The sequence below is a fragment of the Delftia sp. K82 genome (assembly GCF_002193035.1).
Lineage (GTDB): Bacteria > Pseudomonadota > Gammaproteobacteria > Burkholderiales > Burkholderiaceae_C > Comamonas > Comamonas acidovorans.
The window spans coordinates 308613-364034 of sequence record NZ_MYFL01000004.1; the positions used below are offsets into that span (position 1 = coordinate 308613).

At 67.5% G+C, this 55422-nt stretch carries 52 protein-coding genes and 1 riboswitch (2 of these 53 running past the window's edge); of the genes, 17 read left to right on the plus strand and 35 right to left on the minus strand.

The window, feature by feature from the left end; all coding sequences use genetic code 11:
* The 5 genes from KDK82_RS24765 to KDK82_RS24785 all read right to left on the minus strand — a co-directional run.
* Nucleotides 1–77: the 5' portion of a PaaI family thioesterase gene (locus tag KDK82_RS24765; protein ID WP_013800094.1), read on the minus strand. Its footprint begins 376 nt before the window's first position; only the first 77 of its 453 coding nucleotides appear in the window; it begins with the start codon at nt 75–77; its stop codon lies off the left edge, out of view.
* 26 nt (nt 78–103) lie between these two features.
* A complete protein-coding gene (locus KDK82_RS24770; RefSeq protein ID WP_088166690.1) occupies nt 104–1093 on the minus strand; it encodes a tripartite tricarboxylate transporter substrate binding protein in 990 nt (329 codons plus the stop codon).
* A 26-nt stretch (nt 1094–1119) separates the two neighbouring features.
* Entirely contained in the window at nt 1120–2700 is a 1581-nt protein-coding gene (locus KDK82_RS24775; RefSeq protein WP_088166519.1) for a class I adenylate-forming enzyme family protein, read from the minus strand.
* Nucleotides 2701–2727: 27 nt separating this feature from the next.
* Entirely contained in the window at nt 2728–3696 is a 969-nt protein-coding gene (locus KDK82_RS24780; RefSeq protein ID WP_088166520.1) for a tripartite tricarboxylate transporter substrate binding protein, read from the minus strand.
* A 317-nt stretch (nt 3697–4013) separates the two neighbouring features.
* A complete protein-coding gene (locus tag KDK82_RS24785) occupies nt 4014–5318 on the minus strand; it encodes a Glu/Leu/Phe/Val dehydrogenase (RefSeq protein WP_013800098.1) in 1305 nt (434 codons plus the stop codon).
* A gap of 176 nt (nt 5319–5494) precedes the next feature.
* Here KDK82_RS24785 and KDK82_RS24790 point away from each other — a divergent pair, with 176 nt between their 5' ends.
* The gene (locus KDK82_RS24790) at nt 5495–6313 is read left to right on the plus strand and encodes a fumarylacetoacetate hydrolase family protein (protein ID WP_088166521.1); all 819 of its coding nucleotides are present in this window, start codon (nt 5495–5497) and stop codon (nt 6311–6313) included.
* A 24-nt stretch (nt 6314–6337) separates the two neighbouring features.
* Here the strand turns inward: KDK82_RS24790 and KDK82_RS24795 are convergent, their stop codons facing one another.
* The 4 genes from KDK82_RS24795 to KDK82_RS24810 all read right to left on the minus strand — a co-directional run bounded on the left by KDK82_RS24795 (nt 6338) and on the right by KDK82_RS24810 (nt 10362).
* Nucleotides 6338–7210 (minus strand): PPK2 family polyphosphate kinase, encoded by an 873-nt coding sequence (locus tag KDK82_RS24795; protein ID WP_088166522.1) that lies wholly within the window; start codon nt 7208–7210, stop codon nt 6338–6340.
* Between the two features lie 28 nt (nt 7211–7238).
* Entirely contained in the window at nt 7239–7643 is a 405-nt protein-coding gene (locus KDK82_RS24800) for a hypothetical protein (protein WP_256974548.1), read from the minus strand.
* A 5-nt stretch (nt 7644–7648) separates the two neighbouring features.
* On the minus strand, nt 7649–9298 hold the full coding sequence (locus KDK82_RS24805) for a hemagglutinin (RefSeq protein WP_088166691.1): 1650 nt from the start codon (nt 9296–9298) through the stop codon (nt 7649–7651).
* A 152-nt stretch (nt 9299–9450) separates the two neighbouring features.
* The gene (locus tag KDK82_RS24810; RefSeq protein WP_034397696.1) at nt 9451–10362 is read right to left on the minus strand and encodes a LysR family transcriptional regulator; all 912 of its coding nucleotides are present in this window, start codon (nt 10360–10362) and stop codon (nt 9451–9453) included.
* Nucleotides 10363–10436: 74 nt separating this feature from the next.
* On the opposite strand from KDK82_RS24810, the gene KDK82_RS24815 reads away from it, so the two are divergent.
* Complete coding sequence (locus KDK82_RS24815; protein ID WP_012202156.1) at nt 10437–10931, plus strand: PACE efflux transporter; 495 nt, start codon at nt 10437–10439, stop codon at nt 10929–10931.
* Here the strand turns inward: KDK82_RS24815 and KDK82_RS24820 are convergent.
* Nucleotides 10904–11878: a response regulator gene (locus KDK82_RS24820; RefSeq protein WP_034397700.1), complete on the minus strand. Its 975-nt coding sequence runs from the start codon at nt 11876–11878 to the stop codon at nt 10904–10906. The two genes, KDK82_RS24815 and KDK82_RS24820, sit on opposite strands and share 28 nt — an antisense overlap.
* 19 nt (nt 11879–11897) lie before the next feature.
* On the minus strand, nt 11898–15398 hold the full coding sequence (locus KDK82_RS24825) for an ATP-binding protein (protein ID WP_012202158.1): 3501 nt from the start codon (nt 15396–15398) through the stop codon (nt 11898–11900).
* A 214-nt stretch (nt 15399–15612) separates the two neighbouring features.
* Here KDK82_RS24825 and urtA point away from each other — a divergent pair, with 214 nt between their 5' ends.
* The 7 genes from urtA (at nt 15613) to KDK82_RS24860 (ending at nt 22311) form a co-directional block, all read left to right on the plus strand.
* A complete protein-coding gene (gene urtA / locus KDK82_RS24830) occupies nt 15613–16878 on the plus strand; it encodes an urea ABC transporter substrate-binding protein (protein WP_012202159.1) in 1266 nt (421 codons plus the stop codon).
* A 110-nt stretch (nt 16879–16988) separates the two neighbouring features.
* Nucleotides 16989–17903: an urea ABC transporter permease subunit UrtB gene (gene urtB / locus KDK82_RS24835; RefSeq protein ID WP_013800106.1), complete on the plus strand. Its 915-nt coding sequence runs from the start codon at nt 16989–16991 to the stop codon at nt 17901–17903.
* A gap of 72 nt (nt 17904–17975) precedes the next feature.
* Entirely contained in the window at nt 17976–19166 is a 1191-nt protein-coding gene (gene urtC / locus KDK82_RS24840) for an urea ABC transporter permease subunit UrtC (protein WP_088166524.1), read from the plus strand.
* Between the two features lie 19 nt (nt 19167–19185).
* On the plus strand, nt 19186–19929 hold the full coding sequence (gene urtD, locus KDK82_RS24845; RefSeq protein ID WP_012202162.1) for an urea ABC transporter ATP-binding protein UrtD: 744 nt from the start codon (nt 19186–19188) through the stop codon (nt 19927–19929).
* 20 nt (nt 19930–19949) lie between these two features.
* Nucleotides 19950–20639, plus strand: coding sequence for an urea ABC transporter ATP-binding subunit UrtE (gene urtE / locus KDK82_RS24850; RefSeq protein WP_012202163.1), 690 nt, complete (start codon nt 19950–19952; stop codon nt 20637–20639).
* A gap of 36 nt (nt 20640–20675) precedes the next feature.
* Nucleotides 20676–21905 (plus strand): formamidase, encoded by a 1230-nt coding sequence (gene fmdA / locus KDK82_RS24855; protein WP_012202164.1) that lies wholly within the window; start codon nt 20676–20678, stop codon nt 21903–21905.
* A gap of 46 nt (nt 21906–21951) precedes the next feature.
* Nucleotides 21952–22311: a zinc ribbon domain-containing protein gene (locus KDK82_RS24860; RefSeq protein ID WP_012202165.1), complete on the plus strand. Its 360-nt coding sequence runs from the start codon at nt 21952–21954 to the stop codon at nt 22309–22311.
* Nucleotides 22312–22383: 72 nt separating this feature from the next.
* Here KDK82_RS24860 and KDK82_RS24865 read toward each other — a convergent pair whose 3' ends face one another.
* The 5 genes from KDK82_RS24865 to KDK82_RS24885 are packed head-to-tail and all read right to left on the minus strand — an operon-like array spanning nt 22384 to nt 26121.
* Entirely contained in the window at nt 22384–23130 is a 747-nt protein-coding gene (locus tag KDK82_RS24865; protein ID WP_034397706.1) for an amino acid ABC transporter ATP-binding protein, read from the minus strand.
* Nucleotides 23117–23770: an amino acid ABC transporter permease gene (locus KDK82_RS24870; RefSeq protein WP_012202167.1), complete on the minus strand. Its 654-nt coding sequence runs from the start codon at nt 23768–23770 to the stop codon at nt 23117–23119. The genes KDK82_RS24865 and KDK82_RS24870 overlap by 14 nt, the downstream gene beginning before the upstream one ends.
* The gene (locus KDK82_RS24875; RefSeq protein ID WP_088166525.1) at nt 23767–24495 is read right to left on the minus strand and encodes an amino acid ABC transporter permease; all 729 of its coding nucleotides are present in this window, start codon (nt 24493–24495) and stop codon (nt 23767–23769) included. Before KDK82_RS24875 ends, KDK82_RS24870 begins: the two co-directional genes overlap by 4 nt.
* Before the next feature lie 31 nt (nt 24496–24526).
* Nucleotides 24527–25333 (minus strand): transporter substrate-binding domain-containing protein, encoded by an 807-nt coding sequence (locus tag KDK82_RS24880; RefSeq protein ID WP_088166526.1) that lies wholly within the window; start codon nt 25331–25333, stop codon nt 24527–24529.
* Nucleotides 25330–26121: a FadR/GntR family transcriptional regulator gene (locus KDK82_RS24885; RefSeq protein ID WP_088166527.1), complete on the minus strand. Its 792-nt coding sequence runs from the start codon at nt 26119–26121 to the stop codon at nt 25330–25332. The genes KDK82_RS24880 and KDK82_RS24885 overlap by 4 nt, the downstream gene beginning before the upstream one ends.
* A 277-nt stretch (nt 26122–26398) precedes the next feature.
* A riboswitch (S-adenosyl-L-homocysteine riboswitch) is annotated at nt 26399–26525 on the plus strand.
* 27 nt (nt 26526–26552) lie between these two features.
* Between KDK82_RS24885 and metH the strand changes: the two genes are divergently transcribed.
* A complete protein-coding gene (metH, locus tag KDK82_RS24890) occupies nt 26553–29309 on the plus strand; it encodes a methionine synthase (RefSeq protein WP_256974549.1) in 2757 nt (918 codons plus the stop codon).
* A 257-nt stretch (nt 29310–29566) separates the two neighbouring features.
* Here the strand turns inward: metH and KDK82_RS24895 are convergent, their stop codons facing one another.
* From KDK82_RS24895 to KDK82_RS24915, 5 genes are all read right to left on the minus strand, one after another.
* Nucleotides 29567–29938, minus strand: coding sequence for a DUF2195 family protein (locus KDK82_RS24895; protein ID WP_088166529.1), 372 nt, complete (start codon nt 29936–29938; stop codon nt 29567–29569).
* A 98-nt stretch (nt 29939–30036) separates the two neighbouring features.
* Nucleotides 30037–31380, minus strand: coding sequence for a glycerophosphodiester phosphodiesterase family protein (locus KDK82_RS24900; RefSeq protein ID WP_088166530.1), 1344 nt, complete (start codon nt 31378–31380; stop codon nt 30037–30039).
* Nucleotides 31381–31550: 170 nt separating this feature from the next.
* Nucleotides 31551–32237 carry a GntR family transcriptional regulator gene (locus KDK82_RS24905; protein ID WP_088166531.1) on the minus strand — a complete coding sequence of 229 codons (687 nt, stop codon included), beginning with the start codon at nt 32235–32237 and terminating at the stop codon, nt 31551–31553.
* Entirely contained in the window at nt 32234–33577 is a 1344-nt protein-coding gene (locus KDK82_RS24910) for a C4-dicarboxylate transporter DctA (RefSeq protein WP_088166532.1), read from the minus strand. The genes KDK82_RS24905 and KDK82_RS24910 overlap by 4 nt, the downstream gene beginning before the upstream one ends.
* A gap of 309 nt (nt 33578–33886) precedes the next feature.
* On the minus strand, nt 33887–35200 hold the full coding sequence (locus KDK82_RS24915; protein WP_071953865.1) for an MFS transporter: 1314 nt from the start codon (nt 35198–35200) through the stop codon (nt 33887–33889).
* Nucleotides 35201–35364: 164 nt separating this feature from the next.
* Between KDK82_RS24915 and argE the strand changes: the two genes are divergently transcribed.
* Entirely contained in the window at nt 35365–36528 is a 1164-nt protein-coding gene (argE, locus tag KDK82_RS24920) for an acetylornithine deacetylase (RefSeq protein ID WP_088166533.1), read from the plus strand.
* 174 nt (nt 36529–36702) lie between these two features.
* Here argE and KDK82_RS24925 read toward each other — a convergent pair whose 3' ends face one another.
* The 3 genes from KDK82_RS24925 to KDK82_RS24935 form a co-directional block, all read right to left on the minus strand.
* Complete coding sequence (locus KDK82_RS24925; RefSeq protein WP_016448695.1) at nt 36703–37734, minus strand: cyclase family protein; 1032 nt, start codon at nt 37732–37734, stop codon at nt 36703–36705.
* Between the two features lie 92 nt (nt 37735–37826).
* Nucleotides 37827–38549: a DsbA family protein gene (locus tag KDK82_RS24930; protein WP_088166692.1), complete on the minus strand. Its 723-nt coding sequence runs from the start codon at nt 38547–38549 to the stop codon at nt 37827–37829.
* Between the two features lie 94 nt (nt 38550–38643).
* Nucleotides 38644–39537 (minus strand): LysR family transcriptional regulator, encoded by an 894-nt coding sequence (locus KDK82_RS24935; protein WP_065345457.1) that lies wholly within the window; start codon nt 39535–39537, stop codon nt 38644–38646.
* A gap of 139 nt (nt 39538–39676) precedes the next feature.
* Here KDK82_RS24935 and KDK82_RS24940 point away from each other — a divergent pair, with 139 nt between their 5' ends.
* Together KDK82_RS24940 and KDK82_RS24945 are read left to right on the plus strand one after the other, a co-directional pair.
* On the plus strand, nt 39677–40033 hold the full coding sequence (locus tag KDK82_RS24940; protein WP_016452161.1) for a zinc ribbon domain-containing protein YjdM: 357 nt from the start codon (nt 39677–39679) through the stop codon (nt 40031–40033).
* Nucleotides 40034–40035: 2 nt separating this feature from the next.
* Nucleotides 40036–41067 (plus strand): hypothetical protein, encoded by a 1032-nt coding sequence (locus KDK82_RS24945; RefSeq protein WP_088166534.1) that lies wholly within the window; start codon nt 40036–40038, stop codon nt 41065–41067.
* On the opposite strand, the gene KDK82_RS24950 is transcribed toward KDK82_RS24945, so the two are convergent.
* Both KDK82_RS24950 and KDK82_RS24955 read right to left on the minus strand, forming a co-directional pair.
* The gene (locus tag KDK82_RS24950) at nt 41064–41699 is read right to left on the minus strand and encodes a pseudouridine synthase (RefSeq protein WP_088166535.1); all 636 of its coding nucleotides are present in this window, start codon (nt 41697–41699) and stop codon (nt 41064–41066) included. The two genes, KDK82_RS24945 and KDK82_RS24950, sit on opposite strands and share 4 nt — an antisense overlap.
* A gap of 4 nt (nt 41700–41703) precedes the next feature.
* Nucleotides 41704–42612: a LysR family transcriptional regulator gene (locus KDK82_RS24955; protein WP_088166536.1), complete on the minus strand. Its 909-nt coding sequence runs from the start codon at nt 42610–42612 to the stop codon at nt 41704–41706.
* Nucleotides 42613–42688: 76 nt separating this feature from the next.
* Here KDK82_RS24955 and KDK82_RS24960 point away from each other — a divergent pair, with 76 nt between their 5' ends.
* The 3 genes from KDK82_RS24960 to KDK82_RS24970 all read left to right on the plus strand — a co-directional run bounded on the left by KDK82_RS24960 (nt 42689) and on the right by KDK82_RS24970 (nt 45068).
* Nucleotides 42689–43162 (plus strand): CidA/LrgA family protein, encoded by a 474-nt coding sequence (locus KDK82_RS24960; RefSeq protein WP_065345455.1) that lies wholly within the window; start codon nt 42689–42691, stop codon nt 43160–43162.
* Nucleotides 43163–43167: 5 nt separating this feature from the next.
* A complete protein-coding gene (locus KDK82_RS24965; protein ID WP_088166693.1) occupies nt 43168–43860 on the plus strand; it encodes an LrgB family protein in 693 nt (230 codons plus the stop codon).
* A gap of 893 nt (nt 43861–44753) precedes the next feature.
* Nucleotides 44754–45068, plus strand: coding sequence for a hypothetical protein (locus KDK82_RS24970; protein ID WP_088166537.1), 315 nt, complete (start codon nt 44754–44756; stop codon nt 45066–45068).
* Nucleotides 45069–45431: 363 nt separating this feature from the next.
* Here the strand turns inward: KDK82_RS24970 and KDK82_RS24975 are convergent, their stop codons facing one another.
* The 9 genes from KDK82_RS24975 to KDK82_RS25010 form a co-directional block, all read right to left on the minus strand.
* The gene (locus KDK82_RS24975) at nt 45432–45983 is read right to left on the minus strand and encodes a hypothetical protein (RefSeq protein WP_256974550.1); all 552 of its coding nucleotides are present in this window, start codon (nt 45981–45983) and stop codon (nt 45432–45434) included.
* Between the two features lie 9 nt (nt 45984–45992).
* The gene (locus KDK82_RS32275; protein ID WP_143343520.1) at nt 45993–46475 is read right to left on the minus strand and encodes a hypothetical protein; all 483 of its coding nucleotides are present in this window, start codon (nt 46473–46475) and stop codon (nt 45993–45995) included.
* 226 nt (nt 46476–46701) lie between these two features.
* A complete protein-coding gene (locus KDK82_RS24980) occupies nt 46702–48150 on the minus strand; it encodes an aldehyde dehydrogenase family protein (RefSeq protein ID WP_088166538.1) in 1449 nt (482 codons plus the stop codon).
* A 36-nt stretch (nt 48151–48186) separates the two neighbouring features.
* The gene (locus tag KDK82_RS24985; RefSeq protein WP_071953855.1) at nt 48187–49524 is read right to left on the minus strand and encodes an enolase C-terminal domain-like protein; all 1338 of its coding nucleotides are present in this window, start codon (nt 49522–49524) and stop codon (nt 48187–48189) included.
* Between the two features lie 44 nt (nt 49525–49568).
* Nucleotides 49569–50555 carry a 2-hydroxyacid dehydrogenase gene (locus KDK82_RS24990; RefSeq protein WP_088166539.1) on the minus strand — a complete coding sequence of 329 codons (987 nt, stop codon included), beginning with the start codon at nt 50553–50555 and terminating at the stop codon, nt 49569–49571.
* Between the two features lie 120 nt (nt 50556–50675).
* Nucleotides 50676–51635, minus strand: coding sequence for a tripartite tricarboxylate transporter substrate binding protein (locus KDK82_RS24995; protein ID WP_012202189.1), 960 nt, complete (start codon nt 51633–51635; stop codon nt 50676–50678).
* Nucleotides 51636–51693: 58 nt separating this feature from the next.
* Entirely contained in the window at nt 51694–52605 is a 912-nt protein-coding gene (gene kdgD, locus KDK82_RS25000; protein WP_012202190.1) for a 5-dehydro-4-deoxyglucarate dehydratase, read from the minus strand.
* A 46-nt stretch (nt 52606–52651) separates the two neighbouring features.
* Nucleotides 52652–53629 carry a tripartite tricarboxylate transporter substrate binding protein gene (locus KDK82_RS25005; protein WP_013800130.1) on the minus strand — a complete coding sequence of 326 codons (978 nt, stop codon included), beginning with the start codon at nt 53627–53629 and terminating at the stop codon, nt 52652–52654.
* A gap of 148 nt (nt 53630–53777) precedes the next feature.
* On the minus strand, nt 53778–54554 hold the full coding sequence (locus KDK82_RS25010; protein WP_224986218.1) for a FadR/GntR family transcriptional regulator: 777 nt from the start codon (nt 54552–54554) through the stop codon (nt 53778–53780).
* A 94-nt stretch (nt 54555–54648) separates the two neighbouring features.
* On the opposite strand from KDK82_RS25010, the gene KDK82_RS25015 reads away from it, so the two are divergent.
* Nucleotides 54649–55422 carry the 5' portion of a glucarate dehydratase family protein gene (locus KDK82_RS25015; RefSeq protein WP_088166540.1) on the plus strand. 543 nt of this gene lie beyond the right edge of the window, so 774 of the gene's 1317 nt are visible here — the first part of the coding sequence; the start codon lies at nt 54649–54651; its stop codon lies beyond the right edge, outside the window.

Below are 55422 nucleotides of genomic sequence, written 5' to 3' on the forward strand. Positions count from 1 at the left end.
ATGGGCAGGCCGAAGAGGATGCCGGGCGCCTCGCCTTCGAAGGGGTTGGCCGGGTGTTCTTTGATGGGTGTGTTCATGCGGGCAATCATCGCATCGGCATGACTCAATCCACACGTGCACCTGTCGATTTGACGACAGTGGCCCAGCGCGTGATTTCCTTGTCGATATGCGCCTGCAGCGCCTCGGGCGTGGAGCCCACGGGCTCATAGCCGCCGGCGGCCAGCTGGGCCTGCAGCGCGGGCTGGCGCAGGGCGGAGGCGATCTCGCGGCTCAGGCGCTGGGTGGCTTCGGCGGGCGTGCCGGCCGGCGCGATGACGGCGTACCAGCCGGTCACGTCGAAGCCTGCGATGCCCTGCTCCTGGATGGTGGCCACCTCGGGCGCCAGCGCCGAGCGCTGCGGGCTGGTGACGGCCAGCGCGTGCATGCGCCCGCTGCGGATGTGGGGCATGGAGGTGGAGATGCTGTCGAAGGTCAGGTCGATGTCGCCGGCCAGCATGGCGTTGACCACGCCCGCGCTGCCCTTGTAAGGCACATGGGTCATGCGCACGCCTGCCATGGAGCCGAAGTACTCGGCCGCAAGATGCCCCGTGTTGCCGTTGCCTGCCGAGCCGAAGGTGAGCCTGCCGGGGTTGGCCTTGGCGGCCTGGATGAGTTCCTGGATGTTCTTTGCCGGCAGCTTGCTGCTGGCCGCAACCACCATGGGCAGGTTGGCCACCAGGGACACGGGCGCGAAGTCGCGGCGGGTGTCGTAGGGCAGCTTGGGATAGAGGCTGTCGTTGATGGCATGGGCGGCCAGCACCATGAGCACGGTGTAGCCATCGGGCCTGGCGCGTGCCACGTATTGCGAGGCCAGCGTGCCGCCTGCGCCGGGCTTGTATTCCAGCACCACGGGCTGGCCCAGCTGCTGCTGCAGTTGCACGGCCAGCGGGCGGCCCAGGAGGTCGGCACTGCCGCCGGGTGGATAGGGAATGACCAGCTGTATGGGCTTGGCAGGCCAGGCCTCGGCAGCATGGGCGGCCGGGGCCAGCAGGGCGCAGGTCGCCAGGGCCAGGCAGGACAGCAGGCGGCGGCGCGGGAGTGGGTGCATGGGCATGGGCATGGGCATTGGGGGACTCCGTTTCATGAAGAGGACAGGGCGCCGGCCTGGTACTGCTCGCGCAGCGCGCGCTTGAGCACTTTGCCGATCTCGCTGCGCGGCAGGCTGGCGGCCAGCCGCAGCTCGGCCACGCGCTGGGTCTTGCCCACGCGGGCGTTGAGCCATTCGCGCAGCTCGGCGGCCGAGGGCGTGGCATCGGGGCGCGCCACGGCGTAGGCCACGGGGGTCTCGCCCCATGCATCGGAGGGCACGCCGATCACCGCGCATTCGGCCACCTGCGGGTGCTGCAGCAGCACGGACTCGATGTCGCTCGGGTAGACGTTGAAGCCGCCCGTGATGATCATGTCCTTCTTGCGGTCGCCCAGCACGATGAAGCCGTCCTCGTCCAGGCGGCCCACGTCGCCGCTGCGGATGAAGCGCAGGCCCTGGGCATCGAACCATTCGGCCTCCTGCGTCTTGTCGGGCAGGCGGTGGTAGCCGCTCATCATCCCGGCCGAGCGGCCCACGATCTCGCCCTGCTCGCCGGGCGGCAGTTCGCGGCCCTGCTCATCGATGAAGCGGATGTCGGCGCCCGGCCCCGGCCTGCCCACGGTGTGCAGCTTGTCGGGGAAGTCATGGCAGTGCAGCTCGCAGCGCACGCCTCCCTCGGTCATGCCGTAGTACTCGATGAGCCGTCCGGGCCAGCGGCGCAGCACCTCGGCCTTGAGCGCGGGATGGAACGGTGCGCTGGTGCAGAACTTGTGCCATAGGCGGCTCAGGTCGGCGCCGTCGAACCCCGGGCACTGCATCAGCCGCTGGTACTGCACGGGCACGAGCATGGTGTGGGTGGCACGGTGGCGCTCGGCCAGTTCCAGGTATTGCGCCGCGTCGAACTTGCGCATCAGCACCAGGGTGCCGCCCAGCCCCAGCGTGGGCAGGGCCGCGACCAGGGTGGTGTTGGAGTACAGCGGCGTGGCGCACAGCGAGACGGCATCGGGCCCGTAGCCGTTGTGGATGGCGCGCTGCACGTGGGCCCAGCGCATGGCCCAGGACTGGACGATGCCCTTGGGCACGCCCGTGGTGCCCGAGGAGTAGATGACGTTGAAGGGCCAGTCGGGCTGGGGGTGGATGGGCGTGGGTGCCGTGCCATGGTCCGCTTCGTCCGCAGCCAGCCATTGCGACCACGGCATGCCGGCTTCGACAGCGCCATCCAGAGCCACGCATTGCAGATCCTGCCTAGCCTGCAGCGGCCATTGCGCGGCGGTGTCCGCATCGCGCAGCACCAGCCGGGCGCCGCAGTTGTCCAGCATGGCGCTCAGGTGGCCGGCCGTGGCCGACGGGGCCAGAGGCGCCACGGCCACGCCCGCGCGCAACGCACCCAGGAAGGCCAGCACGTACTCGGGCGAGCTGCCTGCGCAGATGGCCACCACGTCGCCGGGGCCCAGGCCCTGGCGTTGCAGGCGCAGGGCCACGCGGTCCATGCCCAGGCGCAGCGCGGCGTAGTCGAGGCTGCGGCCGTCCATGGCCAGGGCGGTGTGGCGGGGGCGCTGGCTGGCCTGCAGCGCGACGAGTTCGGGCAGCGAGCCAAAGGGCTGGCGCAGCAGGGCGGCGATGTCTTCTTGCATGGGAGGGGGACGGACGGGAGGGGAGAACTATTCCAGCGACAGGCCTGCGGCCTTGACGATCTGGGCCCAGCTCTTGCGTTCCTGGGCGATGAAGGCGTCGTACTCGGCCGGTGTCTCGCCACCGGGCACGCCGCCCAGGTCGGCAAAGCGCTGGCGCACTTCGGCCGTCTGCATGGCGCGCCGCGCAGATTCCTGGATGCGGCCGACCACGGCATCGGGCGTGCCGGCCGGTGCCAGCAGCCCGAACCAGGCCGTGACCTGCATCGGCACGCCGGCCTCGGTCATGGTGGGCACCTCGGGCAACTGGGCCGAGCGCGTGGCGCTGGTGATGGCCAGCGCGTGGAACTTGCCGCTCCTGATGTGTGGCATGGAGCTGGGCAGGTTGTCGATCATGTAGTCCACCTGCTGGCCCAGCAGCGCCGTGACCGCAGGCGCGGCCCCGGGAAAGGGCACGAGCGTGACCTCGATGCCGGCCTTCTGGCGGAACATCTCCGAGGACATGTGCGGCGACTGGCCCACGCCCGACGTGGACACGTTCAGGCGCCGGGTCCTGGCCAGCTCCACCAGCTCGCGCACGCTGCGCACGGGCGAATCGGCATGGACTACGAGGATGTTGGGCACGGAGATCACATTGGTGATGCCGCGCAGATCGCTTTCCTTGTAGCTGAGCTGCTTGTACAGGCTGAAATTGATGGCCACCGGGCCGATGTTGCCCATGAGCAGCGTGTAGCCATCGGGCCTGGCGCGCGCCACCTGGGCCGTGCCGATGCTGCCGCCGCCACCGCCCTTGTTCTCCACCACCACCGAGGTGCCCAGGTCCTTGCCCATCTTCTCGGCCAGCACGCGCGCGGCAATGTCCGTGGTGCCGCCAGCGGCGGCCGGCACGACGATGGTGATGGGGCGTTCAGGCCAGGCCGCCGCCAGCGCGGCGGCAGGAGCCAGGGAGAAAAAAGGCAAAGCGGCCAGCAAGGCCAGCAGGCTGCGGCGGACGGTCATGGGCAGTCTCCAGTTCACTGCCCGCAACGATAGAAAACCCTGGGCCCCAGGGCACCAGGGTTTGACTGGAGATCCGCTTCGCCATTCGGAAACCCGCGCTTAGGCCCACTGGAACGCGTGCTAACCCGTTGCCGAAAAGGCGGCAACAAGAAAAAAGGCGCCGAAGCGCCTTTTCTTTTTCGCAGAATGCACAGCGCATGAAACTGGCGCGGCCCAAGTCAGGGACACCGAGCAAGGGCCGCCCCGCAGCGAGGGTGTCGTCCCCCTCCCCCGCGGAGCGGGTAGAGAGGGGGAAGGCGCGTCAGCGCCTCAGGGGGTCAGGGATACAAACCCCGCATTTCGCGCGCATGCAGGATGCGCTGGCAGGCCACGATGAAGGTGGCGGTGCGCAGCGTCACGCCGTGCTGCTGGGCGACCTGCCAGATGGCCGCGAAGGCGTCCTGCATGATGCGCACCAGGCGGGCGTTGATCTCGTCCTCGCTCCAGAAGAAGCTGGAGAAGTCCTGCACCCATTCGAAGTAGCTCACCGTCACGCCGCCGGCATTGGCCAGCACGTCGGGCAGCACCAGCACGCCCTTTTCGGTCAGGATGTCGTCGGCCTCGGTGGTGGTGGGGCCGTTGGCGCCCTCGATCACCATCTTGGCCTTGATCTTGCCGGCGTTGTCCTTGGTGATCTGGCCTTCCAGTGCGGCGGGGATCAGGATGTCGCAGTCCACGCTCCAGAAGTCGGCAGCGTCCATGGCCTCGGCGCCGTCAAAGCCGCCCACGCCGCCCTTGGCGGCCACGTGTGCCAGCAGGGCCGGCACGTCCAGGCCGTTGGCGTTGTGGATGGTGCCGGTGTGGTCCTGCACGGCCACGACCTTGGCGCCCACGTCGGCGAACAGCTTGCCCGCCGTGCCGCCCACGTTGCCGAAGCCCTGCACGGCGATGCGCGCACCCTGGACCGACAGGCCGGTCAGCTTGGCCGCTTCCACGCCCACGGTGAACACGCCGCGGCCGGTGGCCTCGACGCGGCCCAGCGAGCCGCCCAGGTCCACGGGCTTGCCCGTGACCACGCCGGTGGCGGTGGCGCCGGTGTTCATGGAGTACGTGTCCATCATCCAGGCCATGATCTGGCCATTGGTGTTGACGTCAGGCGCGGGGATGTCCTTGGAGGGGCCGATCAGCAGGCCGATCTCGCTGGTGTAGCGGCGCGTCAGGCGCTCCAGCTCACCGCGCGACAGCGTCTTGGGATCGACACGGATGCCGCCCTTGGCGCCGCCGTAGGGCACGTTGACGGCCGCGTTCTTGACCGACATCCAGGCCGACAGGGCCATGACTTCGGACAGGGTCACGTCCTGGTGGAAACGCACGCCGCCCTTGCCGGGACCGCGGCTCAGGTTGTGCTGCACGCGGTAGCCTTCGTAGTGGGCGATGGTGCCGTTGTCCAGCTCGATCGGCACATCGACGATCAGGATGCGCTTGGGGCGCTTGAGGGTTTCGACCCAGCGGGCGAGATGGCCCAGGTAGGGCGTGACGCGATCGACCTGCTGCAGGTAGTTGCCCCAGGGGCCGAGGTGATCGGCCTGCAGGTAGGAAGGGATGGCGTGGTTGGTAACGCCGGCCGAAGCGGGTTGCTGCATGGTGGTTCCACACAAGAGTTGTCTGAGGGTTTTGAGCTTATTCCCGGGGCTATGCGCTGTCCAACGCCTTATGAGCGAGAGCCTTATGCATTTAATGCATAACCCTGGGAGCGCCTTGTCCAGCGGACAATCGGGGCCGCTTGAGACCCACCGATGCACTCCAGGAAAGCCGCTCCATGACGAACACGCCCCGCACTCCCACAGCCTTGGCCCATGCGCTGCTCCAGGCACGCCACAGCGGCGAATTGCTGGACGCCGACGATTGGGCCGACGTGGTGCGCACGCCCGCAGATGCACAGGCCGTGCAGGCCGCCATGGCGCCAGCCCTGGGCTGGCGCGTGGCCGGCAGCCAGCAGGGGCCGGGCCGCGTTCCAGGCTATTGGAAGTCTGGCGCGCCGCGCCGCGATGCCCCGCTGACCCATGCGCCGCTGCCCGAAGAAGGCGTCTGGGCCAGTCCTTCGGTGGCCGGTGGCGCGCCGCTGCACCTGCGCGGCATCGAAGCCGAGATCGCCCTGCGCCTGGGCCGCGAGGTGACGGCCGAGATGGCCGCCGCCCTGCAGCCCGGTGAGGGCCTGGAGCTGATCGACGGCATCACCGCCGCCATCGAGGTGGTGGATACGCGCTGGCGCCAGCACCTGAAGGCGCCGCCGCTGCTGCTGGCCGCCGACGGCCTGTGCCATGGCGCCCTGGTACTGGGACCTTGGCAGGACGCTTCGCGGCTACTGCCACGCGAGTCGCCGCGGGACTGGTCTGCCCAGGTCTGCCGGCTGCGCGTGGGCGCGGCGCCGCTGCAGACGTTCACCGGAACGCATCCGCTGGGCGATCCGCTGTGGCTGCTGGCCGGCTGGCTGCAGGAGCTGGTGCGCCGCTATGGCAGCGTGCCCGCAGGCACGGTGGTGACTACGGGCACGTGGAATGGCCTGGCCTTTGCCGAGGCCGGTGACCTGGTGGTGGCCGAGCTGGACGGCATCGCCGAGGCCCGCCTGCAGCTGTGAGGCTTCAGGCAGGCCATCGAGTGATCAGGTGATCTTGTAGTCCTTGAGGGCCGGATCGCCCTCGGGAAAGCGCAGGTCCAGGTTGCGCATCACCTCGCGCAGCAAGGTGGCGATCATGAGGTTGCGGTGCGTCTTGGAATCCGCGGGCACGATGGTCCAGGGCGCCCAAGGCGTGTGCGTGGCACCCAGCAACTGGCCGTAGGCCTGCTGGTATTCCTTCCACTGCGTGCGCACCTTCATGTCGTTCTCGTCGAACTTCCAGTGCTTGGCCGGGTCGTCCAGGCGCTCCTGCAGGCGCGCGCGCTGCTCGTCGGCGCTGATGTGCAGCAGGAACTTGACGACCACGGTGCCCGTCTCGCTGAGCATGCGCTCGAAGTCGTTGATGTGGGCAAAGCGCTGGCGCTGCTGCTCGGGCGTGATCCAGCCGTTGACCACGGGCACCAGCACATCCTCATAGTGGCTGCGGTTGAAGACCGTGATCTCGCCTGCGCCCGGCACGCGCTGGTGGATGCGCCACAGGTAGTCGTGCGCGCGCTCTGCATCGGTTGGCGCCTTCCAGCCCACGGCGTTCATGCCCAGGGCGCTGGTGCGGCCGAAGACGCCACGGATGGTGCCGTCCTTGCCTGCCGTGTCCGTGCCCTGCAGCACGACCAGCAGCTTGTAGCGGCGGTCGGCGTACAGCAGGTTCTGCAGCGCGTCGATCTCTTCGGCCAGGGCCTCGACGGCGGCCTTGTCCTCGGTCTTGCCGTTGCCGTTGGAAAAGGGCTTGGCGCCGGGGTCGAAGTCGGCCAGGGCGATGGGCTTGTCCTTGTCGGACTTGGCGGAGCGCGGCTGCCACTGCTCCCAGAGCTTTTGCACGGCCGCATCGCGGCTGGAGAAAGGGTTGAAGGCGTCCATGGCTTGAGCGGTGGGTGAGCGGGGAAGGTCAGGGCTGGGCGCGAATGGACTGCACCTGCAGTTGCGGCGGCGCCATCGAAGGCGCGGCGCCAGCGGCGGGCCTGGGGTCGGGCTGGCCCCGGACCTCCACGTTCTGCCGCTGCCACTGCGTGACCTGCTCGGCGCTCAGGCCCTTGAGCTGCCAGGTCTCGCCGGAGGCAGTCTGGAGCACGGGCTGCTCATGGGGCGCATTGCCGCGCAGCACCAGACGGCCTTGCAGGGTCAGGGGCTGGCCGGCATCCGGCGCGGCGGGCGCGGCCGATGCCGAAGCGGGCGCCGGTGCGGTTGCAGGAGGTGGAGGTGGCGCGACGCAGGCCGTGGCCAGCAGCGACAGGCTGCCGGCCAGCAGCAGGGGCAGGGCCCGGGCGACTGCGGTATGGGATGTCTGGGTCATGGCGGTCATTGCACGATGGCGGTGAGGGTGGTGCCGGCGGGAACGCGCAACTGCTCCTGGTACAGGCCCTGGGCGTCCGGCTGGCGTACGAAGGGGAAGTGGCCGCGCGCCGCGAGCTGGGCCGGCACGGTGGCGGGCAGGCGGCGTGCAGCCGCATAGCGCTGGCCGTCGATGCCTACCAGGGTGAAGCCCTGGTCCGTGCGTGCGGGCCAGCCGTAGCCGGCCGGGCCGCTGGAAGGCAGCAGGGCGATGTTGGCACCCCATCGCTGCAGCGTGACGGGCAACGAGGGGCCACCGGCCTGTGCAATGGCGTTGCCTAGCACCTGCAGCGAGTCGGGCGAGGAGGTGTTCCTCAGCATCTGCTGGTAGAAGCCCACGCCGTGCTGGCGCAGCAGATAGGCGCCCAGGCTGCCCGTGACGTTGTAGCCGAAGCAGGTGGCGTTGACATCCGAGGCCCAGCTGGCCAGGTCGCAGTTGAAGCCGGGCTTGGACATCCAGCCGGTAATGCGGCCGTCACGCATGGGATTGGTGCCGGGTGTGAGTCTTTCGGCCAGGATGTCTTCGGACATCAGGGCCGACATCTCTTCAAGAAAGGTGTCGAACATGTAGTCCGAACCCTTGAGCGCGCCGCGCTGGTAGAAGTTGATCATGTGGATGAACTCGTGCGACAGCGTGCTGATCTGCGTGGTCAGCCCGTTGGCGCCGCCCAGGTACAGCGTTTCCGTGTCCATGTAGAACGACAGCGATTCGTTGCTGTACTGGAACTGCGAGTTGCCGGCCGTGCGCTTGAAGTTGTTCACGGCCCAGAAGTAGCCCAGCAGGCCGTAGGGCTGGCTGTCGGGCGTGAAGTTCACGAACACGATGTCGATCGGCTGGTCGGCCGAGATCAGCTCGCTGTGGGCCTGGGGCCCCCAGGGCTGGCCTGCCAGCCCCGTGACCAGGGCGTGCACGGAATCCGGCCCGCTGGAAAAGCGCTGTATCACGGTGTCCAGCAGGGCGTCGCTGACCTTGGCGCCGCCGTACTCGCTGTCTTCCAGCCACAGGTTGATGGTGCGGGTGCCCGTGGGCGTGGGCGCCGTGGTCTGGCGCCGCAGCGTGGCGCTGCGCGTCTCGACCGTGGGGCTTTCCGTGTTGACGAACCAGCTGCGCTGGCTGCCCACGGGCAGCACGGCCGCCGACACAGCGCGCGAGGGCTGCACGCTCTGCCCTGCAACCGGGGCGGGCAGGCTCGGCTTGAAGTCACGTACGCGCTGGGGGATCTGGTTGACCAGCTGCGCAGCGCTCAGCGACTGTTGCGCCGCAATGCCCTGCGCCGCTGCGGCTGGCGGCGTGAGCGTGATGGGCGGCAGGGCCACGGCGGCATCGCCGGTGTTGGTATAGATCAGCGTCACGGGCCGGGTGCCCAGATTGCGCAGGCCTACGGCAACGGGCTGCTCTGCGGCGGTGGCGTTGGTGTAGCTCCAGACGCCGACGCCCTGGCCGGAATAGGTGGTGGCGTCGGTCGCGCCGCACGAGGCGCCCGTGCAGGCAGGGCTCAGCTGTGTCGTGATGGAGTCGCCCGGCGTGGAGCCGCCGCCCCCGCCGCCGCAGCCTGCCAGTCCCGCACCCAGTGCCAGTGCAACAAGGGCCTTGCCCCCAAAGTGATCTTGAAACATGGGTTCCTCTCGATGGTCCATGTCCAGCCAGAAGAAGAAGGAGGCGGCCGGACGCTTGCGCAACTATCCCAGGCCTGCCTGCAGGCGGCAAGCACCGGCCGGTTTCCCGCGTGTAGGCGCAGGGCTTGCCTGCAGGTCGCAAGCCGCAGGCCTCACCTGGGCTCCAGCCGCACCGGCACCTGCAGCTGCTCCACGAACCGCCGCGCCGCCAGCCCCAGCGGGCGCTCCTTGGACCACACCCAGTCGACGAACAGCTGGGTGCCGTTGCTGATGTTGCACAGCGGGATGCGCAGCAGCGCGCCCGTTTGCAGCAGGGGCTCGGCGACGCTGAAGGGCAGCCACCCCCAGCCCAGGCCGGCCGAGACCAGCGACAGGGCCGCCAGATGGCTGTCCGTGCGCCACAGCTGGTGCGAGAACACGAAGCGCGGATCGGTATGGGCCAGGTCGCGGCTGGCCAGCAGGATCTGGCGCGCGCCGGCCAGCTGGCCCACGTCCAGGCGTTGCTGCCCGTCCACGCCCAGTTGCCGGGCCAGCGGGTGCCTGGCCGCCATCACGGCGACCATGGTTTCCTGACCCATCTCCTGGAAATCCTCGCGGCCGTCGATGGCCGGGCGCTCGAAGACCAGGGCCAGATGCGCGCGGCCCGAATGCAGTTCCTTGAGCGCATCGACCTGGGCGGCCACCAGCACCTCCACCTCCAGCCCCGGGAATTCCTCGACCAGCGGCTGCAGCGGCGCGGCCCAGGCCGTGGACAGCAGCTCGGGCGCGATCACCAGGGTCAGCCGCTCCTCCAGTCCCTGGTGCAGGGCCAGCGCCTGGTGGTTGAGCTGCTGCAACTGGGCGGCCAGCAGCCGGGCCTGGGGCTCGAGGGCGCGCGCCGCCGCCGTGGGCCGGGGCTCGCGGCCGCTGCGGTCGAACAGCTGCAGGTCCAGCTCCGCCTCCAGCTGGGCGATGGCCATGCTCACGGCCGAGGGCACCCGCCCCAGCCGGCGTGCGGCGGCAGAAAAGGAGCCGTGGTCCAGCACGGCAAGAAACAGCGGCACCTGGTCAGCGGGGAAGGACATGGCGGGAACCTGTCAGCTTTATTGAAAGAATCTGACTTTAACGTTCAATTCCGGACAAATAAACTGCGCCCCCTATGACCTTGCAGACACACAAAAAGGGCCTCCAGGGGCCCAAGCGCAAAGTGGTCTTCGTGACCCTGTATGAACTGATCGCCATCGCGGCCTCCAGCCTGCTGTTCATGGCCATCGGCCAGAGCGCCGGGCATTCGGGCGGCATGGCGATTGCCGCCTCCACGCTGGCCATCGTCTGGAACCTGACCTTCAACCACCTGTTCGAGCAATGGGAGGCGCGCCAGAGCGTCAAGGGCCGCTCGGTGATGCGCCGCGTGGTGCACGCCCTGGGCTTCGAGGGCGGGCTGGCCATGGTGCTGATTCCGCTGATGGCCTGGTGGTTCGGTGTCACGCTGTGGGAGGCCACGGTGATGGAGGCCGGCCTGCTGGTCTTCTTCCTGGTCTACACCTATGTCTTCAACTGGTGCTTCGACCATGTGTTCGGCCTGCCGGCTTCGGCCTCGGCGTCCGCTGCGGTGGCCCCGCGTGCTCAGGGCGAGCCGGCCTGCAGCAATTGACCGGCCACGGCGGCGGCGGCCGTGCGGGTCTCCACGCCGAGTTTCTCGAAGATATGCTCCAGGTGCTTGTTCACCGTGCGCGGGCTCATGCCCAGGATGTCGGCGATGTCGCGGTTGGTCTTGCCCTTGCTCAGCCATGACAGTACCTCGGTCTCGCGCGGGGTGAGCGCCACCTGCTGCAGCCGGCGCGCGGCCGGCGTCTGCGGCGCCTCGTGGCTGAGCAGCACCATCGACTCCCCCAGGCCGCTGGCGCCCATGTGGCGCGCCAGCAGCTGGCGGCCATCGGCCAGGGCCAGCGCCAGATCCTGGGGGGCGGGCTGGCCCTCCTGATCCGCCTGGCCGGGCTGATCCGGCTGGCGGGCGCCGGCCAGCCAGTCCCCGGCCGCCTCCAGCGGGAAGGGCTGGTCCGCAAAGGCCTCCTCCAGCCAGCGCGATGCCTGGGGCGAGCGCCAGGCCACGCGGCCCTGGCCGTCGAGCACCACCACGCCCAGCCCCGCCACGTCCACGGCCTCCTGCGCCTGGCGCGTGGCGCGGGCGTTGCGCACATGGGTGGCCAGGCGCACCAGCACCTCGGGGATGCGCAGCGGCTTGACCACGTAGTCCACGCCACCGCTGGCAAAGCCGCGGATGATCTGGTCCGTGTCCGACAGGCCGGTCATGAACACCACGGGCACATGGGCCCAGGCCGGCGTGGCCTTGAGCGTGCGGCACAGCGTGAAGCCGTCCATGCCGGGCATGACGGCGTCCAGCAGCACGCCGTCGGGCACGGTGAGTGCGAAGCGCTGCAGGGCCTCGTCGGCATCGCGGGCGGCGAGCACCACGTAGCCTTCGGCGGCCAGCGCGTCGCACAGCATGCGCAGGCTGTCCAGCGCGTCGTCCACCACAAGGATGACGTGGGCGTTGTGAGGGGGGTGGCTGGGGTGGCTGCTGCTGTCGGCGGTCGTCATCTGTGGCCTTTGCGGGTTCTCATTCATCGGTCTCCTCTCTTTCTTCGTCTTCTTCATCCTCTTGCTCGGGCCGCGGCAGCATGCGCGCCAGCGCATCGAAGTCGAAGCGGTTCGCGCAGGCCTGCAGCGCATCGAGCAGCGCGGCATGCGCGGGCGCCTGCTGGCGCGCCTGGCGCAGGCGCTCGCGCAGGGCGGTGGCCTGGCCCGAGCGCGCCAGCCGGGCCAGGTCTTCACGCAGATCGGGCGGGAAGGGGGCGGCTGACGGCGCCTCCTCTGCCTTGGCCTCTGCCTGCTCTGCACGCGGCGCCGGCAGCAGCAGCGGGCGGTTGTCATGCACCCATTCCAGCCGCAGCACGCGCTCGAGCACCTGCAGCAGCTCGGACTCGGTCACGGGCTTGGCGACAAAGCCCTGGCAGCGCGCATCGGCCAGGCGCGGCGGGTCGTTGTCGAACAGGTTGGCCGAGACGAAGACCACGGGCAGCTGCTGCGCATCCCAGCGCGCGCGCAGCAGGGCGGCGGTCTGCCAGCCGTCCAGATCGTCCATGCTGATGTCCAGCAGCACCAGGTCGGGCGGGCTTTGCTCCACGATCTCCAGGCACTCGCGGCCGCTGGCGGCCTCGCGGATCTCGAAGCCCAGCGGCAGCAGCAGGCCGGCCAGCAGCTGGCGCTGCAGCGGCTGGTCGTCCACCACCAGCAGGGTGCGCCGGGGCGGCAGATAGCCGATGACGGTGTGCAGCGTGGCGGCGGCACCCGGAGGGACCCAGGACGCGTCGGGCGCCATCTCGGGCAGGTACAGGCGCACGGTGAAGCAGCTGCCCTCGCCGGGCGTGCTGCTCAGGGTGAGCTGGCCGCCCATCAGCTCGGTCAGCAGATGGGTGATGGTCAGCCCCAGGCCCGTGCCCGCCTCGCTGACGCGCCGCCCCGCGCTGCCGCGCTCGAAGGGCACGAAGATGCGCTCCATGTCCTGCGGTTCGATCCCGATGCCGGTATCGATGACCTCGATGCGCGAGACATGGGGCCTGAAGTCCATGCGCAGCCGCACCTCGCCGCGTTGGGTGAAGCGCACGGCGTTGGACAGCAGGTTGATCAGGATCTGGCGCAGCCGCTTGGCGTCGGCCCGCACCCAGCGCGGCATGGTGCCCAGCGTCTCGACCGAGAACTGCAGCCCCCTGGCCTGTGCCTGGGGCCGCATCATGGCCTCGATGCCGTCGATCAGCGCGGGCAGGGGCAGGGGGGCGAGGTCCAGGCGCAGGCGGCCGGCCTCGATGCTGGCCAGCTCCAGCGATTCGTCGATCAGCGCGCGCAGATGCTGGCCGCTGTGCTGCATGGTGGACAGGGTCTCGCGCACCCAGCCATCGACCTGCGGGCTCTTGAGCAGGATCTGCGTATAGCCCAGCAGGCTGTTGAGCGGCGAGCGCAGCTCGTGCGTCATGCCGGCCACATAGCGCGTCTTGGCCTGGCTGGCCTGCTCGGCATGGTCCTTGGCGGCCTGCAGCTCGGCATCGGTGCGCTTGTGGGCGGCAATCTCCTGCAGCAGCAGCTGGTTCTGGCGCTCGGACTCGTCCTGCGCCATGCGCCGGCTGTCCGTGCTCAGCACCACCCACCAGGCGGCCACGGCGCATAGCAGGGCCAGCAGCGCGAAGACCTTGAGGAAGGGGATGCGCAGCGCGCCGCCATCGACGCTGCCTGCCTGCAGGCTTTCCTGCATGTAGACCACGCCCACCATGAAGGCCGTCACCGCGCACAGCGACAGCATCACCACCAGGTACTGGCCCGCGCGGAAGTTCACCTTGGTCGCCCAGCGCGGCGGCAGCAGGGCCGAGGCCAGCGCATGCAACTGCTCGCCCGCGCGCGATCCGGTCTTGCAGCGGTCATGGCAGCGCGACTCCAGCGAGCAGCACAGTGAGCAGATGGGCGCGCCGTAGGCGGGGCAGTGCGCCATGTCCTCGGATTCGAAATGCTTCTGGCAGACGGCGCAGCGCACGGTCTCGCCGGGCTTCCACAGGTTGCCTGCGGGCCGCGCCAGGTAGTAGCGCCCGCCCGTCAGCCAGGCCAGCAGCGGCGACAGCAGCATGGACAGCGCCAGCGCGATGAAGGGCGAGAACGCGGCCGCCGTCTCGCCCAGCAGGCCCGCATAGGCGCAGCAGGCCACGGCGGCGGCCAGCAGCATGGCGCCCGGGCCCACGGGATTGAAGTCGTACAGATGGGCGCGGCGGAACTCGATGCCCGGCGGGCTCAGTCCCAGCGGCTTGTTGATGACCAGGTCGGCCACCAGCGCACCCACCCAGGCGATGGCCACGTTGCTGTAGATGGTCAGCACCTTCTCCAGCGCGCCGAACACGCCCAGCGTCATCAGCAAGGTGGCGATGACCACGTTGAACACCATCCAGACCACGCGCCCCGGATGGCTGCGCGTGATGCGCGCGAAGAAGTTGGACCAGGCAAGCGACCCCGCGTAGGCATTGGTCACGTTGATCTTGACCTGTGAGATGACCACGAAGACCACGGTCACCGCCACGGCCAGCCCCGGCAGGCCCAGGGCCTGCAGCACCTGCTGGAAGCCCACCAGGAACATCTGCGTGGGCTCGGCCGCGCGCGAGGCGTCCACCCCTTCCAGCTGCATGGCCGCGAAGGCGAGAAACGCGCCGCCCGCCATCTTGAGCATGCCCATCACGGCCCAGCCCGGTCCGGCCACCAGCACCGCGCCCCACCAGCGCAGGCGGTTGGCCCGGGTGCGCGGCGGCAGAAAGCGCAGGAAGTCCACCTGCTCGCCGATCTGCACCACCAGCGCGAAGATCACGGCCGCCGCCGCGCCGAACATCAGCGGATCGAACTGGCTGCTGCCCGAGCGCAGGCCGGTGAGGCTGGCGAAGTCGCGGTACAGCTGGGGCTGGGACAGCGCCATCCACACGAAAGGCAGCACCAGCAGGAACAGCCACAGTGGCTGCGTCCAGGCCTGCAGGCGCGAGATCAGCGTGATGCCGCGCATGGCCAGCGGCAGCACCACCAGGGCCGACAGCGCATAGCACCACTGCAGCGGCCAGTCCACCACCAGCTGCAGGGCCAGCGCCATGATGGCCGCCTCCAGCGCGAAGAAGATGAAGGTGAAGACGGCGTAGATCAGCGAGGTGATGGTCGAGCCCAGGTAGCCGAAGCCCGCGCCCCGCGTCAGCAGGTCCATGTCCAGCCCGTAGCGCGCGGCGCAGACGGCGATGGGCAGCCCCGTCAGGAAGATCACCAGCCCCACGGTGACGATGGCCCACATGGCGTTGGCAAAGCCGTAGTTCAGCGCAATGGCGCCGCCGATCGCCTCCAGTGCCAGGAAGGACAGCGAGCCGAAGGCCGTGTTGGCCACGCGGAACTCGCTCCAGCGCCGGAAGCTGCGCGGCGTGTAGCGCAGCGCGTAGTCCTCCATGGTCTCGTCGGCCACCCAGGCGTTGTATTCGCGCCGGAACCGAAAGATGGTCTGCGGCGCGGGCGAGGTGCTGGCGGGGCTGTCGGGCGGGGGTGCGGAGTGCATTCCCAGGTCTAGCAAGAAACGTGCGGGGCCAATGCTGGCGCGGCTTTCAAGAGGAGTCCGCGGGGTGCGTACGCAGATGGCTACGTCAATTGACGTATGGGCGGTTTCAAGGGTTCTTCCTAATCTTGGACCCAGCGCGGAAACAAGCCGTAACCGCAACGCCAGTTTTCAGCCACTTGCAGATCACCCAACCGATCCTTACAGGAGAGTCACCATGAGCCACCCCTCCGACCCCCGCACACCTGGTTCCCCCGGCACGGAAATGGGCCGCCGCCGCGTCCTGCAGGCGCTTGGCGCCGCCTCGGTGGCCGGGCTGCCGGCCTGGTCCTTCGCCCAGCCCACGGCCCAGGTCAACACCACCAAGCTGGCCGTGACCGACACCGAAGTCGTCGTGGGCCAGCTGCACTCGGCCACGGGCACCATGGCGATCTCCGAGACCGGCTCCATCCAGGCCGAGCAACTGGCCATCGACCAGATCAACGCCATGGGCGGCATCCTGGGCCGCAAGATCCGCGTGATCAAGGAAGACGGCGCCTCCGACTGGCCCACCTTCGCCGAGAAGTCCAAGAAACTGCTCATCAACGACCGCTGCGCCGCCGTCTTCGGCTGCTGGACAAGCGCCTCGCGCAAGGCCGTGCTGCCCGTGTTCGAGAAGGAAAACGGCCTGCTGTACTACCCCACCTTCTACGAAGGCCTGGAGCAGTCCAAGAACGTGATCTACACGGGCCAGGAAGCCACGCAGCAGATCCTGTACAGCCTGGACTGGGCCAAGGCCGAGAAGAAGGCCAAGACCTTCTTCCTGATCGGCTCGGACTACATCTGGCCGCGCACCTCGATGAAGATCGCGCGCAAGCACATCGAGAACTTCCAGAAGGGCAAGGTCGTCGGCGAGGAGTACTACCCGCTGGGCAGCACCAACTTCGGCTCGCTGGTCAACAAGATCAAGCTGCAAAAGCCGGACTGCATCTTCGTGGCCGTGGTGGGCGGCTCCAACGTGGCCTTCTACAAGGCGCTCAAGGCCGCAGGCATCACGGGTGACAAGCAACTGCTGGTCACGCTGTCGGTGACCGAGGACGAGATGACCGGCGTGGGTGGCGAGAACTTCACGGGCTTCTACTCCTCGATGAAGTACTTCCAGACGCTGGACAACGAGAACAACAAGAAGTTCGTGGCCGCCTTCAAGGCCAAGTACGGCCCCAATGCCGTCATCGGCGACGTCACCCAGGCCGGCTACCTGGGCCCCTGGCTGTGGAAGGCCGCCGTGGAAAAGGCCAAGAGCTTCGACGTGGACAAGGTGGTGGCCGCATCGCCGGGGCTGGAGCTCAAGACCGCGCCCGAAGGCTACGTGAAGGTGGACGCCAACCACCACCTGTGGAGCAAGTCGCGCATTGCCGTGGGGCAGCCGGACGGCACGTTCAAGGTGGTCTCGGAATCTCCGGAATTGATCAAACCCGATCCCTTCCCCAAGGGTTACCAGTAAGTCCTGATCCGTTCAGGCAGGTGATGCGTGGCGGCCTGCGGCCTGGTGGGCGGGCCGCCGCGTGAACCGTTTCCCCCTCTCCCGATTGGCTTGCGCGCAGGAGCAGCACCATGAGTTTTTCCGACATGATGAACATCGGCCTGATGCAGGGCTTCGCGGGGCTGAGCCTGTTCGCCGTGCTGCTGCTGATGGGCCTGGGCCTGGCCATCATCTTTGGCCAGATGGGCGTGATCAACATGGCGCATGGCGAGTTCATGACCATTGGCGCCTACACCATCTACCTGGGCTCCACGCTCACGGCGCAGCACGCGCCCGAGTTCATGCCCTACTACTTCCCGCTGGCCATCGTGGCCGCCTTCCTGTTCGCCTTCGCGGCCGGCTGGCTGGTGGAGTGGGGGCTGATCCGCCACCTCTACAAGCGCCCGCTGGACACGCTGCTGGCCACCTGGGGCGTGAGCCTGGCGCTGCAGCAGTGCTTTCGCACCTTCATCGGACCCAAGGAAGTCAGCCCCACCCTGCCTGACTGGCTGATGGGCTCGTGGGCTCCGGCCGAGGGGCTGGACATTCCCATCAACGGCCTGTTCGTGCTGGCGCTGACCGCGGTGGTCACGGCCGGCGTGCTGATCGCGCTGCACAAGAGCCGCTGGGGCCTGCGCGTGCGTGCCACGGTCAGCAACCGCGTGATGGCCAACGCCATCGGCATCGACACCAAGAAGACCGACCGCCTGACCTTTGCCATCGGCTGCGGCATCGCAGGCGTGGCGGGCGCGGCCTTCACCACCATCGGCTCCACCGGCCCCACCTCGGGCTCGCTGTACATCGTGGACGCCTTCCTGGTGGTCACCTTCGGCGGCGCGGCCAGCCTGCTGGGCACCGTGGTCTCGGCCTTCGGCATTGCGCAGACGCAGTCCATCACCGAGTTCTTCCTCGCGGGCTCCATGGCCAAGGTGATCACGCTGTCGCTGATCGTCTTCATCCTGATGCTGCGTCCCCAGGGCCTGTTCGCGTCCAAGGTGCGGCGCTGATCCCGGCGCCGGCCCTGTCCACGAATTTCCCCGCGTTCCCCCGATTTCCCCTGAGTTCACCGGAGTCATTCCATGCAAGCCCTCAAAGCCTGGATACAGCGCTACCAGCTCGCCAGCCTGGTGCTGCTCACCGTCCTGCTGGCGGTGGCGCTGCCCCTGGCGCTGGACATCTTCCGCCTCAACCTGGTCGGCAAGTACCTGACCTATGCCTTCGTCGCCATCGGCCTGGTCATGGTCTGGGGCTATGGCGGCGTGCTCAGCCTGGGCCAGGGCGTGTTCTTCGGCCTGGGCGGCTACGCCATGGCCATGTTCCTGAAGCTGGAGGCGTCCGACCCCATCAGCACCAAGATCCAGTCCACGCCCGGCATCCCCGACTTCATGGACTGGAACCAGCTGACCGAGCTGCCCTCGTTCTGGCTGCCCTTCAAGAGCCTGCCGTTCTCGCTGGCCGCCGTCATCGCCGTGCCCACGCTGCTGGCCTGGCTCATCAGCTTCGCCATGTTCAAGCGCCGCGTGGGCGGGGTGTACTTCGCCATCATCACGCAGGCCGTGGCGCTGATCGTCACCGTGCTCATCATCGGCCAGCAGGGCTACACGGGCGGCGTCAACGGCATGACCGACCTCAAGACCCTGTGGGGCTGGGACACGCGCACGGACAGCGCCAAGTACATCCTCTACTACGTCTGCGTGGCTCTGCTGATCGGCGCCATCGTGCTGTGCCGCTGGATACAGACGGGCAAGGTGGGCACCCTGCTGCTGGCCATGCGCGACAAGGAAGACCGCGTGCGCTTTTCCGGCTACGACGTGGCCAACTTCAAGGTCTTCGTGTTCTGCCTGGCCGCTGCGCTGTCGGGCGTGGGCGGCGCGCTGTTCACGCTGCAGGTGGGCTTCATGTCGCCCAGCTTCGTGGGCATCGTGCCCTCCATCGAAATGGTCATCTACGCCGCAGTGGGCGGGCGCATGAGCCTGGTGGGCGCGGTGTACGGCACGCTGCTGGTCAACGCGGGCAAGACCTATTTCTCGGAGAGCTTCCCGGACCTGTGGCTGTTCCTCATGGCGGGCCTGTTCATCGGCGTGACCATGGCCTTCCCGATGGGGCTGGCCGGCCTGTGGGAAAGCCGCATCGTTCCGTGGTGGAACAGCCGCCGCAAGGGCACGGCACCTGCCGCAGCGCAGGTAGCCCAGGCAGCACCTGCCCCGGCCCTGGCCGCCACCAAGCCCACGTCCGCCCTGTCCGAAGGCATGGGCCGCCAGGGCGTCTGAATCACAGCGGGAGCACACCATGAGCAATACCGACTTCACGCTGGCCGTGGAAGACCTGACGGTCTCCTTCGACGGCTTCAAGGCCATCGACGCGCTGAACCTGTACATCGACAAGAACGAGCTGCGCGTCATCATCGGCCCCAACGGCGCGGGCAAGACCACGCTGCTGGACCTGATCTGCGGCAAGACCCGCGCCACGGCCGGCAGCATCAAGTTCAAGAACGAGGAACTCACGCGCATGGCCGAGCACAAGCGCGTGCGCCTGGGGATTGGGCGCAAGTTCCAGACGCCGTCCATCTACGAGAACCTCTCGGTCTTCCAGAACCTGGAGGTCTCCTACCCGCAAGGCCGCTCGGTCTTCGGCGCGCTGGCCTTCAAGTGCACGGAGGCGGTGCGCGATCGGGTGCAGGCCGTGGCCGCCGACATCGGCCTGGACGAGCGCCTGGACACCGAGGCCGGCCTGCTCAGCCACGGCCAGAAGCAGTGGCTGGAGATCGGCATGCTGCTCATGCAGGAGCCCGAGCTGCTGATGCTGGACGAGCCCATCGCCGGCATGAGCGCCCGCGAGCGCGAGCTGACGGCCGAGCTGCTGCAGCGCATCTGCAAGAACCGCTCCGTCATCGTCATCGAGCACGACATGGAGTTCGTGGCGCGCATCGCGCACAAGGTCACCGTCATGCACCAGGGAAAGATCCTCGCCGAGGGTCCCATGGACAAGGTGCAGGCCGACCCCAAGGTCATCGACGTCTACCTCGGCCACTGAGGCACGCACAAGGAATTCACATGCTGCAAGTCAAGGATCTGTACGTGGCCTATGGCCAGAGCGAGGCGCTGCACGGCATCAGCTTCGAGGGCCGCGAGAACGAAACCGTGGCCATCATGGGCCGCAACGGCATGGGCAAGACCACGCTGTTCAAAAGCCTGATGGGCGTCATGCCCGCCAAGAGCGGCCAGATCACCGTGGCCGGCCAGGACGTCACGAAGGACGAGAGCTTCCGGCGCGTGGCCAAGGGCATTGCCTACGTGCCCCAGGGCCGCATGATCTTCCCCACGCTGACCGTGGAGGAGAACATACAGACGGGCCTGGAGAACGCGAAGACGCGCCAGGTGCCCGACGACATCTACGCCCTGTTCCCCGTGCTCTGGGACATGCGCCGGCGCAAGGGCGGCAACCTCTCGGGCGGGCAGCAGCAGCAGCTGGCCATTGCGCGCGCCCTGGTCACCGACCCCAAGGTGCTGCTGCTGGACGAGCCCACCGAGGGCATACAGCCTTCCATCATCAAGGACATCGCCAAGGCGCTCAACGAGATCCGCAAGCTGCGCCGCATCACCATCGTGGTCAGCGAGCAGGTGCTTTCCTTCGCCATGGATGTGGCCGATCGGCTGTTCGTCATCGAGGGCGGGAGATTGGTACATGAAACCGCGCGTGCCGATACCGACGAGCAGCGTATCAAGTCCTACCTCTCCGTCTGATCCGTTTTTTCCCACTGCCATCGCAAGGAGCACACCATGGCCGAAACCCTGATCAAGGTCGATCTCAACCAGTCCCCCTACGACAACCCGCAGGTGCACAACCGCTGGCATCCCGACATCCCCATGGCGGTCTGGGTGGAGCCGGGCGCGGAGTTCAAGCTGGAGACCTATGACTGGACCGGCGGCGCCATCAAGAACGACGACAGCGCCGAAGACGTGCGCGACGTGGACCTGTCCACCGTCCACTTCCTGTCCGGCCCCGTGGGCGTCAAGGGCGCCGAGCCCGGCGACCTGCTGGTGGTGGACCTGCTGGACATCGGCGCGCGCGACGACAGCCTCTGGGGCTTCAACGGCTTCTTCTCCAAGCAGAATGGCGGTGGCTTCCTGGACGAGCATTTCCCGCTGGCCCAGAAGTCCATCTGGGACTTCCACGGCATGTTCACCAAGAGCCGCCACATCCCCGGCGTCAACTTCGCAGGCCTCATCCACCCGGGCCTGATCGGCTGCCTGCCCGACCCCAAGATGCTGGCCAGCTGGAATGAGCGCGAGACCGGCCTCATCGCCACCGACCCCGACCGCATTCCCGGCCTGGCCAACCCGCCCAACGCCACCACCGCCCACATGGGCCAGATGCAGGGCGAGGCGCGCGACAAGGCCGCCGCCGAAGGCGCACGCACCGTGCCGCCGCGCGAGCACGGCGGCAACTGCGACATCAAGGACCTCTCGCGCGGCTCGCGCGTGTTCTTCCCCGTCTACGTGGACGGCGCGGGCCTGAGCGTGGGCGACCTGCACTTCAGCCAGGGCGATGGCGAGATCACCTTCTGCGGCGCCATCGAGATGGCCGGCTGGGTGCACATGAAGGTCTCGCTGATCAAGGGCGGCATGGCCAAGTACGGCATCAAGAACCCCATCTTCAAGCCCAGCCCCATGACGCCCAACTACAAGGACTACCTGATCTTCGAAGGCATCTCGGTGGACGAAAAGGGCAAGCAGCACTACCTGGACGTGACCGTGGCCTACCGCCAGGCCTGCCTGAACGCCATCGAGTACCTGAAGAAATTTGGCTACAGCGGCGCCCAGGCCTACTCGCTGCTGGGCACGGCGCCCGTGCAGGGCCACATCAGCGGCGTGGTGGACGTGCCCAATGCCTGCGCCACGCTGTGGCTGCCCACGGAGATCTTCGACTTCGACATCAATCCCACGGCCGAGGGACCACAGAAGATCATCACGGGCGGGGTGGACCTGCCCATCGCCCAGGACAAGTAAGCCCGACATACGACACCCGCTATCCACCATCCGCCAGAGGCCGCCCATGCCCACCTATGACTACCACTGCACCGCATGCGGCGGCTTCGACGCGCTGCGCAGCCTCTCGCAGCGCAACGAGCCCGCGCCCTGCCCCAGCTGCGAGGCGGCCTCGCCCCGCGTCTTCGTCAGCGCGCCGCGCCTGGCCTGCACCAGCCCCGAACAGCGCCGCGCCCACGACACCAACGAGCGCGCCCGGCACGAGCCCAGGCGCTCACGCGATGTGGCCGAGGGCAGCTACGCGCGCATGCGCCACCCCTCGGGCTGCGGCTGCTGCAGCGGCGCCAGCAAGCGCGGCTCCACGGTCACGGCGCCCAACGGCGCCAAGACCTTCCCGACCAAGCGGCCCTGGATGATCAGCCACTGACCGCGGCCCCTGCGCCGCGCCGATGCAAAAAAGGCCCGCGATGCGGGCCTTTGTCCTGCCTGGCCGTACCGCTCAATGCACCGCGCCGATGAAGCCCGCCAGCTCCGGCGTCTGCGGGTTGGCGAACAGCTGCTTGGCCGGGCCGCTTTCGTGGATCAGGCCCTGGTGCATGAACACCAGCTGGTCGCCCACGTCGCGGGCAAAGCGCATCTCGTGCGTGACCATGATCAGCGTCATGCCCTCGGCGGCGAGCTGCTTGACCACGGCCAGCACCTCGTTGACCAGCTCCGGGTCCAGGGCCGAGGTGATCTCGTCGCACAGCAGCACCTTGGGCTTCATGGCAAGCGCGCGTGCAATGGCCACGCGCTGCTGCTGGCCGCCGCTGAGCTGGTCGGGGTAGCTGTCGTACTTGTCGCCCAGGCCGACCTTGGCCAGCATCTGGCGCGCCAGCGCCGCCGCCTCGGGCTTTTTCACGCCCTTGACCACGGTGGGCGACAGGGCCACGTTCTCGCCCGCCGTCAGGTGCGGGAACAGGTTGAACTGTTGGAACACCATGCCCACGTTCAGGCGCAGCGCGCGCAGCTGGGCGGGCGAGGGCGCGCTGCCCTCCGAGCCCTTGAGCACGGCGTCGTCCACCACGATCTGGCCGGACTGGATGGCCTCCAGCCCGTTGATGGAGCGCAGCAGCGTGCTCTTGCCCGAGCCGCTGCGGCCGATGATGGCGACCACCTGGCCGCTGTCCACGCTCAGGTCCACGCCCTTGAGCACATGGTTGTTGCCGTAATGCTTGTGAACGGCGCGCACATCAACGAGCGGCATAGAGTTTCTTCTCCAGATGGGATGCGTAGAGGGACAGGGGCCAGCACAGCAGGAAGTAGCCTGCGGCGACCAGGCCGTAGATGAGGAAGGGCTGGAAGGTGGCGTTGGCCAGCATGGAGCCGAGCTTGGTCAGCTCGCTGAAGCCGATGATCGAGGCCACGGCCGTGCCCTTGATGATCTGCACCGAGAAGCCGACCGTGGGCGCTATCGACAGGCGCAGCGCCTGCGGCAGCACCACATGGCGCATCTGCTGCAGGTAGCCCATGGCCAGGCTGGACGAAGCTTCCCACTGGCCGCTGGGGATGGACTCCACGCAGCCGCGCCAGACCTCGGCCAGGTAGGCGCTGGTGTACAGCGTCAGGCCTATGGCGGCCGCCGTCCAGGGCGAGATGTCCAGGCCGGCCATGGACGAGCCGAAGAACACGATGAACATCTGCATCAGCAGCGGCGTGTTCTGGAAGGCCTGGATATAGGCCTTGGCCAGGCGGCGCAGGTTCTGGCTGCGGCCCACGCGGGCGAACAGCACCAGCAATCCGGTGGCGCCGCCCAGCACGAAGGCCAGCAGCGACAGCGCCAGCGTGGCCAGCAGGCCCTCGGCCAGCTTGGCCAGGATGGGCAGCAGGGGAATGTCGGCAATCATGCGGCGTCTCCGGCGGTGGTTGCAGGTGCAGCAGGTGCAGCGGGCCGGGTTGCACGCGGCGTGCGGCGGCCCACCACGAAGCGCTGGCCTATCCAGGCCAGCAACTGGCGCAGTGCCAGGGCCAGCACGAAGTACGCCGCCGTCACCACCAGGTAGGTCTCGAACGCGCGGAAGTTGCGCGACTGGATGAAGTTGGCCGCAAACGTCAGGTCCTGGGCGGCGATCTGCGAGACCACCGAGGTGCCCAGCATCACGATCACGATCTGGCTGCTCAGCGAGGGCCAGACCCGCTGCAGCGCAGGGCGCAGCACCACATGGCGGAAGACCGCCCAGCGGCCCATGCCCAGCGCGCCAGCGGCTTCCAGCTGGCCGCGCGGCGTCTCCTGGATGCCGGCGCGCACGATCTCGGTGATGTAGGCGCCCAGGTTGATCACCGTGGTCAGCAGGCAGGCCTGCCATTCGTTGATCTGCACGCCCAGCGAAGGCAGGCCGAAGAACACGAACATCAGCTGCACCAGAAAGGGCGTGTTGCGTATGCCCTCCACGTACACCTTGAACAGCCAGTGCAGCGGCGCAATGCGCCAGGCGCGGCTGACGCCGCCGGCCACGCCGATGGCTCCGCCCAGCACGGCGCCCGCCGCCGTCAGCGCCAGCGTGAAGCCTGCGCCCTGTGCCAGCAGGCCGCTGTAGTCGAACACGGCGCCGAAGTCGAATTGATAGGCCATGGAAGGATTTCCGGGAACAGGGGCGCAGCGGTTACAGGGTGGCGGGCAGCGGCATCTTCATCCAGCGCTGGGACAGGCCGGTCAGGCGGCCGTCGGCCTTGAGCTTGGTGATGATGGCGTCCACCTTCTGCAGCAGCGCCGGCTCGCCCTTGGCCACGCCGATGTAGCAGGGCGTGTCCTCGACCGCGAACTTCACGTCCAGCTGGCGCAGCCTGGTGCGCTCGTTGACGGCGTTGGCCACGATGTTGCCCAGCGTCACCAGCTGCACCTGGCCCGTCAGATAGCTTTGCGCGGTGGCGTTGTTGTCCTCGTAGCGCTTGATGGTGGCCGAGGCCGGCGCCACCTGCGTGAGGGCCAGGTCCTCGGTGGAGCCGCGCGTCACGCCCACGGTCTTGCCGGCCAGGTCGGCAGGGGCCTTGATGCTCATGTCCTTGGGGCCATAGACGCTCTTGGGGAAGGGCGCATAGGCCTGGGTGAAGTCGATCACCTTGGCGCGCTCGGCGTTCTTGCCCAGGCTGGAGATGACGATGTCGGCCTTGCCCGTGGTCAGGAAGGGGATGCGGTTGGTGCTGGTCACGGGCACCAGCTCCACCTTCACGCCCAGCTCCTGGGCCACCAGGGCCGCCATGTCGATGTCATAGCCCTGCAGCTTCAGGTCGGTGCCCAGCGAGCCGAAGGGCGGGAAGTCCTGCGGAATCGCCACGCGCAGCACGCCGGCCTTCTGGATGTTGGCCAGCATGTCGGCATGGGCTGCGCCGCCCAGGCCGGCAGCGGCCAGGGTGGCGGCCGCCAGGGCGGTGCGGATGAATGCGCGGCGGGGTGTCAGGGGGGAAGTCATGCGAAAGCTCCTTCGGAAGGTGGGGTGAGGCGAAAGGAAAGCGGGTCAGGGTCGGGCGCAGAGGTATCGAGCGCCGTTGCGTCGGGCGCCGTCGCGTCGTCCGGTGTGTCGAGATCGATGCCGCTGCGCCTGGCGGCCGACAGCAGGTGGGCGCGCATGGCGCCCGCGGCACCCGGTGCATCGCCCGCGCAGACGGCCTGCACGATGGCGTCGTGCTCGCGCACCGGCTGGTCGTCGGCGCCGCTCCAGGCAAAGGGCAGGCGCAGGCTGTGGCTGATGGCCAGCTCCAGCTGGCGCGCCATGGCCACCAGGCCCGGGTTGCCCGACAGCTGGGCCAGCAGCAGGTGGAACTGCAGATCGGCGTCGGCGGCGGCCAGCAGGTCGCTGCGGTCCAGGGCGTGGGCCAGCTGGGACTGGGTCCATTGCAGCTGGCGCAGGCCGCTGTCGTCGGCGCGCACGGCCGCCAGCGCGGCCCAGCCCGGCTCCAGCACCAGGCGCAGCTCGATCAGCTGGCGCGGCGACAGCGTGCCCAGCGCCGGGGTGGCATAGGCGCGGTGCATGCGTGCACGGCCGCTGTGCGGGCCGTTGATGCGCACGCCCTTGCCCGGCTGGATCTCGACCAGGCCCAGGGCCTCCAGCATGGACAGCGCCTCGCGCAGCGAAGCGCGGCTGATGCCCAGCTGCCGGGCCAGCTCGCGCTGCGGCGGCAGCTGGCTGCCGCCGGGGTAGTGGCCGCTCAGGATGTGCTGCTGCAGCGTCTGGGCCATCGAGATCGGAATGCTTTGCATGGGCTGGCGCGGGTGGAGGGTTTTGGCCTGACTGGTCAGACCACGTACCCAGCAGATAGCGAATTGCGTGCCAGATGCAAAAAAAGGAGCGTTGTCCTCAGGCGCTGTAAAGAATCCGGGGCGATGGGGTATCGACAATCCGCCCCGAAGGCGGCGCCGGCGGCCCGCGCTGCCGCGCTTTGGTGCAGTGCCGCATGGCTTTGTGCAGGCCTGCCCCGAATGCGGGCGTAAAACCCGCACTGCAGGCCGCCGCCAGCCGCCGTAGAATCCCGGGCTTTGGCCCGAGGAGCGTTGCAGCGCGGCACCCGCCCATCCGTACACCGGATCGCGTGCCGCGTCAGGCTTGGGCCAGGTGCAGGTTCCCGGCCGGACCGCGCCCACGGTGCCAACGACGCTCACCTGTTGCCATGCCGTTTTTGCAGGTGAGCTTGATGTCGTCCTCTTTCACTCCCCCTCCCATGCGTCTGTCGGGCCTGGAGCCTGTCTCCATCGGCGAGGGCACGCTGTTCGTCAACGTGGGCGAGCGCACCAACGTCACGGGCTCCAAGGCCTTTGCGCGCATGATCCTCAACGAGCAGTACGAGGAAGCGCTGTCCGTGGCACGCCAGCAGGTGGAAAACGGCGCCCAGGTGATCGACGTGAACATGGACGAGGCCATGCTGGACAGCAAGGCCGCCATGGTGCGCTTCCTGAACCTTATCGCCTCCGAGCCCGACATCGCCAAGGTGCCGGTCATGGTGGACAGCTCCAAGTGGGAAGTCATCGAGGCCGGACTGCGCTGCCTGCAGGGCAAGGGCATCGTCAACTCCATCTCCATGAAGGAAGGCCTGGATGAATTCAAGCGCCAGGCCCGGCTGATCAGGCGCTACGGCGCGGCCGCCGTGGTCATGGCCTTCGACGAGAAGGGCCAGGCCGACACCTACCAGCGCAAGATCGAGATCTGCGAGCGCGCCTACCGCATCCTGGTGGACGAGGTGGGCTTCCCGCCCGAGGACATCGTCTTCGACCCCAACATCTTCGCCGTGGCCACCGGCATCGAGGAGCACGACAACTACGCCGTGGACTTCATCGAGGCCGTGCGCTGGATCAAGCGCAACCTGCCCGGCGCCAAGGTCTCGGGCGGCGTCTCCAACGTGAGCTTCAGCTTCCGCGGCAACGACCCTGTGCGCGAGGCCATCCACACCGTGTTCCTGTACCACGCCATCTCGGCGGGCATGGACATGGGCATCGTCAACGCCGGCATGGTCGGCGTCTATGACGACCTGGAGCCCCAGCTGCGCGAGCGCGTGGAAGACGTGGTGCTCAACCGCCGCCCTGACGCTGCCGAGCGCCTGCTGGAGATTGCCGACGCCGCCAAGGGCGCCGCCAAGGACGACAGCAAGAAGCTCGAATGGCGCGGCACGCCCGAGAACCCGAAGACCGTGGGCGAGCGCCTGTCGCACGCCCTGGTGCACGGCATCACCGACTTCATCGTCGCCGACACCGAAGAGGCCTACCAGCAGATCGTGGTGCAGGGCGGCGGCCGTCCGCTGCACGTGATCGAAGGTCCGCTCATGGACGGCATGAACGTCGTGGGCGACCTGTTCGGCGCCGGCAAGATGTTCCTGCCCCAGGTGGTCAAGTCGGCGCGCGTGATGAAGCAGGCCGTGGCCCACCTCGTGCCCTACATCGAAGAGGAAAAGCGCCAGCAGGAAGCGGCGGGCCTCGATGTGTCCAGCAAGGGCAAGATCGTCATCGCCACCGTCAAGGGCGATGTGCACGACATCGGCAAGAACATCGTCACCGTGGTCCTGCAGTGCAACAACTTCGAGGTCATCAACATGGGCGTGATGGTGCCCTGCCATGAGATCCTGGCCCGGGCCAAGGCCGAGGGCGCGGACATCATCGGCCTGTCGGGCCTGATCACGCCCAGCCTCGAAGAGATGCAATACGTCGCCGGCGAGATGCACAAGGACGACTACTTCCGCATCAAGAAGATTCCGCTGCTGATCGGCGGCGCCACCTGCTCGCGCGTGCACACCGCCGTCAAGATCGCGCCCAAGTACGAAGGCCCCGTGGTCTACGTGCCCGATGCCTCGCGCAGCGTCAGCGTGGCCCAGAGCCTGCTGGGCGAGAACAAGGGCAACTACCTGGCCGAGATCCAGGCCGACTACGACAAGGTCCGCACCCAGCACGCCAACAAGAAGAAGACACCGCTGTGGCCGCTGGCAAAGGCCCGCGCCAACGCCACGCCCGTGGACTTTTCCCAGGCTCCCGTGGCGCCGCGCGCCCTGGGCCGGCGCGTGTTCCGCAACTTCGACCTGGCCGAGATCGCCGAATACATCGACTGGGGCCCGTTCTTCCAGACCTGGGACCTGGCCGGCCCCTATCCGGCCATCCTCGACGACGAGATCGTCGGCGTCGAGGCGCGCAAGGTGCTGGCCGACGGCCAGGCCATGCTCAAGAAAATCATCGAAGGCCGCTGGCTGCAGGCCAACGGCGCCATCGGCCTGTTCCCGGCCAACCGCGTGGGCGATGACATCGAGTTCTACGCCGACGAGTCCCGCAGCCAGGTGCTGATGACCTGGTACGGCATGCGCCAGCAGACCGAAAAGCAGATGGTGGAAGGTCCGGATGGCCAGCCCTTGATGCGCCCCAGCCGCTGCCTGTCCGACTTCGTGGCCACCAAGGAATCGGGCATCCAGGACTACGCGGGCCTGTTCGCCGTCACGGCCGGCATCGGCGCCGAGAAAAAGGACAAGGAGTTCCAGGACGCGCTGGACGACTACTCCGGCATCATGTTCAAGGCCCTGGCCGACCGCCTGGCCGAGGCCTTCGCCGAATGCCTGCACCAGCGCGTGCGCAAGGACCTGTGGGGCTATGCGCCCGACGAGGACCTCAGCAACGAAGCGCTGATCAAGGAACAGTACAAGGGCGTGCGCCCCGCGCCCGGCTACCCGGCCTGCCCCGACCACAGCGCCAAGACCGACCTGTTCGCCGTGCTCAAGGCAGACGAGATCGGCATGACCCTGACCGAAAGCCTGGCCATGAACCCGGCCTCCAGCGTCAGCGGCTTCTACATCGGCCACCCCGACTCCGTCTATTTCAACGTCGGCGAGATCGGCGAGGACCAGCTCGCCGACATGGCCGCGCGCCGGGGCATGGACATTGAGGAGCTGCGCCGGTTGCTGGCGCCGAATCTGGGTTGATATTGGGTTGATCGCTGGCTTGGCTACGCCGGTCAGGCGTGCGATTTTTCGCTATTTTGGACAAAGGCATTCATCTTTGACTGGAATAGCGGACGGGGCGCGCCAGCGGCGCAGGCAGTCGACCAGAAGCTGCGGTGACCAACCGTGCTTGCGCACATCCGCCGCCGCCCGCAGCACACGCCGTTGCCAGGCCAGTCTGAGGATGTGATCCGGCTGAGCGTTCAAGCGCGCGCCGATGCTGCCGGCGCCAGGATGCCCTACAAGGGCCCGGTGCACGCCAGCCGAACCCGCACCTCCTTGTTGGCGACCAGGGCCGGGTCGGTCGCAAGGACGAGTTTTCTCTCCCCCCCGCTGCCCAGGTCGATCAGGCCTTCCTGCAGTACCTGCCGGACGCCCCCTCGGTTCACGCTGCTCGTGTAGGTCGCCAGAGCCGAAAGGCATCCGCACTCGCCAATCGATTTGCGCAGTTGAACACGGGTGTTCGCCCACACCACGTTGGACTCTGTGGAAGTCTTCGTCGCCGTGATTGACGCGCAGGCTGAAAGATCGTTCTGAAACGTTATCTGGTCGGCATGGGCAGCAAAGGCGGACCCAGCCAAAAGAGCGGCCGATATTGCGTATCTGTTCATGCCGTACAAGTGTGCCTCCGTTCGGTTGGATGTCCGATGCCGCGCCCAAAAAACAAGGCGCACGAGGCGCCTTGTCATGGGTCAGCGGGATGGGAGTTTCAGAGCCCGATTTCCTTGTTGTACGCCTTGCGCGCCGTCACGGCCGTGTCCGTGAAGTCGGTGAACACGCCGTCGATGCCCAGGCGGTAGTAGGTCAGGTATTCCTGCACGGGATCGCCCTTGTACAGGCCGGCCAGGCGGCCCGGCTCGTTGCGGAAGGTGAAGCTGTGCACGATCAGGCCGGCCTTGTGGGCGTCGCGGATCAGGCCCGTGTCCTTGACGGTGTTCACGTCCTTGAGGCCGGCGCCGTCCTTGTAGGGCACGACGGAGTGGGCCAGGACCTGGGGCTTCCAGGGGCCGATACCGTCGGCATAGGTCTTGATGTCGGCCAGGCCTGCGGGCGTGAGCATGGCGGCGAAGGTGCGGGCGTCGCCGGCCAGGGTCCAGCTGTAGGGGCGGCCGCTGATGAAGGTCCACTCATCGTTGGTGATGTAGACCATGGAGCCGTCGCGCAGATTGAAGTCGTTGCCGTCGATCAGCTGCACGCCCTTGGCCTTCATGCCGGCCTGGCGCAGGTACTTGAGGCTGGCCGGGTCGAAGCTCTGGATGTAGATGGGCGAATCCTTGGCGTTGAGCTTGTTCTGGTCCAGCAGCTTGATCACCGCGTCTTCAAACGGGCGCGAGCCGGGCGCGCCGCAGCCGTTGGCGATCGCCTGCTGGTTGTTCCAGTAGGGGTTCTTGGTCTCGGCGTAGACGGGGATGGTGCGGCCCAGGGCCTTGCCCTTGGCGGCGGCGATGTCCAGCACGTCCTGGGCGCTGATCAGGGGCAGCTTGCCGTTCCACTCGGTGGGGCGCTCGCTGCGGTTGTCCAGGATGGTGCCGGTCAGCCAGCTGCGCAGCTCCTGCAGCGTGAAGTCGCTGATGGACCAGTCGTTGCGGTGGTCCTCGCCATCGACCACCAGGGCCTTGAGCACGGACTTGGGATCGTTGGCATCGAGCTGGTCGCTCAGGTATTGCGAGGGGCCGTTGGCAGGCACGGCCGGGTACTTCACGTTGACCAGCACGCCGGCCGTGGTGCGCTGGCGGCGTGCCACTTCGGCATTGGTCTTGGCCACGTCGGCCACGTTGGTGCTGTCGCTGAGCCAGGCGTTGTGGCGGGCGACCAGCTGGCAGTCCTTCGTCATGTGCATGTCGAGTTCGAGCATGTCCGCGCCCGCGTCGGCGGCGGCCTCGTAGGCCATGCGCGTCTGCTCCGGGAACTTGCCCGAGAAGCCGCGGTGGGCGATCACCTGGGGCTGCTTTCCGTCGAGCGTGAGGTAGAACGAGCCGCCGTCACCGCCGCAGGCCGTGAGGACTGCAGCCGCGCACAGGGACGCGAGCAGGGGAGTGCGGGAAAAGGACATAGGACGTTGGGTCATATCCGAGCAGTGGTGGGTTGATGAACGGCGCGCAATGCGCCAACTCAGCAGCGTATGCAGTCAGCCGTGTCGGCACCATGACAGTGCGTCCCCTATGACCCAGATTGGCGTTTTAGCGACGGTCGGTGGAAATTTGCCGACCCTCCGACACAGGGTTATCCCCCGAACAGGGGCGCCAGCGTGGCGCGCAGGCGGTCGCTGGCTTCGGGGGCCTCGGGCGGGCGGATCTCCAGCGAGCGTTCCACCGTGCCGATGTGCTCCAGCAGCAGGGCCTTGGCGCCCTCGGTGTCGCCGCGCTCCAGCGCCTCGACGATGCGTTCGTGCTCGGCGCAGGACTGGCTGGCGCTGTGCGTGGACTGGAACAATGTGGCCGCCAGCGTGGTGCGCGCCGTGAGGTCGCGCAGGGTGAGCGCCAGCAGCCGGTGCCCCATCTGCTCGGCCAGGCAGACGTGGAAGTCGGCCAGCAGGAAGGCGCGCGTGGCCGCGTCGGCGCCGGCAATGGCTTCCTGCTCCTGGGCGATGTGGCGGCGCAGCTGGCCGATCACGCTTTGCATCGGGCGGCCGGCCTCGCCCAGGATGCCGGTCTCGATGATGCGGCGCGCCGCGAAGGCGTCCTGCGCCTCCTCGGCCGAGGGCTGGACCACGTACCAGCCGCGCCGGGGCTGCACCTGCACGAAGCCGCGCGCCTGCAGTTGCATCAGCGCCTCGCGCACCATGGTGCGGCTGACCGCGAAGTTGTCGGCCAGCTCCTGCTCCCCCAGCCGTTCGCCGGGCGCCAGTTTCTGGGCCAGGATGGCTTCGACGACGCGCTCGGCGATGTGCTGGGGGCTTACAGGTGTCATTGCGTTGCAGGGTGGGCAGGAGTCACGGTTGCGGGGACGGCGGCGGCGCCGGAGGGCTCGGCGTCGGGCCCCTGATTGTCGGCCAGGCCGTTGAGCACGGCATGGGCGCGCTCGCGGTCGATGTCACCTTCCCAGGCCGCGATGGCCACGGTGGCCACGCAGTTGCCGATCAGGTTGCCCAGCGCGCGGGCAATGCCCATGAACCAGTCCACCGACAGCACCAGCACCAGGCCGATGGCGGGGATGGCCGGAATCGCATGCAGCGTGGCCGCCAACACCACGATGGCCGAGCCCGGCACGCCGTGGGCGCCCTTGGAGGTCACCAGCGCAATCGCCAGGATGGTCAGCAGGTCGGCCATGCCGATGGGCGTGTTCGTGGCCTGGGCGATGAACACGGCGGCCAGCGTGATGTAGATGGAGAAGGCGTCCAGGTTGAACGAGTAGCCCGTGGGAATCACCAGGCCCACGGTGGAGTCGCGCACGCCCAGGTTGCGCAGCTTGGCCATGATCTGGGGCAGCACGCTGTCCGACGAGGTGGTGGCGAAGACCACCATCAGTTCCTCGCGCAGGTAGCGCAGCAGCTTGATCAGGCTGAAGCCCGAAAAGCGCATCACCAGCCCCAGCACCACGAAGACGAAGAAGATCACCGCCACGTAGAACAGCAGCACCAGCATGCCCAGCTGCTTGAGCGAGCCTATGCCGTACTGGCCCACGGTGAACGAGATCGCACCCAGCACGCCCAGCGGGGCCAGCTTGATGAGGATGCCCATGATCTTGAACAGCACGTTCGACAGCGTGTCGATCAGCGCATGCACGGGCGCGCCGCGCTCGCCCAGCATGGTCAGCGCGCAGCCGAACAGCACGGCGAACAGCAGCACCTGCAGCACGTCGCCTGTGGCAAAGGCCTGCACCACGGTGGTGGGGATGAGCTTCATCAGGAAGTCCACCGTGCCGCCGCTGGTCAGCTTGTCGGCGTTGCTGGCGTAGGCGCTCATGGCCGAGGCGTCGAGCTTGCTCGGGTCCACGTTCATGCCCGCGCCGGGCTGGAACACGAAGGCCAGCACCAGGCCCAGCACCAGGGCGATGGTGGTCAGCACCTCGAAGTAGATCAGCGACTTGACGCCGACCCGGCCCACGCGCTTGAGGTCGCCTGCGCCCGCGATGCCGTGCACTACCACGCAGAACACCAGCACGGGAATGATCATCTTGATGAGCTTGATGAAGCCATCGCCCAGGGGCTTGAGCTTCACGGCCCATTCAGGGGCCAATATTCCGGCGAGCACACCCAGGATGAGTGCGATCACCACCTGTCCGAACAGTGATCTGGCAAAGCGGCGCATAGTCGTCTTTCGCAAGTTGTGGAATCTTGTATGCAAGTGGATTTACAACTTGCATGCAAGAATGTAGACAAGCGAAACGCGTGCCAGCAGAGGGTATTCCCTGCAGATTTGCGGCACTGCAGAGAGCATCAGCCCTGACTTTTTCTGCATGAAATCCGCCGATGCGGGCGGGCCTCCCCGCCGTGGTGCAGGGCGGGTGGCCGTCATGCCCGCGCATGGTGCGCAGGCGGGTGCGCGGGCAGGGCGCAGGCCCCGTGGCGGGGCATGCGGGGCATGCGCGGGCGCGGTGCCTTGCGCACCGCACCGGGATCAGCGCAGGTTGCGCTCCAGAGCGCGGTCCTTGATGAAGAAGGCCGCGAACAGGCCCAGCGTCACGCCGAACATCACATAGAAGGCCGGCGCCATGGGCGAGCCCGTGGAGCGGATCAGCCAGGTCACGATGAACTGCGCGAAGCCGCCGAAGATCATCACCGCCACGTTGTAGGCCATGGACATGCCGGCCGAACGCACCTGGGGCGGGAACAGCTCGGCCATCACCGTGCTGAACACGCCGAAGAACACGGCCACGAACACGCAGACCACCAGCTGGGTGATCAGCAGCTTCTGCACCGTGGGGCCGTCAGTCAGCCAGGCATACAGCGGGTAGAGCACCACCAGGTAGCCGATCAGCGAGCCGATGGTCAGCATGCGGCGGCCCACGCGGTCCGACAGGGCGCCGAAGAACGGCATGATCACCACCATCAGCGCGGCGCCGGCCATCTGCACCATGAAGGCATCGCGCATGGGCAGCTTCAGCGTCACCGTGGCATAGGTCACCAGATAGGTGAAGGTGATGTAGATGGACACCGTGGCCGTGACCACCAGGCCCATGCCCACCAGCGTCTCGCGCGCATGCGTGCGCAGCATCTCCATGATGCCGATCTGGCGCGCCTTGCCGCTGGCCTGCGCGGCCTGCATTTCCTTGAAGACCTCGGGCTCCTCCACATGGCGGCGGATGTACAGCGCCACGGGAACGATCAGCAGGCCCACGGCGAAGGGCACGCGCCAGGCCCAGGCCATCAGTTCCTCCTCGGTGAAGATCTCGGTGATCAGCGTGCCCGTGGCCGCGCCGATCAGCAGGGCCAGCATCTGGCCGGCCATCTGCCAGGAGCCATAGAAGCCGCGCTTGCCGGGCGGTGCCAGCTCGATCAGCAGTGCCGTGGACGTGCCGAACTCGCCGCCGGCCGCAAAGCCCTGCAGCAGCCGTGCCAGCACGATGAACAGCGGCGCCAGGATGCCCACGGCCGCATACGTGGGCGCCAGCGTGATCAGCGCGATCGCCACCGCCATCAGGCCCGTCACCATCACCATGGCCGCCTTGCGGCCCTTGCGGTCCCCGTACAGGCCCAGCAGGATGCCGCCCACGGGCCGCATGAAGAAGCCCACGCCGAACACGGCCGTGGTCATCAGGATGCGGTTGATGTTGTCGTCCGGATTGTCGGGATTGCTGGGGAAGAACAGCTTGGCGACGATGGGTGTCATGAATGCGAACACCAGGAAGTCATACCACTCCAGCGCGTTGCCGATGACGGCAGCCACGATGTTGCGGGTCGAGACGGTTTGCTTGGTCAAAGCAGGGTCCATTTCCGAAAAGGGATTGAAAAGACGGCAGTCACGCCCGGGCATGGGTCGGCGTGCCTGCCCGGGCCGCAACCCGGGCGTACACTGCTTCGCCATATGCAATGCCTATGCCATGGCCTGAGTCGTCCGCGAAGGGGCGGCGCAGGCCATGGCGCAGATGGAACCACATGACTACCTGGAAAAACACCCGCGACTGGCTGGAAACACTGGTCGCATTCGACACCACCAGCCGCAACTCCAACCTGGCGCTGATCGAGTGTGTACGCGATGAGTTGGCCACGCTGGGCGTGAGTGCCCGATTGTTCCACTCTCCGGACGGCGCCAAGGCCAATCTCTTCGCCACTTTGCCGGCCTACAACGGCGAAACGCAGGGTGGCATCGTGCTGTCCGGCCATACCGACGTGGTCCCGGTCGATGGCCAGCAGTGGAGCACCAACCCCTTTGCGCTCACCGAAAAGGGCGGGCGCCTGTATGGTCGCGGCAGCTGCGACATGAAGGGCTTCATCGCCGCCTCGCTGGCGCTGGTGCCCGAATTCCTGGCCACGCAGCGCGCCAGGCCCGTGCACCTGGCCTTCTCGTACGACGAGGAAATCGGCTGCGCGGGCGCGCCCGTGATGATCAACCAGCTCAAGGCCGAGGGCGCGCGCTTCGACGGCTGCGTGGTCGGCGAGCCCACCAGCATGCAGGTGGTGGTGGCGCACAAGGGCATCAACCTCTACCGCTGCCGCGTGCACGGCAAGGCCGCGCATTCGTCGCTCACGCCGCGCGGCAGCAATGCCATCGAGTACGCGGCGCGGTTGATCTGTCGCATCCGGGACATCGCCGACCACTTCAAGGCGCACGGCCCCTACGACGAATTCTTCGACGTGCCCTTCACCACCATGACCACCAACCAGATCCAGGGCGGCATCGCGGTCAACACCATCCCCGAGCTGTGCGAATTCGCCTATGAATTCCGCAACCTGCCCGGCATGTCGGTGGATGGCATCCAGGCCCAGGTCGAGTCCTATGTGCGCGACGAACTGCTGCCGCGCATGCGCGCCGAGTTCGCCGACGCGCGCATCGAGATCGAGACCGGCGCCAGCGCGCCCGCGCTGGAAGCCTCGGAGGAGGCCGCCATCACCCAGCTGGTGCGCGCGCTGACCGCCGACCAGGAAAAGCGCAAGGTGGCCTACGGCACCGAGGCCGGCCTGTTCCACAACGCCGGCATTCCCACCGTGGTCTGCGGCCCCGGCTCCATCGAGCAGGCGCACAAGCCCGACGAGTTCGTAGAGCTGGCCCAGCTCGACGCCTGCGAGCGCTTCCTCAGCAAAATGGGCACGAGTCTGTGATCACCCCCTGAGTCGCTTCGCGCCTTCCCCCTCTATTCGGAGGGGGGCGTACGGGCAGCCGGCGACACCCTTGCTGCGGGGCGGCGCGGCCGGCGTAGGCCCTTGCTCGGTGTCCCTCGCCTTGGGGGCGCGGGAGTTTCGAGGTCAAGCTCAAGAAATCTCGTCTTGCCCCGCTCAGCGCACAGGAATGGCGATGGGCCGCAGCGGCGCGGCGTCGCCGCCGCGGATCTTGAGCGGGCCGCCGATGAAGGCGAACTCGTAGACCTTGTCGCGCGACAGATCGTCCAGCGCCACCAGCTCCATGATGGGCACGCCCTTTTGCGCCAGCAGGTAGCTGTGCAGCGGTACGTAGTCGTCGTCCACCTCGGACGGGAACGTCTCCAGGCTCAGGTTGTCGGCGCCCACGATCATGGCGCCGCCTTCCTCCACCAGGAAGCGCGCGGCATCCAGGCCCAGGCCCGGCGGCTTGGCCATGTAGGCCTGGGGCTGGCCGTACAGCTTCATGCGGCCCGTGCGCACCAGCACGATGTCGCCCTCCTGCAGCGTCACCTTCTGGCGTGCCAGCGCATCCTTGAGGTCCTGGCGCGTGATGCGGTACTGGTCGGGCAGCATCTCCAGGCCCTTGGCGGCCGCCACGTCGATCAGCACGCCGCGCGCCACCAGCGGCGGGAATTTCTCTATGCCCGTGCGCTGCCAGCCCCGGTCGCCCAGATGCTGGTCTGCGCTGAAGCCGTTCCAGATCCTGCCGCGTATGCCGAAGTGGTTGAGCGCATCGATGTGCGTGCCCGTGTGGCTGTACATGGAAAACGCCGTGCCCGTGTAGCTGCGCGTGGCGTTCATGTCCTTGCCCACGTTCATGGGATCGTCCACCACGGTGCCGCGCGGCGTGTGCGTCATCCAGAACTGGTAGTGCGGATCGCCCGCGTCCTGCCAGCTGGGCATGCCCACGTAGTACTCGGTGGCCAGGTCATAGACCTGCCCGCCCGTGATGCGCTGCAGGATGGCCGCGCGCGAGGCCGGCGTGATCAGGTTCAGGCGGCCGATCTCGTCGGCTGGCCCCCAGGGGCTGGTGCCCACGTCCTGGCGTGCGCCGGCCGGGGGCTCGTGGCCGCCATGGGCCTGGGCCGCGGTGCCCGCGAAGGCGGCGGCCAGGGCGATCACGAGAGAGGGCAGCGCCATGCGGCGAGCGAAGCGTTGGAGAGTCATGCAAGAGTCCTTGGTCTGCTGAAAAAGGGCGCGCATGCCGCGCGCGAGGGAAGGCGGAAAAACGCCGATGAAAAAAGCAAAGACGGGGGCGCTCAGGCCGCCAGGAAGTGCAGGCGTTCGCGCAGCGCAGCCAGCGACTGGGTCTGCAGCGGCGGCAGGCGCGGCGCGATCAGCGTGGGAATGGAGCGCAGGCCCATGCGCTGCGCCAGCGCGCGGTCCTGGCGCACCTGCTCCAGCGCCTGGGCGCCTTCCATGCAGCCCGCGAAGGCATTGCGCTCGAAGCCCGTGCGCGTGGCGATGTCCAGCAGCACTTCGGCGTCGCCGATGTTGCGGTGCTCGCTCATGTGGGCGTGCTGGATGGCGTCGAACAGATCCCAGTGCGCGTCATCGCCGCCCAGGATCTGGGCCGCCTGGCAGGCCAGTGCGCCGGCCATGCCGCTGGGGTACTCGAAGGCCTCGCGGCGCATGCCCTCGATGTCGATGCGGTCCTCGTCGTCATGCTCCGCGCAGGCCTGCCAGTGCTCCAGGATGACCTGCTTGGCGCGCTCCATGGAGCCGAAGGCCGCCACCATCTCGGCGCGCGAGGCCTGCAGCACGAAGCTGCGGTGGCGCACGCGCAGGCCCAGCTCGCGCGCCACCTGGCGCAGGCGTGGCGACATCACGTAGCACCAGCCGCAGACCACGTCATGGAAGAAGTCGATGGCGGGGGCGACCGCAGTCGCCGCAGCAGGCGCCGCCTGCAGGGCCTGCTGCGGCGAGGGGGCCGCCGCATCCTGCGCGGGCAGGGCGCAGGAAAAATCATTGCATTGCGTCATGCTTGTGTCCTTCATGGCTGTGATGGACGGCAAGCGTAGGCCGCAGGCCCGGCGCGAAAAAGGGGCGCGCGCTTGAGGAACTCTTAACGCGGCGTCAACAATCCTCGCCCATGGCGGCAGGCAGCTCCTCGGCCAGGAAGTCCACGAAGGCGCGCACCTTGGGCAGCAGGTGGCGCTGCGTGGGATAGACCGCGTAGACATGGCGGGCCTGCGCGGCCTGGTCCGCAAGGTCCAGTGCGACCAGTTGGCCTGCCGCAATCGCCGGCCGCGCCAGGAACGAGGGCAGGGCGCCAATGCCCAGGCCCGCCACCAGCAGGTCGCGCAGCATCAGGCTGTTGTTGACGTTGGCGCGCGCCTCGGACGGCGCCTGGGGACTCTCGCCCGCTTCGCGGGGCGCATGCGCCAGGCTGTAGTTCAGCAGCGCATGGCCGCGCAGCGCGGCGGCACTGGCCGGGCGGCCATGCGCCTGCAGATAGGAAGGGGCCGCGCACAGCATCTGCGACAGCGAGGCCAGGCGCCGCGCGATCAGCGAGGAGTCCGCCAGCTCCGCGCTCAGGCGGATGGACACATCGAAGCCCTGGCCCACCGCATCCACCAGCCGGTCTTCCATGGACAGGTCGATCTGCAGCTGCGGATGGCGCTGCATGAAGCGCGCCAGCAGCGGCGACAGCGTGCTCAGCGCAAACGACAGCGGCGCATTCACGCGCAGCCGGCCGGCCACCTGCTGCGCCTGCGCGCGCACCGACTGCTCCAGCGCATCGAATTCATCGAGCAGCCTGCAGCACTCGGCGTAGTAGGCCTGGCCCGTGTCGGTCAGGCTCATGCGGCGCGTGGTGCGCTGCAGCAGCACGGCGCCCAGATGGGCTTCGAGCGCGCGCAGCTGCTTGCTCAGCGCGGCCGAGGACAGGTCCAGTGCGTCGGCCGCCTTGGCGATGGAGCCCAGTTCTACGATGCGCCGGAAGGCGCGCAAGGGGGTCAGCGTATCCATGGGGAAAAAGCAAAGAGTGGCGCGCAGCGTAGCAGGCCGCTCGGGTTTGCCGGGGCATGCCTGCGGGGGCAGGGGCGACAATCGCCAGGTACGGCGCGCCCGCCGCGCCCCTTTGTCTTCACCGAATCTGTTCAATCCCATGCCCCAGACCACTCCCGCCTGCCCCCAGTGCGGCCTTGAAAACACCTATCCCGACGCCGCCAGCTACATCTGCCCCGACTGCGCCTTCGAATGGCCCATGCAGGCCGAAGAAGAGGCCGGCGAAGCCGCCGCTGGCGACGGCATCGTGCGCGACGCCAACGGCAATGCGCTGGCCGACGGCGATGCCGTGATCCTGGTCAAGGACCTCAAGGTCAAGGGCTCGTCCACCGTGCTCAAGAAGGGCAGCAAGATCAAGGGCATTCGCCTGGTCGATGGCGCCGACGGCCACAACGTGGACTGCAAGACCGAACTGGGCTCCATGCTGCTCAAGTCGGAGTTCCTCAAGAAGGCCTGAGCATGCTGGCGCTGTCGCTTGCGGTATCGGCGGTCCTCGGGCTGCTGGCGCTGTGGGTGTTTGCGCCCTTGTTCATTGCGCTGACCGCTGGCGCGGTGGTGGCCCTCATGCTGCTTGCGGTGGCGGGGCGCATAGGCCACACAGAGCGCACCGAGGGCACCGCGCGCACCCTGCCCGTGGCGGGCTGGTGGGCCGTTGCGCTGTGCGCCGGCGCGGCCTGCGTGGCCATGCTGGTGCTGCTGCCCGACCGGCTCGATGGCGCGCCCTTCCTCGCCTTCGGCATGGGCCTGCTGGCAGCCACCTGCGCCGGGGCGCTGGTCTGGTTGACAGGCTGGCTGATCGCCGGGCGGCAGCCTGTGCCGGTGTCCTGGTGGACCGGCTCGGCCCTGGCCGGCCTGGGCGCCTTCCTCGCCCTGCTGCTGGGCGGCCCTGATACGGCGGGCTGGATGGCCTGGCGCGACCAGCTGCGCGGCTACGAGGCCGTGCCGCTGCGCATCACGCTGGCCGAAGCGCCCACGGCGCAGCGCGAGCAGGCCCTGGCCGAACTGCTGCAGCCCTTGCTGGAGCAGGGCAGCCGTGCCGTCCGCCATCGCCAGTCCACGCGCTTCGGCAACTCGGTCGAGCATGCCGTGGTGCCCGCCCGCTGGCGCATCGATGGCAGGCTGCTGGAGATCATGCTGGCCGAGAAACCGCCCGCGCCCCTGCTCAGCGCCCATGTCGCTTTGCTGGAGCAGTTCGCCGCCAGCGGCCCCGCCCAGGTGGGCCAGGCACCGTCCTGGCTGATGCTGGCCAGCGCCCAATGCCTGCCGCCGCCGCGCCTGCGCGAGCTGTCGCGCCTGCTGGGCCAGGGCAGCGAGCTGCTGGCCCGCGCGCGGCGCTGCACGCAGCAGCGCTCGGCGCAATTGCAGCGCCTGTGGCCGCTGCTGGCCGGCAGCGTCGAGCGCGTGGAGGTGGGCGAGGCGCGGCGCTTTCGTCCGTGGCTCGGCCTGCAACGCTGGCAGGCTGTGGCACCTACCGACAATCCGGAGCCTTAGGCGGGCTCCACGTCCTTCCACTGGCCGGGCTCCAGGCCGTCCAGCGTGTAGGGCCCGATGGCTGCGCGCACCAGCCGCAGCGTGGGGTGGCCAATGGCCGCCGTCATGCGGCGCACCTGGCGGTTGCGGCCTTCGCGGATGACCAGCTCGATCCAGCAATCGGGAATGTTCTGGCGCACGCGGATGGGCGGGTCGCGCTGCCACAGCACGGGCGGCGGCTCCAGCCGGCGCGCCTGCGCGGGCAGCGTCATGCCGTCGTTGAGCTGCACGCCCTGGCGCAGCGCCTGCAGCGCGGCCTCGTCGGGCAGGCCCTCGACCTGTACCCAGTAGGTCTTCTCCATCTTGAAGCGCGGATCGGCGATGCGCGCCTGCAGCGGGCCGTTATTGGTCAGAAGCAGCAATCCTTCGCTGTCGGCGTCGAGCCGGCCTGCCGCATGCACGCCCGGCACGTCGATGTATTCCTTGAGGCCACGCCAGCGGCCCTCGGGCGTGAACTGGCTGAGTACGCCGTAGGGCTTGTTGAAGCACAGCAGGCGTGAGGGGCCGGTGTCGGGCCGGTCGGCGAAGGCGGGCCGGGCGCGCAGGGCCGGGCCCGCAAAAGGGCGCAAGGGTGGGCGTTTTCTGGGTTGCATGGACTCAGCGATTGTCGTCGGGATAGACCGCACGCACGCACTCCAGCCAGGCCCTCGCCGCGCGCGACAGATAGCCGCTGCGCCACAGCTGCACCACGTCCCAGTGCAGGTCAGGCCCCACCAGCGGGCGGCTGGACACGCGCCGGGGGTCGAACCGCGCGATCACATGCTCGAACATCACGGCCACGCCCACGCCTTCTGCCACCAGGTCGCCGATGAAGTCCCAGTAGCGCGTCTGCAGCCGCACCTGTGGGCTGAAGCCTGCCGCCGCGCAATGCTCCAGCACGGCCTGGTGCAGGGCGAAGTCCGAGGTGTAGAACACAAAGGGCCGCCGGGCCAGTTCGCTCCAGTGCACGGGGGCGTCCGGGTCGGGCACCTCGTGCGCGGCAAAGGCCACGCGTGTCTTCTGGTGGGCGATGGTGCAGTACTCCAGGCCCTCTCCGGCCAGGTCGCCACCCGCCTCGCCCGCGCCGTGCAGGCCCAGCGCCATGTCCAGCTTGCCGTCCAGCAGCAGCTGGCGCTGGGCGCGTGCGCCCTGCTCCTGCACATGCAGTTCCACGCCCGGATGCAGTTGCTGAAAGCGCGCGATCACGGGCGCCATGTAGTGCCCGGCTGTGGGCATGATGCCCACGCTCAGGCTGCCGCGCGCAATGCCATCCACCTCGGCCACCTCCTGCAGCAGCTGGCGTGACTGCTCCAGCACCTGCAGGCCGCGCGCATGGACCACCTGGCCTGCGTCGGTCAGTTGCACACCGCGCCCCTCGCGCAGCAGCAGCGGGCCGCCCAGCTCCTCCTCCAGCGCCCGCACCATCTTGCTGATGGTGGGCTGGGTCACATGCAGCGCCTCGGCCGCACGCGTGAAGCTGTTGCAGCGCACCACCTCAACAAAGTAGCGCAGCGCGCGCAGGTCCATGAGGATTCCTTTTGTGCATGGGAAAAATGGAGATTATTCATTTTACGAATCTGAGTGCAAACCCTAGGATTGCCCCATGTCAAAGATTTCCGCCATGCCCGTCCTGCGGCCGCAGGTGTTTCAGGGTCTGCTGCACCGCTGCTGGCCGCTGCTGCGCGGCGTGCTGCAGGTGGGGCTGCTCAGTGCGCTGTGGGTGGCCATGGAGGCCGTGCGCGCGCATTTCGGCTGGGGCATGCCGGCCGGGCTGATCGGCTTTGCGCTGCTGGCCACGGGCCTGTTCAGCGGGCTGGTCAAGGCGCGCTGGCTGCAGGGCGGCACCAACTGGCTGCTGGCCGAGATGCTGCTGTTCTTCGTGCCCGCCATGCTGGTCGTCACCGAATACACCGAGCTGATCCAGCACCAGGGCCTGCGCATCCTGGGCGTCATCGTGGCCAGCACGGCCTGCGTGATGGTCGCCACGGCGCTGGCCGTGGACCGCGTCTACCGGCTGGAGCTGTGGCTGGCCCGGCGTCGCTCCACGCGCGCCGGGCTGCACAGGGAGCAGGAATGAACGCCATGTCCGACCAGGCCATAGGCCTGCTGTCGCTGCTGGCCACGCTGGTCTGCTATGCGGCCAACAAGCGCGTGTACCGCCGCCATCCGCATCCGCTGCTCATGCCCATCGTCGCCACGCCCATGGTGCTGATCGCGCTGGCGCTGCTGACCCATGTGCGCTACCCGCAGTACATCGCCCAGACGCACTGGCTGGTCTGGCTGCTGGGCCCCACCACGGTGGCCTTTGCGCTGCCCCTGCACGAAAACCGCCACTTGCTGCGCAAGCACTGGATGTCGATCGCCACCGGCGTGCTCGTGGCCAGTGGCGTGTCCATTGCCACCACCATCTGGTTCGCACAGGCCTTCGGACTGCCCGTGGACCTGCAAAAGGGCCTGGCCGTGCGCTCGGTGACCACCCCCTTCGCCATCGAGGCCGAGCGCGTGCTGGGCGGGCCCACCGACCTGGCCGCGCTGTTCGTGCTGCTCACGGGCGTCAGCGGCATGCTCATGGGCGAGACCATCCTGCGGCTGCTGCCGCACGTGCGCAGCAAGCTGGCTGCCGGCGCCATTCTGGGTGGTGCCGCGCATGGCAGCGGGGTGGCGAAGGCGCGGCAGTTTGGGGATGTGCAGGCGGTGGTTGCTTCGTTGGTGATGATGATTGCGGGGGCGTTGAATGTGGTGGTGGCGCCTTGGGTGCGGGTGCTGTTTTTCTGAAGTGATTTGCTGAAGTGATGCGGGAGCTGCCATCCTTGGCCGGGGTTTGATGGCTGGGGCTTTTGGGGGCCTGGCTGTCTTTGGGTTTGGGGCGGGATGGGGCTAGCCGTGAGGGCGTCCGCATGCCTTGCACATGGTCTTGACTCCCGCCAACCTTGTTTGCTTTTGGCTTAGGTGCATTTTTTTGCCCCTGCCGGGTGGTTGTTTTTCGAGGCCGGGTTTCGGCCCGGCGGCCGACCTCCTTTTCTTTGATTCGTCAAAGAAAAGGAGGCAAAAGAAAGACGACCCGAATGTCCGCGACCCCTTCGCTTCGCTGCGGGGCAACCTGCGCCGTGGCGGTTGCGGGGTTCGCCGTGAAACTCACTTCGCGCTGCGCGCTACGTTCAAACAATCACGGCGAGTCAGATGACGAAGCAGTCCTGTCCTTCGGCAGGACTGCAACCCCGCAACCGCCACGGCGCAGGCGCGGACATACGGGGAGTGGGTGCGGGCCTTCGCTGCGCTCGGCCTGGGGCTTCGGGGCGCTTGCGGTCCTGAATGCCTCTATCATTGCGGCGGCCCCCTGTTCAGGGGCTGGTGCGTAAGAACACCTTTAGAGTAAGCGGCGCTGCCTCCCCGTTAGCGAGGCCTTGTCACGTCTGATCACTCGGAAAGAGTGGGCATAGCGCCCGCTCGTCCATGCGGTTTTGGGCGGGATGGGGCTACCCGCAAGGGCGTCCGCACGGCTTGCTCTGTGTTCTTAACATCCCGTCCACCTGTCTGTGCGTAAGAACACGGGTCGGTGGGTTCGATCTCAGCAAGGAGCACGAAACCATGTACGCCGTTTTTCTCTCGGCCTTCTCCATCCAGTGTGCGCGCCGTCCAGGCGTGCCTGCCATGGGAGGGGTCGCGCCATGAGTACCGCTTCCACAACCCTGACCCAGCCCACGCCGCAGCAGTTGAGCCATGCCGTGACCGAAATCGGCCGGCTGACGCTGCAGGGCAGCAGCGAGGTGTACTCGCTGGGCCAGCTGGCGCTGGCCTGGCTGGAGCGGCCCGAGGGCTACCGCAATCTGGAGGTGGTGGCCAATGCGCTGCAGGCCATTTGCGGGGCTGCGCAGCGGATGGAGGAACTGGTGGAGGACGAGGTGAACCACGTGCATTGCCTGCAGGAAGACCCGGCGTATCTGCGGCGAATGGCGGCTGCTGCGGTGGCGTTCCAGCGCTGATTCAGGCTTTCTTGTGACAGGCCTGCCGGGGCATTGCGCCCCGGGTTTCGGTAAATCACTTTTAGGCTTTGTGAATCTAGATGTATGTAGTCTGCATGGGTGTGTGCACAGACCGTGATTCACTGAGACTTTTGATGACCCAGAGAATTCCTGTCATGGGATATTGTTCCGTAAACCAGCGGCAGTCCCCCTATTCACCACCGGCCTGTCCATCCTTGTTTAGGAATGTTTGGTAGATCAGATATGGAATCAACGAAACTACCAGCCACCACCAGCTAGATTGTATGTAGGCCAGAACCCAGCAAGTCCAGGCGAATATTACGGCACACCAACCAAAAATGATCGAAAAGCGAGGAATTTTCATTAGGGAGCCTTCACGCCACTGAAACCCCATCGGACGTACACAACATAAGGCAGGATACGTACGGTGCCGGCTGGTGTTGGTAGATAAATGGGGATTCTAGCGGGTTCTTTGATCATTAAGTTCAGCGGGCGACCGAGTCTTGCCATGTACACGCCGGGTCCGAAGAGCCCATTCAGACCAAATTTGCTGGAATTGATGACGCCTGTACCAGCGATGCCTGCAGCGCCCGCCTTGGTGGTGAAGTGTGTCAAACCCCGTGGCAGCGCTGCAAAGCCATATCCAGCCGTACTCAATACTGCTGCTGTGGTGGGTGCAACCTCAGGGGTCCACAGCGCAGCGAATGCTCCTGGTACATGTGCTAGCGGGGCCAAAGGGTTCTGCGATTGCGTTGCAACATCTGCCCAGTATTGGGTAGCTTCATCTGCTGCCTGCGTGGATTGCACGTAGAGTTGGCATAATTTGAGCATTAGCCGGTTGAGGGTATTCGTATCGGAGATGTTGAAGGATTCTTTCCCTCCTGCAACACGGCAGGTAATTATTGTGCTTGTCATATCTGATGATTAACTTACAGTTAAGAAAAATGTTGCATAAATGGTTGTTTTGTTTTTCGATAAAGATTCATGCAAATCATCCTGATTGCCCAGTCTCTTGAATTTTCCCGTTATTTCCCATCCGCTCCCCTGGGTACATAAGACCTGTAGATAACCCAAGTCTTTTCTGATGATGGGTTTTTTGCTTATTGCGCAAATTTCACCCTTTTTTATAGTAAAGGCGATCGTCAAGGGGTGGTCGTTTGTAGTGTAGACATACAAATCTTCTGTTGCCTCCCATTGCCCTGTAGGTGTGTATTTTTCGGGGTTGCTGCATGCGCTCAATACGGTGGCAACGCAGGCTGTTGCACATGTTGAAAAAGCTTTTAGCAGTTTGCTGCAGGGATCGCGTCGCATATGTCCGTTGAACAATTGCTGGACAGTGAACACGTCTTTGGGATGATTCATTGCCGCCCGCCCCACGGGGCCGGAAATTCTTGCAGTTGTTGCCATGGTCTCCCTCCGGTATGGACGCCGGCCGGCTGAAGCCGGCTCTCACGTTGAGGAAGATGCTATGCAAGGCCCTGGTGCAATGGACGGGGCGGTCTGCACTTTCGCGCACGAGAATTGACTGTGGGCGCAACGACGAATGAAAAAACGCCATCCGCATCGTTTTGTTGCGGATGGCGTCAGTGATGAAAGCAGTCGCCAGCACCTGGCGGCTGCTTTGGGTCCAGCCTCAGGCCAGCGTATACGCCGTCTTCACCGTCGTATAGAACTCCTGCGCATAGCGGCCCTGTTCGCGCGGGCCGTAGCTGCTGCCCTTGCGGCCGCCGAAGGGCACGTGGTAGTCCACGCCGGCCGTGGGCAGGTTGACCATGACCATGCCGGCCTGGCTGTGGCGCTTGAAGTGGGTGGCGTGCTTGAGGCTGGTGGTGGCAATGCCTGCGGCTAGGCCGAAGGGCGTGTCGTTGGCCACGGCCAGGGCTTCCTCGTAGTCCTTCACGCGGATGACGCTGGCCACGGGGCCGAAGACTTCCTCGCGGTTGATGCGCATGGCCGCCTGGGTGTCCACGAACAGGGTGGGCGCCATGTAGTAGCCCTTGTTGCCGCTGCCGGTGTGGCAGGCGGCGGCAGCGCCGCCCGCAGCCAGGACGGCGCCTTCGGCCTTGGCGATTTCCACGTAGCTCAGGTCCTGCTCCAGCTGGGCCTGGCTGACCACGGGGCCCATGTCGGTGCCTGCGGCGCGGGCATCGCCCACCTTGATCTTGGCCATGCGGGACTGCAGGGCCTCGATGAAGGCGGGGTAGATCCTGTCGGTGACGATGAGGCGGCTCGATGCCGTGCAGCGCTGGCCCGTGGAGTAGAAGCCGCTTTGCGCGGACAGCTCCACGGCCTGGGTGAGGTCGGCGTCGTCCAGCACGATCTGCGGGTTCTTGCCGCCCATCTCCAGCTGCACCTTCTTGCCGCTTTCCACGCAGGCGCGGGCAATGCCGCGGCCCACGCCGACGGAGCCGGTGAAGCTGATGGCGGCCACGTCGCTGTGGCGCACCAGGGCATCACCGATGACGCGGCCCGGGCCCATGACGAGGTTGAACACGCCGGCCGGAATGCCCGAGCGGTGAATGATGTCGGCCAGCGCCCAGGCGCTGCCGGGCACGAGGTCGGCAGGCTTCAGGACCACGCAGTTGCCGAAGGCCAGGGCCGGGGCGATCTTCCAGGCGGGAATGGCGATGGGGAAGTTCCACGGCGTGATCAGGCCCACCACGCCGACGGGCTCGCGCGTGATTTCCACGCCGATGCCGGGGCGCACGGAGGGCAGGATCTCGCCGGCCAGGCGCAGGCATTCACCCGCGAAGAACTTGAAGATCTGGCCTGCGCGGCCGACTTCGCCAATGGCTTCGGGGCGGGTCTTGCCTTCCTCGCGCGCCAGCAGGTCGCCCAGCTCTTCCTTGCGGGCCAGGATTTCGTTGCCGATCTTGTCCAGGGCGTCGTGGCGGGCCTGGATGCCCGAGGTGCTCCAGGCGGGGAAGGCCGCGGCCGCCGCGGCGATGGCGGCTTCCACATCGGCGGCATTGCCCTGGGCGTACTCGCCGATCACATCGGACAGGTCGCTGGGGTTGGTGTTGGCGCTGTAGCCGTCGGCGGCCTTCCATTGGCCGTTGATGAGGTTGTCGTAGCGGGACATGAGGTGCTCCGGGAAAGGGGTAACGGAAGGAAGGGGTCAGCGGACCATGCAGGGGCGCTTGTTGTCGAAGGTCCAGCCCGGGATCAGGTACTGCATGGCCATGGCGTCATTGCGCGCTCCCAGGCCGTGCTCCAGGTACAGGGCGTTGGCGCGCTGCAGCGCGGCGCGGTCCACGGTGACGCCCAGGCCCGGGGTCTTGGGCACCTCGACGAAGCCGCCCTTGATCTGCAGCGGGTTCTGGGTGAGGTACTGGCCGTCCTGCCAGATCCAGTGCGTGTCGATGGCCGTGACCTTGCCGGGCACGGCGGCGGCCACGTGGGTGAACATGGCCAGCGAGATGTCGAAGTGGTTGTTGGAGTGCGAGCCCCAGGTCAGGCCCCAGTCGCGGCAGGTCTGGCCCACGCGCACGGAGCCGGCCATGGTCCAGAAATGCGGGTCGGCCAGGGGGATGTCCACGGACTGCAGCGACAGCGCATGCACCATCTGGCGCCAGTCGGTGGCGATCATGTTGGTGGCCGTGGGCAGGCCGGTGGCGCGGCGGAATTCGGCCATGACTTCGCGGCCCGAGAAGCCGTTCTCGGCGCCGCAGGGGTCTTCGGCATAGGCGAGCACGCCGTGCATGTCGCGCATGAGGCGGATGGCGTCCTTGAGCAGCCAGCCGCCGTTGGGGTCCAGCGTGACGCGCGCCTGCGGAAAGCGCCTGGCCAGCGCGGTGACGGCCTCCACCTCCTGCTCGCCGGCCAGCACGCCGCCCTTGAGCTTGAAGTCGTTGAAGCCGTAGCGCGCATGCGCCGCCTCGGCCTGGCGCACGATGGCGGCCGGGTCCATGGCGGTCATGTGGCGCACCTGCGTCCAGTCGTCGCTGCCGCTTTGGTCTTCGCCGGGCTGGACGTAGGGCAGATCGGTCTTGTCGGTGGGGCCGGTGAAGAACAGGTAGCCCAGCATCTCCACGCGGTCGCGTTGCTGGCCTTCGCCCAGCAGGGCCGCCACGGGCACGCCCAGGTGCTGGCCCAGCAGGTCCAGCAGAGCCGACTCCACGGCGGTGACGGCATGCACGGCAATGCGCAGATCGAAGGTCTGCAGGCCGCGCCCGCCCGTGTCGCGCCCGGCCAGGGCCTGCTGCAGGTTCTGCAGCAGCTTCAGGTGGTTGCCCACGGACTGGCCGATGAGCAGCGCCTTGCTGTCCTCCAGCGCCTGGCGTATGCCTTCGCCGCCAGGCACTTCGCCCACACCGGTGTGGCCCGCGCTGTCGTGGATGAGCACGATGTTGCGCGTGAAGTAGGGCGCATGCGCGCCGCTGAGGTTCATGAGCATGCCGTCGCGGCCGGCGACGGGAATGACTTCGATCTCGGTGATGGTCGGGGTGGAGGACATGGCGTGCTCTTGGATCGTTTGGATCGGTCTCTGGGAAAAAACGGCTATGCGGCGGCGGTGGCCGCCTGCTGCGCGGCGGACCACGGCACCTCGGCCTCGGGCCGGCCCGTGGCGATGAACTGCGCCAGGTTGCGCAGCACGAGGTCGGCCATGGCGCGGCGGGTTTCATGCGTGCCGCTGGCGATGTGGGGCGCAAGCACCACGTTGTCCAGCGACAGCAGCTCGGCATGGGGGCGGGGCTCGTCCTCGAACACATCCAGGCCCGCGCCCGCGATGCGGCCCTGCTGCAGTGCCTGGACCAGAGCGGCCTCGTCGACCACGCTGCCGCGTGCCACGTTGATCAGAAAGCCCTGCGGCCCCAGCGCGTCCAGCACCTCGGCGTTGACCAGGTGCTGCGTGCCGTCGCCGCCTGCGGCCGTGATGACGAGGAAGTCGGCCCAGCGCGCCAGCTCCAGCAGCGAGGGCTGGTAGAGGTGGGGCGATCCATCGACCGGGCGGCGGTTGTGATAGGCCACCTCCATGTCGAAGCCGGCCGCGCGGCGCGCCACGGTGGAGCCGATGCGGCCCATGCCGAAGATGCCCAGGCGCTTGCCGCTGGCACGCGTGCGGATGCCGAAGCGGCCTCGGCTCCAGTCGCCCCGGCGCACGAAGCGGTCGGACTCGCTCAGGCCACGCGCCGCATCCAGCAGCAGCGCAAAGGCCATGTCGGCCACGCAGTCGTCCAGCACGCCGGGCGTGTAGCCCACGCGGGCGCCCTGGCGCAGCAGGGACTCGCGGTCCAGCGCGTCAAAGCCCACGCCGAAGCTGCTCACGAAGCGCAGCCTGGGCAGGGCCTGCACCACGCTCGCGGGCACGCCCATGGCGGCCGAGGTGACCAGGTATTCGAACTGCGCGCCGTGCTCGGCGAGAAAGCGCTCGCGGTCGGGCTGCTCGGACAGCAGCGTCACCTCATAGGCCTGGGCCAGCTCGGCATCGAGCTGGGGCAGCGGCATCTTGCCGAACTGGAGAACGCGTGGACGGGAGGTCGCCATGCCTTGGAATCCTTGGAACTTGCGGGGGCTGGAAGCCCCGGTGAAAAGGGCCTGCGGTGCGCAGGCCAGCGGGCAAAGGCCGGCGGGCAAAGGCCCCGGGGCCGGCCCGTTGTTTCCAGCTCAATCTGCCGTGATCTTTCTTGTCTGGATCAGCTGCTTCCAGCGCTCCGATTCCTGGGCCTGGTAGCGCGTGAATTCCTCGGGCGTGTTGCCCACGATCTCCAGGCCCTGCTCCACGAAGCGCTTGCGGATGTCGGGCTGCTGCACGGAGGCGATGGCGGCCTTGGCCAGCTTGGCCTTCACATCGGCGGGCAGTCCCTTGGGCGCGGCCAGGCCTTGCCAGGAGTAGACCTCGGCGCCCTTGACGCCGGCCTCGGCCAGCGTGGGCACATCGGGCAGCACGGGCGAGCGCTGACTGCCGGTCACGGCGATCGCATGCAGCTTGCCGCTGCGCAGATGGGGCAGCACGGCGTTGACGTTCTGGAACGAGAAGTCCACCTGGCCGCCGATCAGGTCGGTGATGGCCGGGGCGCCGCCCTTGTAGGGCACGTGCATGCCTTCGGTGCCGCTTTGCTGCCAGAACAGCTCGGCCGACAGATGGTCCGAGGAGCCGTTGCCCGAACTCGCGAAACTGATCTTGCCGGGGTTGGCCTTGAGCGCGGCGATGACCTCGGCCACGGTGCGGGCCTTCTGCGCGGGGCTGGCCACGAGCACGTTGGGCGCCTGCACGGGGATGGTGATGTAGTCGAAGTCCTTGCCTGCGTCATAGGGCACGTTCTTGACCAGGTGCGGCGTGACCACGAAGGGGCCCAGCGAGGCCACCAGCAGCGTGTAGCCATCGGCCGGTGCGCGCTTGACGGCGCCTGCGCCAATGGTGCCGGTGGCGCCGGGGCGGTTTTCCACCACGAAGGGCTTGCCCAGCTGCTCGCCCATGCTCAGGGCCATGGCGCGTGCCACCGTGTCGGTGGAGCCACCGGCGGGGAAGGGCACGATGATGTTGACGGCCTTGTCCGGAAAGCTGCCGGCCGCCTGCGCCGTGAGGGCCAATGCGGCACCCAGCGTGATCAGAATCTTCTTCATGTTCTTGTCTCCTGGGGGGCGCAAGGGCCGGACTGGCCCCTGCGTCCGGTCTTGTGGCTTATTGCGGGCCGAGCTTGTCGATCAGGGCCTTGAGCTCTTCCAGCTCGGAGGGCTTGAGGTCCGTCAGTGGGGCGCGCACGGGGCCTGCGTCGTGGCCGACCAGCTTGGCGCCGGCCTTGATGATGCTCACGCCGTAGCCTTCGACGCGGTTGCGGATCTTCAGGTAGGGCATGAAGAATTCCTTGAGCAGCTTGTGCTGCGTGGCCATGTCGTCGGTGCGCACGGCTTCGTAGAACGCCATCGCCGTCTTGGGGATGAAGTTGAAGACGGCCGAGGAGTACACCGGCGTGCCCAGGGCCTTGTAGGCGGCCGCATAGACCTCGGCCGTGGGCAGGCCGCCCAGGTAGGCGAAGCGGTCGCCCATCTTCATGAAGATGGCGGACATGGTCTCGATGTTGCCCATGCCGTCCTTGAAGCCCACCAGGTTGGGGCAGCGCTCGGCCAGGATGGCCAGCGATTCGGGCGTGAAGCGGGTGCGGTCGCGGTTGTAGACGATGACGCCGAACTTCACGCTCTTGCAGACCTGTTCCACATGGGCGATCAGGCCTTCCTGGCCGGCTTCGGTCAGGTAGTGGGGCAGCAGCAGGACGCCGTGGGCGCCCAGGCGCTCCGCTTCCTGGGCATGGGCAATGGCCGTGCGCGTGGGGCCGCCGGCGCCCGCGATGATGGGCACCTTGCCGCGGCAGGTGTCCACGGCGGTCTTGATGATCTGGCCGTATTCCTCGCCGTACAGCGAGAAGTACTCGCCCGTGCCGCCGGCCGCGAACAGCGCGCTGGCGCCGTAGGGGGCCAGCCATTCGAGGCGGGCCGCATAGCCCTTGGCATTGAAGTTTCCGTTGCTGTCGAAGTCCGTCACGGGGAAGGACAGCAGGCCGGAACTCATCACGTCTTTGAGGTCTTGGGGGGTCATGGTGCTCTCGGGAATAAGGGTGGGGAAGAAAGAAAAAAGGGTGGAATCAGTCGAGCTTCAAACCGGCTGTTTGAACCACTTTTTGCCAGCGCTGGCGCTCGGTGGTCAGGAAGCGCGCGGTCTCGGCGGGGTTCATGGTCACGACCTCGGCGCCCTGGCCCGTGAGGCGGGCGCGCACCTCGGGCGAGCGGATGGCGGTGATCAGGGCCTCATGCAGGCGCTGGACCACGGCCTCGGGTGTCTTGGCCGGAACGACCACGCCTTGCCAGGTGCCGGTCTCGAAGCCGGGCACGCCCTGCTCGGCGATGGTGGGCACGTTGGCGGCCAGCGGCATGCGCGTGCCCTTGGACAGGCCCAGCAGCTTGAGCTTGCCGCTTTGCACATGGGGGTAGGTGGCCAGCATGCCGTTCATCAGCACCTGGGTCTGGCCTGCCACCGTGTCCTGGATGGACTGCACGCCGCCCTTGTAGGGCACGTATTCCCAGCGGGCGCCCGTGGCGCGCGCCAGTTCCACGCCGGCCAGGTGCGGGGCGCTGCCCGTGGCGGTGACGGCAAAGCTCAGGTCTTCCTTCTTGGACAGGGCCACCAGCTCCTGCAGGTTGTTGGCCGGCACCGAGGGGTGGACCACCAGCAGGTGGGGCGAGTAGGCCAGCATGGCCGTGCCGCGCAGGTCCCGGGACAGGTCGAAGGACAGCTTGGTGTAGAGCGAGGGCGATATGGCCAGCGCACCCAGGTCGCACAGCATCAGCGTGTGGCCGTCGGGCTGGGCCTTGGCCACCATGTCGGCGCCCAGGTTGCCGTTGGCGCCGGGCTTGTTCTCGATGACCACGGGCTGCTTGAGTTCTGCCGACAGCAGCGGGCCGATGGCGCGCGCAATGATGTCCGAGCTGCCACCCGGCGGGTAGGGCACCACCAGGCGCAGCGGCCGCGTGGGCCAGTTGCTCTGGGCCAGCGCACCGGCGCCGGTGGCTACGAGGGCGGTGGCGCCAGCGGCGCGCAGGAACTGCTTTCGGCTCAGGGTCATGCTCTTGTCTCCGGGTTTTATGTTGTCAGTTGTCGTACAACTGAAGCCGATTTTTAACCGAGATCTGCAAGCAGTGATAAAGGGTTTTCCCTTGGTTGTCTGAATTCCCGTGACAACGCCATTGGCCCCGAAAGGCCCATGGGAGCACTCAGGCGGCGCTGGTCTTTTGCGCCAGGCGCAGGCGTTCGCGGCTGTTGGTCAGGTGGATGCGCATGGCCGCGCGGGCCGAGTCGGCGTCCTGGCGCTCGATGGCGGCGAGGATTTCCTCATGCTCGCGGTTGACGCGGCGCAGGTAATCGGGGTCGCGCTGGGGCTGGTGGATGGAGGCGATGCGCGTGCGCGGAATCAGCTGGGCGCCGAAGTGGCGCAGGATGTCGCCGAAGTAGCGGTTGCCCGTGGCCTCGGCGATCTGGGTGTGGAAGGCCAGGTCATGGGCCACCGTGTCCTCGCCGCGCGCAAAGGCGATCTCGAAGGCCTGCAGCGCCATGCGTATGCCCTGCAGCTGCTCGGGGCTGCGGCGCAGCGCGGCCAGGCCGGCGCTTTCGGTCTCCAGGCTGATGCGCAGCTCCAGCACGGCCATCACGTCCACGGCGGCCGTCAGCTCGTCGGCATTGAGCATCAGCGTGGATGCGGGCTGGGCGGCGCGCACGAAGGTGCCTATGCCGTGGCGCGTCTCCACCAGGCCCGAGGCCTGCAGGCGCGACAGCGCCTCGCGCACCACGGTGCGGCTGACTTCGTAGGTCTGCACCAGCGACGACTCCGTGGGCAGCTTCTCGCCTTCGGCCAGCAGGCCGTTGCGGATCTTGCTCGCGAACTCGTCGAACAGCAGGGCGGCCAGATTGCGGCCGCTGCGACCGGACTTTCCTCGCAGGGGAAGCTCGATCGTTGGGGGTGATGCGGGAAATCCCTTTGCCGAACTTTCCATGGTGCTGATCATAATCGCTCCAAGTTGTACGACAACGTATCACAAGACGTCCGCGCCATCGAGTTTTTCTGATCCTCCTGAACCCGCATTCCAGATGAGCACCACCCACGCGACCCACGCGATCCGCCACATACGCATCACGCCCATTGCCTTCCGCGATCCGCCGCTGCTCAATGCGGCCGGCATCCACGAACCCTGGGCGCTGCGTTCCATCATCGAGATCGAGACGGCCTCGGGCCTGGTCGGCATCAACGAAAGCTATGGCGACCAGCCCATGCTTGATGCGCTGGCCAAGGCCGCGCCCGCTCTGGTGGGGCTGTCGCCCTGGGCGCTCAACGAGATGGAGGTCCGCGTCGCGGCCCTGGTGGCGCCGCCTGCGCTGACGGCCTCCGAATTCCTGGGCCAGCAGGTGTCGCTGGCGCCGGGCACGCATGTGTCCAAGACGGTGGCCAAGGTGGTCAGCGCCTTCGAGGTCGCCATGCTGGACCTGCAGGGCCAGATGGCGGGTGCCCCCATCGTGGACCTGCTGGGCGGCGCCGCGCGCGACAGCGTGCCGTTCTCGGCCTACCTGTTCTACAAGTACGCCGAGCACATCGACAGGCCCTATGGACCAGATTCTTCGCCCGACGCCTGGGGCGAGGCCCTGGCGCCGCAGCAGCTGGTGGAGCAGGCGCGGCGCATGATTGCGCAGTACGGTTTCCAGAGCATCAAGCTCAAGGCCGGCGCGCTGCCGCCCGAGCAGGAGGCGGCCGGCATCCTGGCGCTGGCCGATGCCTTTCCGGGCACGCCGCTGCGTATCGATCCCAATGGCAACTGGACGGTGGAGACCAGCCTGAAGATCGTGCAGCAGCTGCAGGGCGTGCTCGAG

Bases quoted from the DNA above. Each gene is read 5' to 3' on its own strand.
- metH (WP_256974549.1), top strand. From the start codon at position 26,553: ATGTCGTCCTCTTTCACTCCCCCTCCCATGCGTCTGTCGGGCCTGGAG.
- urtA (WP_012202159.1), top strand. From the start codon at position 15,613: ATGAGCCACCCCTCCGACCCCCGCACACCTGGTTCCCCCGGCACGGAA.
- KDK82_RS24985 (WP_071953855.1), bottom strand. From the start codon at position 49,524: ATGTCCTCCACCCCGACCATCACCGAGATCGAAGTCATTCCCGTCGCC.
- KDK82_RS24950 (WP_088166535.1), bottom strand. From the start codon at position 41,699: ATGCAACCCAGAAAACGCCCACCCTTGCGCCCTTTTGCGGGCCCGGCC.
- KDK82_RS25005 (WP_013800130.1), bottom strand. From the start codon at position 53,629: ATGACCCTGAGCCGAAAGCAGTTCCTGCGCGCCGCTGGCGCCACCGCC.
- KDK82_RS24860 (WP_012202165.1), top strand. From the start codon at position 21,952: ATGCCCACCTATGACTACCACTGCACCGCATGCGGCGGCTTCGACGCG.
- KDK82_RS24875 (WP_088166525.1), bottom strand. From the start codon at position 24,495: ATGGCCTATCAATTCGACTTCGGCGCCGTGTTCGACTACAGCGGCCTG.
- kdgD (WP_012202190.1), bottom strand. From the start codon at position 52,605: ATGACCCCCCAAGACCTCAAAGACGTGATGAGTTCCGGCCTGCTGTCC.
- KDK82_RS24905 (WP_088166531.1), bottom strand. From the start codon at position 32,237: ATGACACCTGTAAGCCCCCAGCACATCGCCGAGCGCGTCGTCGAAGCC.
- KDK82_RS24795 (WP_088166522.1), bottom strand. From the start codon at position 7,210: ATGGACGCCTTCAACCCTTTCTCCAGCCGCGATGCGGCCGTGCAAAAG.
- KDK82_RS24825 (WP_012202158.1), bottom strand. From the start codon at position 15,398: ATGCACTCCGCACCCCCGCCCGACAGCCCCGCCAGCACCTCGCCCGCG.
- urtD (WP_012202162.1), top strand. From the start codon at position 19,186: ATGAGCAATACCGACTTCACGCTGGCCGTGGAAGACCTGACGGTCTCC.
- KDK82_RS24910 (WP_088166532.1), bottom strand. From the start codon at position 33,577: ATGCGCCGCTTTGCCAGATCACTGTTCGGACAGGTGGTGATCGCACTC.
- KDK82_RS24930 (WP_088166692.1), bottom strand. From the start codon at position 38,549: ATGACGCAATGCAATGATTTTTCCTGCGCCCTGCCCGCGCAGGATGCG.
- KDK82_RS24955 (WP_088166536.1), bottom strand. From the start codon at position 42,612: ATGGACCTGCGCGCGCTGCGCTACTTTGTTGAGGTGGTGCGCTGCAAC.
- KDK82_RS24970 (WP_088166537.1), top strand. From the start codon at position 44,754: ATGAGTACCGCTTCCACAACCCTGACCCAGCCCACGCCGCAGCAGTTG.
- KDK82_RS24885 (WP_088166527.1), bottom strand. From the start codon at position 26,121: ATGCAAAGCATTCCGATCTCGATGGCCCAGACGCTGCAGCAGCACATC.
- urtE (WP_012202163.1), top strand. From the start codon at position 19,950: ATGCTGCAAGTCAAGGATCTGTACGTGGCCTATGGCCAGAGCGAGGCG.
- KDK82_RS24815 (WP_012202156.1), top strand. From the start codon at position 10,437: ATGACCTTGCAGACACACAAAAAGGGCCTCCAGGGGCCCAAGCGCAAA.
- KDK82_RS24915 (WP_071953865.1), bottom strand. From the start codon at position 35,200: ATGGACCCTGCTTTGACCAAGCAAACCGTCTCGACCCGCAACATCGTG.
- KDK82_RS24785 (WP_013800098.1), bottom strand. From the start codon at position 5,318: ATGCAGCAACCCGCTTCGGCCGGCGTTACCAACCACGCCATCCCTTCC.
- KDK82_RS24945 (WP_088166534.1), top strand. From the start codon at position 40,036: ATGCTGGCGCTGTCGCTTGCGGTATCGGCGGTCCTCGGGCTGCTGGCG.
- KDK82_RS24775 (WP_088166519.1), bottom strand. From the start codon at position 2,700: ATGCAAGAAGACATCGCCGCCCTGCTGCGCCAGCCCTTTGGCTCGCTG.
- KDK82_RS24870 (WP_012202167.1), bottom strand. From the start codon at position 23,770: ATGATTGCCGACATTCCCCTGCTGCCCATCCTGGCCAAGCTGGCCGAG.
- KDK82_RS24790 (WP_088166521.1), top strand. From the start codon at position 5,495: ATGACGAACACGCCCCGCACTCCCACAGCCTTGGCCCATGCGCTGCTC.
- KDK82_RS24780 (WP_088166520.1), bottom strand. From the start codon at position 3,696: ATGACCGTCCGCCGCAGCCTGCTGGCCTTGCTGGCCGCTTTGCCTTTT.
- KDK82_RS25010 (WP_224986218.1), bottom strand. From the start codon at position 54,554: ATGGAAAGTTCGGCAAAGGGATTTCCCGCATCACCCCCAACGATCGAG.
- KDK82_RS24935 (WP_065345457.1), bottom strand. From the start codon at position 39,537: ATGGATACGCTGACCCCCTTGCGCGCCTTCCGGCGCATCGTAGAACTG.
- KDK82_RS24940 (WP_016452161.1), top strand. From the start codon at position 39,677: ATGCCCCAGACCACTCCCGCCTGCCCCCAGTGCGGCCTTGAAAACACC.
- KDK82_RS24960 (WP_065345455.1), top strand. From the start codon at position 42,689: ATGTCAAAGATTTCCGCCATGCCCGTCCTGCGGCCGCAGGTGTTTCAG.
- KDK82_RS24810 (WP_034397696.1), bottom strand. From the start codon at position 10,362: ATGTCCTTCCCCGCTGACCAGGTGCCGCTGTTTCTTGCCGTGCTGGAC.
- KDK82_RS24965 (WP_088166693.1), top strand. From the start codon at position 43,168: ATGTCCGACCAGGCCATAGGCCTGCTGTCGCTGCTGGCCACGCTGGTC.
- fmdA (WP_012202164.1), top strand. From the start codon at position 20,676: ATGGCCGAAACCCTGATCAAGGTCGATCTCAACCAGTCCCCCTACGAC.
- urtC (WP_088166524.1), top strand. From the start codon at position 17,976: ATGCAAGCCCTCAAAGCCTGGATACAGCGCTACCAGCTCGCCAGCCTG.
- KDK82_RS24865 (WP_034397706.1), bottom strand. From the start codon at position 23,130: ATGCCGCTCGTTGATGTGCGCGCCGTTCACAAGCATTACGGCAACAAC.
- KDK82_RS32275 (WP_143343520.1), bottom strand. From the start codon at position 46,475: ATGGCAACAACTGCAAGAATTTCCGGCCCCGTGGGGCGGGCGGCAATG.
- KDK82_RS24980 (WP_088166538.1), bottom strand. From the start codon at position 48,150: ATGTCCCGCTACGACAACCTCATCAACGGCCAATGGAAGGCCGCCGAC.
- KDK82_RS24925 (WP_016448695.1), bottom strand. From the start codon at position 37,734: ATGACTCTCCAACGCTTCGCTCGCCGCATGGCGCTGCCCTCTCTCGTG.
- KDK82_RS24995 (WP_012202189.1), bottom strand. From the start codon at position 51,635: ATGAAGAAGATTCTGATCACGCTGGGTGCCGCATTGGCCCTCACGGCG.
- KDK82_RS24975 (WP_256974550.1), bottom strand. From the start codon at position 45,983: ATGACAAGCACAATAATTACCTGCCGTGTTGCAGGAGGGAAAGAATCC.
- KDK82_RS24880 (WP_088166526.1), bottom strand. From the start codon at position 25,333: ATGACTTCCCCCCTGACACCCCGCCGCGCATTCATCCGCACCGCCCTG.
- KDK82_RS24770 (WP_088166690.1), bottom strand. From the start codon at position 1,093: ATGCCCATGCACCCACTCCCGCGCCGCCGCCTGCTGTCCTGCCTGGCC.
- KDK82_RS24820 (WP_034397700.1), bottom strand. From the start codon at position 11,878: ATGACGACCGCCGACAGCAGCAGCCACCCCAGCCACCCCCCTCACAAC.
- KDK82_RS24895 (WP_088166529.1), bottom strand. From the start codon at position 29,938: ATGAACAGATACGCAATATCGGCCGCTCTTTTGGCTGGGTCCGCCTTT.
- KDK82_RS24990 (WP_088166539.1), bottom strand. From the start codon at position 50,555: ATGGCGACCTCCCGTCCACGCGTTCTCCAGTTCGGCAAGATGCCGCTG.
- urtB (WP_013800106.1), top strand. From the start codon at position 16,989: ATGAGTTTTTCCGACATGATGAACATCGGCCTGATGCAGGGCTTCGCG.
- KDK82_RS24900 (WP_088166530.1), bottom strand. From the start codon at position 31,380: ATGTCCTTTTCCCGCACTCCCCTGCTCGCGTCCCTGTGCGCGGCTGCA.
- argE (WP_088166533.1), top strand. From the start codon at position 35,365: ATGACTACCTGGAAAAACACCCGCGACTGGCTGGAAACACTGGTCGCA.
- KDK82_RS24800 (WP_256974548.1), bottom strand. From the start codon at position 7,643: ATGACCCAGACATCCCATACCGCAGTCGCCCGGGCCCTGCCCCTGCTG.
- KDK82_RS24805 (WP_088166691.1), bottom strand. From the start codon at position 9,298: ATGTTTCAAGATCACTTTGGGGGCAAGGCCCTTGTTGCACTGGCACTG.